Source organism: Orbaceae bacterium BiB (assembly GCA_036251205.1).
GTDB lineage: Bacteria > Pseudomonadota > Gammaproteobacteria > Enterobacterales > Orbaceae > Orbus > Orbus mooreae.
The window spans coordinates 1,441,789-1,499,459 of sequence record CP133958.1 but is presented as its reverse complement, the minus strand read 5'-3'; the positions used below and the strand labels follow the sequence as shown (position 1 = coordinate 1,499,459).

The window sequence follows — 57,671 nt, the reverse complement described above, 5'->3', positions numbered from 1 at the left end:
GACTATTGTGCTAATGGGGGGGACATTTCGTCGTAAATCTGCATCTTTTCATAGTAGCAATAAACTCGCTGGAGCTTCACTATCTAATTACTCTTTCGATATGCTTTTTATGGGCGCTGACGGTGTTGATTTAGTTGGTGGTGTGACGACATTTAATGAAAGTTATGAGGGTAGTGTCTCTATGTGTAAAGCGGCCGCTAAACTGGTATTGCTTGTTGATTCATCAAAATTTGGTCGGCGTAGTCCTAATGTGATTTGTTCTTTAAAATCTGTAGATACGATTATTACTGATAGTGAATTAGATCAAAAATATTATCATGCATTAATCAAAATGGGGATTAATGTTGTTTTAGTCGAGGTTTAAGTAAACCAAATATACCTTTTAGTGTATTTATTATAACTTTAATATTTTCAATAAATTAAATCTAATCCTCTTGCATTTCTATTTGGTAAATCAATTCCTTTTCATTTATTTAGCTATCGTTTGATAGCTATTTCGCTCTATTATTTTTAATAATGATTTTATTTAAAATTTAAAAATAACTCATATGAAAGAAAAATCTTTCAAAGTGAAAGATTTTTCTTGAAATGTGATCGACTTAAAAGAAATAGATTTTAGTTATTGTTATTATCCCTTCGCTCTTTGGATATAAGTTCTATTCATTAATTAAGGGGATATATTATGATTGAAGCTATTTCTCATGGTGCTGAATGGTTTATTGGACTATTTCAGGAAGGGGGTAATGTTTTTGTTGGCATGGTAACTGGAATTCTACCTTTATTAATTTCATTACTCGTTGTTATGAATGCCATTATTAAATTGATTGGTCAACATCGTATTGAAAGATTGGCACAAGCTTGTGCAAGCAATCCTATTTTACGTTATTTAGTTTTACCTCTTGTTGGTACGTTCGTCTTTTGTAATCCAATGACTCTGAGTTTAGGGCGTTTTATGCCTGAGTTTTATAAGCCGAGTTACTATGCCGCTTCTTCATACAGCTGTCACTCGATGAATGGTTTATTTCCCCATGTTAATCCTGGTGAATTATTTGTATATCTTGGTATTGCTTCTGGCTTAACAACACTTGGTTTACCGTTAGGACCTCTTGCGGTTAGTTACTTTTTAGTCGGATTATTTACTAACTTTTTCCGCGGTTGGATAACCGATCTTACTACTGCCATTTTTGAGAAAAAAATGGGAATTACGTTAGATAGAAAAGTTCATCTTTAACAGGAGAAATTGCAATGACTAAATATATTCGTATTGAAAAAGGTGATGCTGGCTGGGGTGGACCGTTAGAGTTACCCATTATTGATGGTAAAAAAATTGTTTATATTGCCGCAGGAACTCGGCCTGCTGTTGTTGATAAATTAGTTGAAATAACGGGATGGCAAGCCATTGATGGTTTTAAAGAGGGGGAGCCCGATAAAAGCGAAATCGGTATTGCAGTCATCGACTGTGGCGGTACTTTACGCTGTGGTATTTATCCTAAAAATCGTATCCCGACATTAAATATTCATGCTACGGGTAAATCGGGCCCGCTTGCTCAGTATATAGTTGAAGATATTTATGTCTCAGGTGTTAAACCTCAAAATATTACTTTGTTAGAAAAAGATTTACAGAGCGAACCAATTCCTAGTACGGCTGAAAAGACGATTCAGGCAGAAAAGACAGTACATAAAGATTATGACACGACCAAAAAAATCTCTGAACAAAGCGATGGCCTATTAGCTAAAATCGGTATCGGCATGGGATCCGGTGTTGCCATTTTTTTCCAAGCTGGGCGCGATACGATTGATACTGTTTTAAAGACGATTATTCCTTTTATGGCATTTGTTTCAGCTCTAATTGGGATAATTATTGCATCTGGCTTAGGAGATTTAATTGCTCACGGTTTAGTTCCATTAGCGGATAATCCAATTGGTTTGGTTATTTTAGCGTTAATTTGTTCATTTCCATTACTTTCCCCATTTTTAGGCCCTGGTGCAGTTATTGCGCAAGTGATTGGTACGTTAGTTGGGGTTCAAATCGGGTTAGGTAATATTCCTCCTTATTTGGCACTACCGGCTTTGTTCGCGATTAATTCACAGGCTGCATGTGATTTTATTCCTGTTGGTTTATCTTTAGCGGAAGCAAAACAAGATACCGTGCGAGTTGGTGTTCCATCCGTACTTGTTAGTCGCTTTTTGACTGGTGCTCCGACTGTCCTTATTGCATGGGCGGTATCGTTTTTCATCTATCAATAATTGAATTTTGATAACAAGTTTAGTTTTCAAATTAACAGGATTTTAAATTATGCAAAAAATTATTTATCAATCAACGGTTTCTAATATTGGTGAATTTGCTAAGGATACCTTATCAGAGGGGATGCTGATTACTTTTAAAGAGGGGGCACCTGCTGATTTATCAGATTACTGTTTTACACATACTCATGATGAATTGCTTGCTGATTTGGCGGTAGGACAAATTATTAAATTAGGGCAACAAGAGTATCTGATTACTGCGGTAGGTGCTGTCGCTACGACAAATTTTCGTGAATTGGGGCACCTTACCCTACGTTTTGATGGCGGTGATAGCGCAGAGTTACCCGGTTCAATTCATGTCGATGGTGCAATACCTGAAACATTAGCTATTGGTGATGAAATTGTAGTGAAAGGCAATAAATAATGTTGATGGTTAAAACGAATAATGAAATATAACTTTTTGATTAAAAGGTAAAAAATATGAAACAAGTAGCTGTTGTTATTGGTGGTGGACAAACATTAGGGGCTTTTTTGTGTCAAGGAATTGCAGAAGCTGGTTATCGTGTTGCCGTTGCAGATCTTAATGTTGATAATGCTAAACATGTTGCGCAGGAAATTAATCAAAAATATGGTGCAGAAACAGCTTATGGTTTTAAAGTTGATGCAACCAATGAAGAGAGTGTGATTAAACTTGCTCATGATATTGAACAAACTTTTAAACAAATTAATTTAATGGTATATAGTGCCGGCGTAGCTAAGGCTAACCCGATTACTGAATTTGCTCTCGCCGATTTTAATTTATCCGTCAATGTGAACTTAACTGGCTATTTTTTATGTGCTCGAGAAATGGCTAAGTTAATGATTAAAAATAAAATACCAGGTCGAATAATTCAGATTAACTCTAAATCGGGTAAAGTCGGTAGTAAACATAATTCTGGCTATAGTGCCGCTAAATTTGGTGGAGTTGGGTTAACTCAATCCTTAGCTTTAGATTTAGCCGAACATGGAATTACAGTCAACTCATTAATGTTAGGTAATTTGTTAAAATCGCCGATGTTCCAGTCATTGTTACCACAATATGCTAAAAAATTAGGCATTAGTGAGTCTGAAGTCGAACAAGTTTATATCGATAAGGTACCTTTAAAACGAGGCTGTGATTATCAAGATGCTTTAAATGTATTACTATTTTATGCTAGTGATAAAGCTTCTTATTGCACAGGTCAATCAATTAATATTACGGGTGGTCAGGTTATGTTTTAATTGATTGATACTGCCTAGTAGATAACAATCGGATGTTATTTATATTAGGATAAAGTACATATTATTAACTACTAAATGGAAAGTATAATGAATACGACAACAGCATTGATTACTTTAGCGCTAATTGCATGGGTGCTACAAATTAGTTTGAGTTGGTTGCAAATTAAACGTTTTAATCAGGCTTTCGCAGCAATGCAAAGTGGTAGTTATCTTGCTGTTGGTCGTAGTAATACAGGAAGATTTAAACCGAGGGTATTAGTTGCACTCTCTTTTAATGAAAATTATGATGTGATTGATTCGGTTCTTATGAAAGGATTAACTGTTTTAGCATCACCAAAACCAATAACACAACTGCATGGAGTAAATTTGCATCAAATTGATGTAAAAAAAATTTTCCCTAATCAAGTCGCCTGTCAAAGCGCGCTAGTATCAGCATTAGCTGTAAAATAGGCAAAATAAAAGGATAAGTTTAATACTTATCCTTTTATCGTTATTCGATATTATTTTTTCTTCATTTTCATATCAATAACCATGCGACCTTGAATTTTTCCTGCTCGCATTTCATCTATCATACTATTTATATCTTCGAATGGACGTTTTTCAACAATAGGTACAACTTTACCTTCAGCACTAAAGCGGAAAGCTTCAGCTAAATCTTCTCGAGTTCCGACTAAAGATCCTAGTACTTGAATACCATCCAATACTGTTTTCGGAATACTCAAATCCATTGTTTCTGACGGTAAGCCTAATGCGACTACGCGACCTAGTGGACGAACTGAATTAATTGCCTGATTAAATCCGACTTTGGTTACTGATGTCACCACTGCACCATGAACCCCTCCATCGGTATGTTCTTTGATATATGCACCAACATCTGCAACTTTTTTCGGATTAACAACTAAATCAGCACCAAGTTTTTTGCAGAGTTCTAATTGGCTATCGCTATTACTGATAGCAACAACTTTATTATTAAAAACATTTTTACCATATTCAACGGCGAGCGTTCCTAAACCACCAATTCCAAAAACAGCGAGCCATTGACCCGGTTTAGTATTAGCAACTTTGATTCCTTTGTAAGTGGTAACTCCGGCACAAGTAACGCTAGTCGCTTGTGCAGGATCAAGCCCATCAGGTACTTTTACAGCATAGTCTGCTTTAACGATACATTGTTCAGCCATACCTCCATCTACGCTATATCCTGAATTTAAAGCACTACGACAGAACGTTTCGTTACCTGAAATACAGTATTCACAGGTACCACAACCTGCATGGAACCAGGCAATACTGACTCGATCACCGATTTTTAAACTTTTAACATCTGGCGCTATTTTGGTTACGATACCAACACCCTCATGGCCGATAACCCGACCGGGTTTTTTACCAAAATCACCTGCTGCGACGTGTAAATCAGTGTGACATAGACCACAATACTCCACTTCAACTAGTGCCTCTCCTGCTTCAAGTGCTCTAATAGGAATATCTTTTAATTCAACTTGACCATTACAATCTTGTCTAATTACTGCAGCTTTCATATGTTCTCCTATAAAATTTAAAGTTAAAATTTAAAGTATAATTACCTGCATGTTAGCCTAAACGGATGGGAATAAAGTTGAGCTATGCCTCATTTTTGAGCAAATTTAATTAAAAATTTATTTATAATGATTCATATAAGCTATTTTTTACTCTTTTATATAGCCAAAAGTTATAAATATATTCAAATTTATCATTTCTCTAACTAACTTATCTTACTCTATAGTTACCTACATAAGTCCTTAAAATGATTTTTAACATTTAAGATATTGCAGATAGAATCATTAAAATTTTTCTAAGATTAAATCGATGTTTTTAATATAGCTATATGTTATAAGATTAATAATCGATACTTTTTTACGTTAGAACAAGCTAATGATTGCGGTGATTTTCTTTTTTATTGAGTCAAATTACCATTAGATAACAAATATTAAACACCAATGTTAAAGTATAAGATATAGAAACTGCACTTTGGTGATATACATATAATAGAGGTACAACATGATCAACAATATTAATCCCAATATAATCGCTCTAAAAGATGAGATGGTTCAGTGGCGTCACCATATTCATCGTTATCCTGAAACGGCATTTGAAGAACACAAGACCACGCAATTTATCATAGATAAACTAAAGTCATTTGGTATTGATGAACTATATACTGAATTTGCTCCAACTGGTGTTGTAGGGGTTATTAAAGGTAATCGACCTGGTAAATGGATTGGGTTGCGTGCTGATATTGATGCGCTTGATGTACTTGAACAAAATAAGGTTGATTATTGTTCGACCATTAACGGTAAAATGCATGCTTGTGGTCATGATGGTCACTCAACTATTTTACTCGGAACAGCCAAATATTTAGCTCGTCATCGAGATTTTTCTGGCACTGTTGTCGTAATATTTCAACCAGCAGAAGAGAATGAAGGTGGTGGTCGCGTAATGGTTGAAAATGGTTTGTTTGAGCGTTTTCCCATTGAAGCAATTTATGGGATGCATAATCAGCCAAATATGGCATTTGGGGAATTTTTTATCCGCAAAGGTCCATTAATGGCATCCTATGATATTTTTGATATAAAAATTACCGGTAAAGGAGCACATGCCGCCGCTCCACATTTAGGTCATGATACGATTGTGACAGCAACCCAAGTCGTTAATTCATTACAGACAATTGTTAGTCGTAGTATTAATCCATTAGATTCATTGGTGGTTAGCGTGACGCAAATTCATAGTGGCGACACTTGGAATGTTTTACCACAAGAGGCTGTGATTCGAGGTACTGTACGTTCTTTTGCAACAGAGGTACAAGATTTAGCTGAAAAAAGGATTAAAGAGATTGCAGATGGTGTCGCACAGACCTTTAATGCGACAGCGAACGTCCGTTATGAACGTCGTTACCCTGCAACAGTTAATCACCCACAAGCAACTGAGCTTGCTATTAAGGCGGCTAAAGTGATTGTTGGTGAGGATAAAGTCCATACAGATGTTCAACCATCAATGGGAGCTGAAGATTTTTCCTTTATGTTACAAGTTAAGCCCGGTGCTTATATTTGGTTAGGCGCAGGAGAGGGAGCCAATCTCCATCATCCTCAGTTCAATTTTAATGATGAAATTTTACCTATTGCGGTTGCTTATTTTATTGAGATCGTTAAAGCAGAGTTATCTTAATAGTATTATTTTAGTGAACTTGGTGTTAGCGAAAAGTTGCATTGAAAAGTATTCAATATTCGAGCGTGATACTTAGGTAAAGTGAACTAAACTCTATTATTGGCTATAATCCCAACGTCTAATTGGAATTATAGTCGAGTAATTCATCAATAATAGCGGATAACATATCAACTTGCATCTGACTATCATTGAGTGCAGGGATATAATTAAATTGTTCACCGCCGCAGCCGATAAATAACTCACTGTTTTCTACATCAATTTCATATAATGTTTCAATACAGTCAGCTGAAAATCCAGGGCAAATAACAGCTACTGATTTTTCTTGTTTACCTAGTTCACATAAGACATCACTTGTATTGGGCCCAGTCCATTTCGCTTTCCCAAATCGAGATTGATAAGCCATAATAATATCAAGTTTAGGATAATATTGTGCTATTTTTTGTTTCACGAGCATGGTGGTTAATTCACAGCGCTGGGCATATTCATCATGGCGTTTCTTAATATAGCTCATTGGGATCCCATGATAGGATAAAATTAAGGTATCAGGTTGATTAATACAAATATGTTGATCGATTTGATTAACAAGTGCTGCGATATATTTTGGATGATCTGCATAATCATGTAAATAGTTGAAAATAGGTGATTGTGGCCAATTTTTAGTTAACTGTTTAACTTTATTAATTACGGCTAATGTTGTTGTCGTTGAATATTGCGGATACAAACTAATTACATGAACTGTATCACATTGTTGTAACCGTATTAATGCGTCATTAAGATCTGGTTCACCATAGGTCATGGCTAGTTCACAGCTAACATTAGGGTAATGCGATTGGACTTTTTGGCACAACTGCTGACTGTAATACAATAGTGGTGATTGGTCATTTAACCAAATCGATTGATAATGCTCGACGATATATTTTAGTCGTTTGGGGATGACAAAGCACTGCAAAATAGGGCGCCAAATTAATGGATTGAGATCAACAACCTGGCGATCTAGTAAAAATTCCTTAAGGTACTGTTTAATCGCCTCTGGTGTTGCATGGCTTGGTGTTCCTAAGTTCACCAATAAAATGCCCTGTTTCTTTGTCATGATAGCCCCTTTCTATATTGCATCGGATAATTCAGTATCGATGACTGTTAGTAATCGTCCAAGAGCGCCTTGATTTTGTCTTAGCACTTGAAAAGCATTTTCACCAATCGCATGTCTTAATGTAGTGTCAGTAAGTAATGTATTCATATGGTTATATAATGCCTCAGTTGTTGATTGCGTAATGAGGAGTCCATTTGCATCAATCAACTGTTGGCAAATCACTTTAAAGTTAAAATAGTGTTCACCCATTATTATTGGTAAGTGATGCAATGCGGGTTCAAGAGGGTTATGCCCACCGCGATCCACCAAACTACCACCAACAAACGCGATATCAGCGAGCCCATAAAGCAGTAATAATTCACCCATGGTATTACCTAATATTACCGATGTTTGTTGATCTGGTATCTGATTATCACTGCGTAATTGATAAGTTAAGTTATATTCACTAATTAGTTTTTCAACTGCGATAAAGCGTTCTGGGTGACGAGGTACTAATATCAATAATAAATCTGGGTAATGTTTTAATAACATTTTTTGGGTTATTAAAATAATATCATCTTCCCCTTGATGGGTACTCGCCGCAATCCAAACCGGCCGATTTAGTTGCCAAGTTGATCTTAGTGTAGCAATTTTTTGTAACTGTTCATCACTAAGTTCAATATCAAATTTAATACTGCCTGTTACACTGAGCTGTTTTCTAGGTAGGCCTAATTGCACAAAGCGCTCTCCATCAATAGGATTTTGTGCCGCAATTTGGCTAATTTTGGGCATCAATTGCGCTATTGATTTGCCTAATTTGCTATACCCTTTAGCTGAGCGTTCTGAAAGCCTAGCATTTGCAATCACTAGTGGTATATTACGTTTTTTTAGTGCACAGATTAAATTTGGCCACAATTCTGTCTCCATAATAATGACTATCTTAGGTTGTAAGATAGACAGAAATCGTTTTAAAGCACAAGGCAAGTCATAAGGTAAATAGACGTGACTAACGCTATCTGCTAATGATTTTTTAACTTGTTGTGAACCTGTTGGTGTCATTGTTGTTACAGTAATTGGTAAATTTGGATAACGAATTTGTAACTGTTTGATTAATGGAATCGCTGCAATTGTTTCGCCGACAGATACACTATGGACTAAAATACCGTGAGGTTTCACTTTACCACGACAAAAACCGTATCGCTCTAACCAGCGTTTACGATAGTCAGGAGCCTTTCGACTACGCCATAATAATTTTAACCAAACAAAAGGCTGGATAATATAAAGTAAACAGGTATATACAAGTTGCATGATGTTATTCTTTAAAAAAGTGAGTCCGATAATAAGCTAATTCTGCGATAGAATCTTTGATATCATCTAGCGCTTGGTGTGTACCTTGTTTGGTTAAACCTGACAATATTTCTGGTTTCCATCGTCGAGCCAGCTCTTTTATTGTGCTTACATCTAAATAACGGTAGTGAAAGTACTTTTCTAGATTAGGCATATAATTGAATAGAAAGCGTCGATCTTGTCCTATTGTATTACCACAAATGGGTGAACAGTTAGCGGGAACCCATTGTGATATAAAATCAATAGTCAGTTGTTCAGCTTGTTGCTCATTAATCTGACTCTGTTTTACGCGCTCAATAAGGCCCGTACGAGTATGTGTTGTAACATTCCACTCATCCATTAATGCGAGTTGAGAATCTGGCTGAGAAACGGCAATAACGGGTCCTTCTGCAAGTATATTAAGCTCGGAGTCCGTTACAATAGTTGCAATTTCAATAATACGATCACGATTAGGATCGAGTCCTGTCATTTCTAGATCGATCCAAATTAGGTTATTTTTATTTTGCTGTGTTGTCATAATAGCGTTTCTTTCTAAATATTAATTATGGTTGATTTTAGCATATCTTAGGCCAATTTTTTAAATTCAATCGATAAAATTGATGATTATCGTGATATTCCAGAATCAGTAATTATTTCAATTACGTTGATATTACAATTTTTATACCAATGACAATCGCAATCTTTTTTACACTAAAATGATATGTTACAGCAATATTCTAACGAAACGGTATATTACTTATGATGAGATATCACCGCAAATATAACCGAGTGAAAAAGAAAACATGCCAAAAAATAAAAAATACGTTAATATATACGATAGTTTAACTTCTTGTCTGTAGTCAGGCTAATACGAAAATATATATTAAATAATATTAATAAGATGAATACTTGGCGTACATTTAGCAAACATTTTGCAATTAAAATAGCATTACCGCATCTCTTCTTTGGGATGATTGCGGCTGCTTTTAGTTTGTCTGTACAAAGTGCTGCGCCAGTGACTCAACAACCGGCTAATATTATTACCATTGCTGCTGTAATGGTGAATTTATATGAACATCAGTCTGATAATCAAATACAAACTGTATGCATTACTAATGTAAAGCAACAGGTTAATCAACCGCTTTTACCTTCCTCAATTAATTATGATGATGTGAGTCCTGTTATTCGTCTCACGCCTTATAACGGTATTCGAGCTGGGCCTATCTTTCTTATTTAATTGAAATAAATTCAATTAATATCATCAATTTAATAGTCACAATTACCGCCATTTATATCTGTATGTGCGAGTAAAACTGTGGCAAGCCATTTATTCAAAACTGATTATTTAAAAGAGAGTTTTATGTTATTAAAATTATTAACCAAACTAGTGGGTAGCAGTAACGATCGTGTATTAAAAACTATGCGTAAGCGCGTTGAACGCATCAATGCTTTAGAGCCGTCAATGGAGTCTTTAAGTGATGATGAACTTAAAGCAAAAACAGTTGAATTCAAGCAACGTATTGCTGATGGTAAAAGTTTAGATTCACTTTTAGAAGAGGCTTTTGCAGTTGTTCGTGAAGCGAGTAAGCGTGTGTTTGGTATGCGTCATTTTGATGTGCAATTAATTGGTGGGATGGTGCTTAATGAACGTTGTATTGCAGAAATGCGTACAGGTGAAGGTAAAACCTTAACGGCGACACTACCAGCGTACTTAAACGCATTAACTGGCGAAGGTGTTCACGTGGTAACAGTTAATGACTATTTAGCACAACGTGATGCTGAAAATAACCGTCCTTTATTTGAGTTTTTAGGTCTAACGATTGGTATTAATTTACCGAATATGCCTGCTCCAGCTAAACGTGAAGCTTATAATGCTGATATTACTTATGGTACTAATAACGAGTATGGTTTTGACTACTTGCGCGATAACATGGTGTTTAATAAAGAGTCACGGGTACAACGACCATTAAATTATGCACTTGTCGATGAAGTCGACTCTATTTTGATTGATGAGGCAAGAACACCTCTAATTATTTCTGGTCCTGCCGAAGATAGTTCTGAACGTTATATTAGTATCAATAAAATTATTCCTTATTTGACTCAACAAGAAAAGGAAGATAGTGAACACTTCCAAGGTGAAGGTGATTTTTCGATCGATGAAAAATCGCGCCAAGTTAATCTCACTGAACGTGGATTAGTTAAAGTTGAAGAATTATTGGTTCGTGAAGGGATAATGAAAGGTGATGAATCATTATATGCACCTCATAATATTGTTTTAATGCATCATGTTAATGCCGCTTTGCGTGCTCATCATCTTTTCCATCGTGATGTTGACTATATTGTTAAAGGTGGTGAAGTTATTATTGTTGATGAACATACTGGTCGAACAATGGAAGGACGTCGTTGGTCGGATGGTTTACATCAAGCAGTAGAAGCAAAAGAAGGGGCAAAAATCCAAAATGAGAATCAAACCTTAGCTTCGATTACTTTCCAAAATTATTTCCGTCTATATAAAAAACTAGCTGGTATGACCGGGACCGCTGATACTGAGGCTTTTGAATTTAACCAAATTTATGGTTTAAATACTATTGTTGTCCCGACAAACAAACCAATGGTACGTAAAGATCACGCTGATTTAGTCTATATGACTGAAAAGGAAAAAATTGATGCTATCGTCGCTGATGTAAAAGCATGTGTAGAAAAAGGGCAGCCAGTATTGGTTGGTACTGCATCAATTGAAAAATCAGAGTTAGTTTCCCATTTTTTAACTAAAGCAGGTATTAAGCACAATGTATTAAATGCTAAATTCCATGCTCAAGAAGCTGAGATTATTGCTGATGCAGGACGTAAAGGTGCCGTAACTATCGCAACTAATATGGCTGGTCGTGGTACCGATATTATGTTAGGTGGTAACTGGCAGATGGAGATTGCTAAATTAGAATCACCAACACCAGAACAGATTGCAAAAATTAAACAAGATTGGCAAATTCGTCACGAAGAGATCCTTGAATTAGGTGGTCTTTATATTTTAGGTACGGAGCGTCATGAATCTCGTCGTATTGATAATCAGTTACGTGGTCGTGCTGGTCGTCAGGGCGATCCAGGGGCATCGCGTTTTTATCTCTCTCTTGAAGATCCATTGATGCGTATTTTTGCTTCTGATCGAGTCAGTAGTATGATGCGTAAACTAGGTATGAAAGAGGGTGAAGCGATAGAGCATCCGTGGGTGACTAAAGCGATTGCTAATGCTCAACGTAAAGTTGAAAGCCGTAACTTCGATATTCGTAAACAGTTACTCGAATTTGATGATGTTGCTAATGATCAACGTCGCGCTATTTATGGTCAGCGTAATGACCTATTAGATCATGCTGAAATTAAAGATACGATTGATTCAATTCGTGTTGATGTATTTAATACTTTAATTGATCGTTATATTCCACCACAATCAATTGAAGAGATGTGGGATGTGCCGGGTCTTGAAGCCGCATTAAAAGCCGATTTTGCTCTTGAGTTACCGATTTCACAATGGCTTAATGATGAACCTAATTTACATGAAGAAACACTTCGTGAACGTGTTTTACAAATTGCAACTGAAGTTTATCAAGAAAAAGAACTCTCTGCGGGCAGCCAAGGATTGCGTAATTTTGAAAAGAATGTCATGTTACAAACGTTAGACACGCTTTGGAAAGAGCATTTAGCCGCAATCGATCACCTACGTCAAGGTATTCATTTACGTGGTTATGCACAGAAAGATCCTAAACAAGAGTATAAACGGGAATCTTTTGAGATGTTTGCTGCAATGCTTGAATCGCTGAAATATGATGTCATTGGTATTTTGAGTCGTGTACGTATCCGTTCTCAAGAAGAAGTTGAGGAAGCTGAGCGTCAAAGACAAGAAGAGATGGCTAGACTTGCTGAGCAACAACAGCTTATGCATAGTGATATGGATGCGCCACAAGATGATGAACAACCTCATGCAGCACAACCTATTGTACGTGCACAAGCCAAAGTAGGTCGTAATGACCCATGTCCTTGTGGTTCTGGTAAGAAATATAAACAGTGTCATGGGGCTGTTCAATAAAATAAAAATTTAGTATGATGTTTTTTTATACATATTGATGTTATAGCTGAGATGGCTATAACATCTAACCACTGTCAGGAAACCGTTTACTATTATCATGAAAAAAGTTGAAATTGCAGTTGGTATTATCCGTTCACAAGATGGCAAAATATTTATTACTCAACGAGGTGAAAATTCTCATTTAGCTGGTTTTTGGGAGTTTCCTGGTGGTAAAGTTGAAAGCGATGAAACACCATTTATGACTTTGCAGCGGGAATTGGCTGAAGAGATTGATATCCATATTCATCATGCTAAATATTTGAAAACGGTTGAACATCAATATAGTGATCGCTTTATCATTATTCATGCTTATTTGGTTGAAGAGTGGGATGGTGAACCTTTCGCTGTCGAGGGACAAAATAGCCGCTGGGTATATGAAGATGAGCTTAATGCTGACGACTTCCCAGATGCTAATCGTATTTTAATTGAGATGCTTAAAAACCAAGATCAAAGTATGTAATCACTATTATTATCCGGTAGTGTGTTTACATTTCTATTAAATCGATCTATCATGCCGCAACTATTAACTGCAAAGGAGAATTTATTATGATTTGTTTATCTCACCTTTGCAGGCTAATTGCAGAATAATTATTAATTCAATATATTTATCGATTCAATTTACCTTTCTGATTTAGCCTGCCAGTCTAAAAATATTTTTATTTCTTAATTATTTAATTAATGGATTGGTATATGGACAATTCTATACAGATGTTGTCAGAGAAAGCCTCTTTGATTGCATCAAAAAATACATGGATTGATGGTCTTGCCATCGAACAATTAGTTGCTAGTTCTAATTTACTCAATATGTCGAAAGTTGTTGGAATGCCCGATTTACATCCCGGACAAGGCCATCCTATTGGCGCCGCTTTTTTATCAACAAAGATGTTTTATCCAGCTTTAATTGGGAGCGATATTGGATGTGGAATGGCACTTTGGCAAACCGAAATATCGATTGCTAAATTGAGCATTGATAAACTTACTAGACGAATCGGTGATATTGATCAACCAGCAGAACCTCACAAATATAAGTTAGGTACTTTGGGTGGCGGTAATCATTTTGCTGAGTTGCAAAAAGTAAGTAAAATTTATAATGAACAACAATTTAGTGAGTTACAACTAAATGCTAAACATCTTTTTTTGCTAGTGCATACTGGCTCAAGAGGATTAGGTCATGGCATTTTGCAACAATATATGGACGAATTTGGCGAACAGGGATTAACCGCAAACAGTTTAGCTGCAAATAGTTACTTAGCTCGCCATGATAATGCGTTAGCTTTTGCCAAACTTAATCGACAGACTGTGGCGGCAAGGGTACTGGATAACTTACATACAGCTGGACAGGAAATATTGAATGTTCCTCATAATTTTTTAGAGTCAATCTCTTGGCAAGGTGAATCTCATTTTTTACATCGTAAAGGTGCTTCACCTTCAACAGCCGGTATTGTTATTATTCCGGGTTCAAGAGGGGATTATAGCTACTTAGTGAAACCATTAGCGAATGAAGATTTGTTATATTCGATAGCTCATGGTGCAGGAAGAAAATGGCGTCGTGCGGATTGTAAGGCAAAACTTGAAAATCGCTATGATAGTAATGAGATGATGAGAACTAAGTTGGGTAGTCGAGTGATTTGCGATGATCGTGATCTCGTTTATGAAGAGGCCCCACAAGCTTATAAATCAATTGATAGTGTGATTGAATCTATGCAACAGGCTAATTTAATTGAAGTTATTGCACAATTAACACCCGTTTTAACTTATAAAACAAAAGGGGGATAATGTTATGCAATTATTACAATTTTCTGCTGCCAAAGGACCTGCAGAGTGTTGTTTAGCTGTAAGTAAAGCATTAACACTGTTTTTACGTGAAGCGGCTATTAATGATATACAGGCAGATATTTTAGAACAGGAACAAGGGGATATTGTTAATACGCTATGTTCCGTTCTTATTTCTGTTGAAGGTGATGGCACTGAGCATCTGATTAACCGTTGGCAGGGATCGATACAGTGGATTTGTCAAAGTCCTTATCGACCGAAACATAAACGTAAAAATTGGTTTATTAGTGTTACCTCTTTATCACCTTTACAAACGATTGCTGATAGTGCTATTCGTTTTGAAACTTGCAAATCATCTGGTGCAGGGGGGCAACATGTTAATAAAACAGAATCGGCGGTTAGAGTAATACATATTGCAACAGGAATTGCTGTTAAAGTTCAATCGGAACGTAGTCAGCATGCAAACCGAAAAATGGCTATGCAGTTACTGGAACATAAAATTGCTCAAATAAACAACGATAAGTTTAAAAATCATAAAGCAGCTCAATACCAAGTTCATCAACTTATTGAACGAGGTAATCCGATCCGAATATTTTATGGTGAACAATTTACAGAACAATTTACAAAACAAGTGATTGAATAGTTCTATATTAAGTTCTTTAAAAAGTTTGGTTTTGTTTTAACGAGTGAGATAACAAAATTGCTATTAATTTAGCAATTTTGTTTTTTAGATATCGAGCTTTTTATCTGAGTCAGTCGAGACTAGCTATAGTGCAAACTATATCAATTAATGGGAGATATATCTCAGTTCATTTTGAGATTATAATTGTTGGCTATCTCTTTTATTAAAATGTCTTGCGGATGTTGTATATAGTGTCGATTGTGACATTGAATGAGCTAGAAAAAATAGAAAATCAAAGAGAGCGAGCAAATAGATAGCTTATTTTGTTTGCATGAGTACTAACGTCATATCAGTAAGATCGCATTTTCTTATAATTCTAGTATAATGCAGGCAATTTTTCGTATTGATGAAGTTATGTTATGACACAATCTAGTTACAATGCTACTGATATTGAGGTTTTAAAAGGGTTAGATCCGGTTCGGCATCGACCTGGGATGTATACCGATACCACGCGACCTAATCATTTGGGTCAAGAAGTTATTGATAATAGTGTCGATGAAGCTATTGCTGGTCACGCTAAACATATTCAGGTTATTTTGCATGACGATCAATCTCTTGAGGTAATCGATGATGGGCGCGGAATGCCGGTTGATATCCATCCTGAAGAAGGGGTGCCTGCAATTGAACTATTACTTTGCCGTTTGCATGCTGGCGGTAAGTTTTCCAATAAAAATTATCAGTTTTCGGGCGGCTTACACGGTGTTGGGATCTCTGTTGTTAATGCTTTATCTAAACGAGTTGAAGTTACTGTTAATCGCGATGGACAAGTATATGAAATTGCTTTTGAACAGGGACATAAGGTTGAAGATTTACATGTAACAGGTACTTGTGGCCGCCGTAATACAGGAACAAAAGTACGCTTTTGGCCTGAAGAAAAATATTTTGATTCACCTCGATTTTCAGTACCACGTTTAGAACATTTATTAAAAGCAAAAGCTGTTTTATGTCCGGGTCTTGAAATTATCTTTAAAGATAAAGTCAATAAAACTGAACAAAAATGGTGTTATGAAGCGGGACTGACTGACTATTTGATTGAATCTGTCAGCGGTTATACACTTTTACCTGATTCGCCGTTTACAGGCGAACATGTTGGTGATACCGAAGCTGTAGAATGGGCATTATTGTGGTTACCAGAAGGTGGTGAACTATTAACAGAAAGCTATGTTAATTTGATTCCAACAGTACAAGGTGGTACGCATGTTAATGGTTTGCGCCAGGGTCTATTAGACGCGATGCGGGAGTTTTGTGAGTTTCGTAATTTGTTACCGCGAGGTTTAAAATTGACTGCTGATGATATTTGGGAGCGTTGTGCTTACGTATTATCGGTTAAGATGCAAGAACCTCAATTTGCAGGTCAAACAAAAGAACGTTTATCTTCTCGTCAATCTGCTGCTTTTGTTTCCGCTATTGTAAAAGATGCTTTTAGTTTATGGCTTAATCAGAATGTACAGATCGCTGAATTATTAGCCGAAATGGTGATATCTAGTGCCCAAAAACGTTTACGTGCGTCTAAAAAAGTTATTCGTAAAAAGCTAACAAGTGGTCCGGCCTTACCTGGTAAGTTAGCCGATTGTTCATCACAAGATTTATCACGTACAGAACTCTTTTTAGTTGAGGGCGATTCTGCGGGAGGCTCAGCAAAACAGGCTAGAGATCGCGAAACTCAAGCAATTATGCCACTGAAGGGTAAAATTCTCAATACTTGGGAAGTCTCATCGGACGAGGTTTTGGGTTCACAAGAGATTCATGATATTTCTGTCGCAATTGGTATGGATCCAGATAGCGATGATTTAAGTCAATTACGTTATGGAAAAATCTGTATTTTAGCCGATGCTGATTCAGATGGCTTACATATTGCTACACTTCTTTGTGCTCTGTTTGTACGTCATTTCCGTTCACTTGTTGAACAGGGACATATTTATGTAGCTATGCCGCCTTTATACCGTATTGATTTAGGCAAAGAGGTATTTTACGCACTGGATGAAGAAGAGAAAGCGGGAATTTTAGAGCAATTAAAGCGTAAAAAGGGTAAACCGAATGTACAGCGCTTTAAAGGGTTAGGTGAAATGAATCCATTACAACTTCGAGAAACGACAATGGATGCTAACACGCGACGTTTGGTACAATTAACCCTTGATGATTCAGAACAGACGATGGCACTAATGGATATGCTTTTAGCTAAAAAGCGTTCAGAAGATCGTCGAGAATGGTTGCAAAATAAAGGCGATCAAGCTGAATTAGAAATTTAGATTTTATTGATTTCTTTTTATTAAGAAAAATGAAGGAATACACATGAGTGAAATAACGCATGATGGCGTAGAAGCCCAGTCTCTACAAACGTTTACAGAAAATGCGTATTTAAATTATTCAATGTACGTGATAATGGATCGTGCATTGCCATTTATTGGCGACGGTTTAAAACCAGTTCAGCGACGAATTGTCTATGCGATGTCTGAATTGGGTTTGAATGCTCAGGCAAAATATAAAAAATCGGCTCGTACAGTCGGGGATGTACTTGGTAAATATCATCCTCATGGTGATAGTGCCTGTTACGAAGCGATGGTGTTAATGGCTCAGCCGTTTTCTTATCGTTATCCTTTAGTCGATGGTCAAGGTAACTGGGGGGCTCCAGATGATCCTAAGTCATTTGCGGCCATGCGTTATACAGAGTCTCGTTTATCTAAATATGCTGAATTATTGCTCGGTGAGTTAGGGCAAGGGACGGTTGATTATGTGCCTAACTTTGATGGTACGATGCAGGAACCTAAAATGTTGCCAGCTCGTTTACCTAACATTTTATTAAATGGTACAACCGGGATTGCTGTTGGTATGGCAACTGATATACCACCACATAATATTCGTGAAGTTGCTAATGCAACAATTATGTTGCTCGAGAATCCGAATGCGTCTTTGACTGATGTGATGGCTCATATTCAAGGACCTGATTATCCAACTTCAGCCGAAATTATTACCTCGCCAAATGATATTGCGAAAATTTATGAAACTGGTCGAGGTTCAATTCGAATGCGTGCGGTGTGGAATAAAGAAGAAGGGGATATTGTTATTACTGATCTTCCTCATCAAGTCTCTGGCGCAAAAATTCTTGAACAGATCGCAGCCCAAATGCGTGCTAAAAAGCTACCTTTAATTGAAGATTTACGTGATGAGTCAGATCATGAAAATCCAACAAGATTAGTACTGGTACCACGTTCAAATCGAGTCGATTTAGATCTAGTGATGAACCATTTATTTGCAACGACTGATCTCGAAAAAAGTTATCGGGTTAATCTGAATATGATTGGTCTTGATCATAAACCGATGGTTAAAGGCTTATTAACTATTTTGAATGAATGGATTGAGTATCGTCGCGATACTGTAACTCGACGTTTAAATTATCGTTTGGATAAGGTTTTAAAAAGACTACATATTTTAGAAGGTTTATTAATTGCCTTCTTAAATATTGATGAAGTGATTCACATTATTCGATATGAAGATGATCCTAAAGCTGAATTAATTAAGCGTTTTTCATTAAGTGATCTACAAGCTGAAGCTGTTTTAGAGTTAAAATTACGCCATTTAGCTAAACTCGAAGAAGTGAAAATTAAGGGTGAACAAGATGAACTGGCTAAAGAACGAGACCATTTACAAGGTATTTTAGGTTCTAGCCGAAAATTAAATTCCTTAATTAAGAAAGAATTGATTGCTGATACTGAAAAATATGGTGATGATAGACGTTCTCCGATTGTTGAGCGTGGTGAGGCGAAAGCGATTACTGAGCAAGATATGGCTCCATCGGAACCTGTTACCATTGTTTTATCAGAAATGGGGTGGGTACGGAGCGCAAAAGGACACGATATAGATCCTACTTCGTTAAGTTATAAAGCGGGTGATAATTATAAAGTTTCAGTGAAAGGGAAGAGTAATCAACCTGTGGTTTTTATTGATTCAACAGGTAGAAGTTATGCTGTTGAACCAACATCATTGCCATCAGCGCGAGGTCAAGGTGAACCACTAACAGGTAAGTTAACCTTACCGGCTGGTGCAACAATTGAACACCTGATTATGTCTTCATCTGATGAACAGAAAATTTTAATGTCTTCTGATGCGGGTTATGGCTTTATTTGTACGTTTGCTGATTTGATTGCCCGTAACCGTAATGGTAAGGGAATTATTACCTTACCGACTAATGCTAAGGTCATGCCATTGCTAGAAATTCATGATGAAAAGGCATTACTACTGTCAATTACGGCAGCAGGACGAATGCTAATTTTCCCAGTAATGGATTTACCAGCACTTTCTAAAGGTAAAGGGAATAAGATTATTTCAATACCAAGCGCACAAGCTGAAAAACATGAAGATTATTTATCTTATATGACATTGATTTCTACGGAATCAACCATCACGTTATATGTGGGTAAACGTAAATTGACGCTCAAAGCTGTGGATTTACAAAAGTTTATGGCAGAACGAGGTCGCAAAGGGACCCTATTGCCAAGAGGGTTACAACGGATTGATCGTATTGAGATTGACGAGTAGGTGATTGTTATGAAATATTTAAAATTAAGTCAAGGATTGTAGCCATGTCGTTTATTTGGGCTGTCGTTACTGGCATTGTTTTTTCTTACATTTTCAAAAGTGGTTGGTTTTTTATTTTGGGATTATTTGTTGGTCCTATGCTCTATCGTGCTTTTAATAATTTAGCTCCGATGAGAAATAATCAACCAAGTCCGACCCTATTTTTAACGGTTGCTTTTGAGGTGCTTGGCCATCTTAGTAAAGCGAAGGGGCAGGTAACTCAAGATGATATCAATATTGCTTCACAATTCATGGATCAATTACAGCTTGATAGTGAAAAGCGTAAGGTAGCGCAACACTCTTTTAATCGGGGTAAAGCCGCCGATTATCCATTACAAGAGCGACTGAATGAACTTTATTCTCAATACCGATATCGTAAAAAAGTATTAAATATTTTTTGTGAACATTTGATTCGGGCGGCAATTAGCGATGGTTCATTGCATGCAAAAGAAGAGCAGATTTTGTATACAGTTGCTCAAGCTTTCCATATTCCTCGTGCTCAAATGGCAATTTATATCCAGATGATGATGGCAAGCTACCAATTTCAACGTGGTGAGCATTATCAACAAAATAGTCAATATCAGCAGCAAGGATATCATCAAGGTACCTATCAACGGCAGACGACACAAAATGATCTTAATAATGCTTATAGCATATTAGGCGTTGATCCTAATGCGGATAATGCAACAATTAAGCGAGCATATCGTAAGCAGATGAATGAACATCATCCTGATAAATTAGTTTCAAAAGGATTACCGAAAGAGATGTTAGAGGCGGCTAAAGAACGAGCTCAGCAAATTCAGGCTGCATATGATTTAATTAAAGCTCATAAAGGGTTTAAGTAGGTATAATTTACTATGATGCATTGGCGCTCGATAATACGTATCGTTGGTTTACTCATTGCTTTATTGTCAGTGTTTATGCTCATTCCGGCTATTGTTGCTGTAATCTATCGAGACGGTGGCGGTACAATCTTTATTCAATCCTTTGTTGTGGCTTTTATTTTGGGTGCAATTTTATGGCTACCGAATCGTAGACATAAAGGCGATCTGAATACTCGCGAAGGTTTTTTGATTGTTGTCTTATTTTGGCTAGTATTGGGAACCATTGGATCATTCCCTTTTATTTTTGATAGCCATCTTAATCTTAACTTAACTACCGCTTTTTTTGAGTCATTTTCTGGCTTAACAACAACGGGTGCAACAAGTTTAACGCACCTTGATACTTTACCTAAAGCATTATTATTCTATCGTCAATTATTACAATGGCTTGGTGGGATGGGTATTATCGTGCTAGCTGTAGCGATTTTACCTTTATTGGGTGTTGGTGGAATGCAGTTGTATCGTGCCGAGATCCCTGGACCACAAAAAGATAATAAAATGCGCCCACGAATTGCGCAAACTGCAAAAACATTATGGTTAATTTATATTATATTAACCGTAGTCTGTGCTCTGTGTTTATGGTTTGCTGGAATGGATGGCTTTGATGCTATATGTCATAGTTTTTCAACCATTGCAATGGGTGGTTTTTCTACTCATGATAGTAGTTTAGCTTATTTTAATAATCCTGCGATTAACTATATTGTTACTTTCTTTTTGATTCTATCGGGCTGTAATTTTGCGTTACACTTTGCAACATTTAGTCAATTTTCATTAAAGCACTATTTTCGAGATCAAGAATTCCGTACATTTTTAATGATTTTAGCTAGCTTAGTGGTCGTTAGTATTATTCTTATTTATTTATGGAATGGCTTGTATGTAGTTAGTACATCAATAGATAAGATTGTATTACAGGTTGTCTCAGTTGCAACAACAACAGGATTTTCTGTTGATAATACTAATAATTGGCCACCAGTATTACCTATTTTATTGTTATGTGCTTCTTTTATTGGTGGTTGTGCGGGTTCAACTGGTGGAGGAATGAAAGTGGTTCGGGTGCTCTTGTTATCGATGCAAGGGTCAAGGGAATTAAAACGATTGATTCATCCTAGCGCCATATACAGCTTAAAACTAAATAATCGTGTTTTACCTGAGCGCATTATTGAAGCGGTTTGGGGATTTTTTTCGGCTTATGCACTAGTGTTTTTAGTGAGCTTTTTTATCGTGATGTCCAGTGGTGTTACTGCTATGGATGCTTTCTATATTGTGTCATCTTCTTTAAATAATTTAGGTATTGGTATCGGAGATGCGAGTGATAGCTTTCATAATGTCACCGATTTGGTTAAATGGGTAATGGTCGTTGATATGTTATTTGGCCGTTTGGAAATATTTACATTATTAGTTATTTTTACCCCAGCATTTTGGAAAGCTTGACCTTTATTTAACGTATCAACATTTTTATGCTATATTGGTGTTTTACAGCAAGATTTTAACGAATCCTAGATATCCATCTTGAATATAATTGAGTAAAGAAAATCTATGAAACTATTATTACTTTATACGACACATGAACATCAGACAGAAAAAATCATGAAGCGAATTGAAGTCCAGTTGGCTGGGCAGTTTGAGTGTGAACTCGTCGAGTTATTATCAAGTTCTAGAATTGATTTACAACAGTACCAAGGCGTCATTATTGGTACCTCAATTCGTTATGGCTATTATAGTAAAGTTATGAAAAAATTTATTGATAACAATGCCCAACAATTAAATCAAATGATCAGTGGATTCTTTGGGGTGAATGTTGTTGCCCGAAAACCAAATAAAAATACCCCTGAAACGAATCTATATACTCGTAAGTTTTTGAGTAAAATTGACTGGCAGCCAAAACTTAAAGCCGTATTTGCTGGTGCACTATATTACCCTAAGTATAATTGGTTCGATCGTAATATGATTCGTTTTATTATGTGGTTAGGTAAAGGGGATACGGATGTCACTAAACCAGTTATTGAGTATACTGATTGGAATAAGGTTGATGAGTTTGCTAAGCAGTTTTTAACACGATTTAAAAATTAAATTCAGCTTTTGATTGCTTCTGTAATGACCTAATAGTAACTTCATGTAATGAATATCCTATTCCTATGGGTTCGACACTAATTTTTTTAGTTAGTAATCTGTTTAAAAATGAGTATTTCAGTATTAAATAGTTGTTGATGTACTGAGATAAATCTGATCATTTTAAAAATATCGATGGCTCTTATAATCATCGGATAAGCCTTAGACTGCTCAAATATTTTTACCCTCAAGGATATCTTGTTTTTCGAAACTATTTTTCTATTTAGTTGTCGTGATAGATAATCGTAATGAGACTATTTTGTTAGTAATAATTTGTACTTTTACAAAATAGTCTCTATTTTTCTATTGTCAATTTTAACTATGCAGCTTTTTGTAGATTACACCATAAATAGTGACTAAGACAAAACAGACTAGAGGTAACGCATATGACATTGATGTATGAGTTTGATCAGCTAATTTACCCATAAAATAAGGCATAATCGCACCGCCAACAATAGACATAATCATAAATGAGCTACCAAGTTTAGTTTTGGATCCTAAATTTTTAACCCCCATTGCAAAAATAGTTGGGAACATGATTGAAATAAAGAAGAAGGTTACCACCACAGCAATAACCGAAACATAGTCTATGGCAGAGGCGGCAATACCAGATAAGATAACGCAAACAGCACCATATATAACTAACATTTTTTGTGGTGATACTCTAGTCATAATACCAGTACTCACAAAACGCCCAACCATTAAGGCCAGCATCGCTATTGAGAGTAAAAAAGCACCTGTTTGACTTGTTGCATCAGGCCAACACTCCACTGTTAAATTGATAAAAAATGCACCGATTCCTACTTGTGCAGCGATATAGAAAAACTGAGTTATTACACCAAATACGAACTCTTTATGAGCCCACATCGATTTTGTATGCCCATGCGCCATTTCATTCGCATCAAGTTCTTGCTCCTGATTTCTTAAATCAGGTAATGGTGTTTTTATAAAAAATAGCATAATTAAAAGCACGATCACCGCGATGACAACATAGGTAATCATAACGGAAAATTGTGCACTAGCAGCTTCTTCAGAATTATTGATAACCTCACTACCACTAAAGAATAAAAAACCACCAATTAATGGACCGATGAACTGACCTAATCCATTAAAAGATTGTGAAAGGTTTAGTCGTGTTTCTGCTGTTTGAGGGCTACCAAGTGCAGCAGAGTAAGGATTAGCAGCAGTTTCAAGACAGCCTAAACCAAGAGCTAATACAAATAGTGCAAATAAAAAGAAGTAGTAACTATTACTACTTGTTGCCGGAACAAAAAGTAGTGCACCGATAGCATATAAGGCAAGTCCAAGGATGATCCCTGATTTGTAGCCTTTTTTTTCCATAAAAATGCCGGCGGGGAGGGCGATTACGAAATAGGCACCAAAGTAGGCTGCCTGAATTAAACCAGATTGTGCTTTAGATACATTGAGTGTTTCTTGAAAATGTTTGTTCAGAACATCAACTAGGCCATAAGATAAACCCCACATTAAAAACAGAGTAGTAACAAGGATGAAAGCCATTTTATATTTCGGATCAGTAATCTTTGCTTTTGTTTGCATGGTATAACCTCATTGTTGGGTTAAATCAAAAATTTTCTCCATTGGAATCCACTTTTCACCATTTGGTGTCCATGGTGTTGCTTGCTGAAATTGCCACATCTGTTGTTCCCATTTTTGAATCACTGGATTTTGTTGTTCCATTTGAGCTGATTTTTCAAAAGAAAACATCTCATTAACATCCATAATCATAAATAATCGATTACCCACCCGCCAAATTTGCATATCTACTACACCGCTCGTTAATATATGGTTTTTTACTTCTGGCCAAATTTGTTGGTGAAGAAGTTCATATTCTCTAATAAGCTTCGGATCATTAACAAGATCTAGAGCTTGACAATAGCGTTTGATGATTTTCATGATGTTAGAGCCCTATCTAAATGAGTATAACCACCGTCAGGAAAGACCCATTGACCCGTTGTGTGTGAGGATCTTGGGGATAGTAAAAATATTGCAGTATTTGCCATCTCTTCGATCGAGGTCATTCTTTTCCCTAATGGAATATTGCGCGTAATCGTTGTTAATTTTTCATCTTTATTTTCAAATGTATTTATCCATCGTTCATATAACGGTGTCCATACTTCGGCTGGAATTAAGCAATTTACTCGGATACCATCATTTAGATAGGAAGCCGCCCATTCTCGAGTCAAGGATAGTTGTGCTCCTTTGGCTGCGGTATAAGCACTAGTCCCGCCTTGCCCTGTTAAGGCCGTTTTTGAACTGACATTGAGTATGGTTCCTTGAGTTTTTTTCAATTCATCGATACAGAAATGAGCAAGGGTAAAATAGTGGATAAGATTATTTTCTAATGATTGACGAAACGCGTTAGGTGTCCCTTCCAATGGAATACTATCATTAGCTCCTGCACAATTGACTAATCCATCGATTCGCCCAAATTTTTTGACGACTTCTTTTATCGCATTTTCAATACCAATATCATTATTTGATAGATCAACTTTGATAAATAATGTTTTGGGCTGCAAAGCATAAATTTTATTGCTAAACTCTGATTTCAGATCGCTTCTACCAAAGATCACAGGTATTGCCCCTTCTTGAGCTAAAGCAATAGAGATACCACCGCCAATACCCGCACCACCACCTGTAATAATAAAGACTTTATCCTTAATAAGTAGATCCATACTAAACTCCTTCATTGTAATAATATTAATCTAGACGATATACTTTTTTAGCATTCTCTCCCCAAATTGCAGCTTGCTCATTTGAAGATAGTTTATTGATTGTTGTTTCGATAAGATTGTAGACTTGTGAGTAGTTTCCCGCTAATAAACACACTGGCCAGTCGGAGCCAAACATTAAACGTTCTGGACCAAATACTTCCAGTGCAATGTCAATATAAGGTTCTATTTGATTACTCTGCCAATTTTTACCAGCTTCCGTGATTAAACCCGATAGTTTAGCTACGACATGTTTTTGGTTGACAAGTGGGGCGATCTGTTTTTTCCACTCTTGTGCATTACCATGTGCAATATTCGGTTTTCCAAGATGATCTAATACCATGATGGAGTGATCATGTTTGTAAAAAAACTGAATTGCAGAAGGTAAATTTTTAGCGTGAATCAATACTTCGTAAACTTTATTTTGTTTAAGAATAAGATCAACATGTTTATTAAATGTAGTATTAAGAAAGAAACCATCAGGATCGGCTTCATCTTGAATTAGATGCCGATAACCTTTCATTACTAGATTATCTTGCCATTTTTCAAGAGGTTGAGTTGCTTTAGATTGGCACAGATCTAACCATCCAATGATACCTAATATTTGGTGATTATTTTCAGCTAAGTTTAGTAAAAATTGATTTTCCAGTTCTGATTGGCGGGCTTGCACTGCAATACAACCCGTAATATTATGTTGTTTTAAATAATCGATCGAGTCTTGTGGGAGCCGATTTTGTTTTAGCTCGATCATTTGTTCATCGATCCATGGATAGTTGTGGGAATCGTAGTGCCAATAATGTTGGTGAGTATCAATTTTTTTCATAATTCACCTTTTTATATTTATAAAGAGACTTCTCTTTTCCAGAATAAGAAATCATATTGCTCTAATTCATCTGCTTTGACCGTATAGTCGCCACTTGCGGTTAAAATTACTTTTTCAAGTAATTGGTCGGCTATATCTTGTAATGCGATACCATCAATAACAGGGCCACAATCAAAGTCGATCACGCTTTTTTGTTTCTCGGCCGTAATTGAGTTAGTTGCAATTTTTAGGACTGGCACGATTGGATTACCCGTAGGAGTTCCTAGCCCAGTTGAAAAAATAACGATATTCGCGCCAGAGGCCACTTGTCCGGTTACCGCTTCTAAATCATTGCCAGGAGTACAAACGAGAGATAATCCTTGTTCTGCCATTGGCTCTCCATAATCTACGACCGCCATAATTGGTGCAGAACCGCCTTTTTTAGCCGCGCCAGTAGATTTTATTGCATCGGTAATTAAACCATCTTTAATATTACCAGGACTTGGATTATCTGCTATTGAGGTGCTGAAGTGATTGGCTTGTGATTCATAATTTTTCATTAATTCTAGAAAATGTTTTTTATCTTTAACTGTTTGGCAGCGAGAAACCATTTCTCCTTCAGTACCACAAAGTTCGGGGAATTCGGCTAAAGCCGAAGCACCACCAAGAGCAACAATAATATCAGAAACAATTCCCATTGCCGGATTGGCTGAAATACCAGAAAAACCATCCGAACCACCACATTTTACACCAATTTTTAGTTTCGATAGTGGGACTGCTTGTCGAGTAATATTATTGGCATTTTTTAATTCAGCAAAAGTTAATTTAATCGCTTCATTCATCATCTCCTGCTCATCAGCCCACTCTTGTTGACGTAGAAAGATATAAGGTTTATTGAAATGAGGATTACATATTTTTAGTTGTTGATCAAAAAGGTCTGCTTGCGCTTTTTCACATCCTAAGGCAAACACAGTAATACCGGCGACATTCGGATGATCAGCATAATCAGCTAGTATTTTACAAAGAGACTGAGCGTCATTACTTGTACCACCGCAACCACTATTTACTGTAATAGCTCTAATTCCATCGATATTTTTAAATGGTCGATTATTTGAATAGGAGTTAGGATGAACACGATATTCTTGTAACAAATTTTGCGTAACAGACTCATAATTTCGTGTTTCGTAACCAAGCGGTTTTGCCAGCGCTTCTTGTAGTTTTAATACATTACGATTTTGGCAGAATACCAGTGGTAAGATTAGCCAGTAGTTTGCTGTACCGACTCGACCATCTTCTCTAATATAGCCTTGAAATGTTCGATGTTGCCATTTTTTCACATTAGGCGGAGTCCATTGATAGGATATATCAGTATTAAGTTCAATAGGTGCGGCATAATGCTTAATATTTGCTGTTGTGACGGCTTCCCCTTTTGCTATTGTTTTTGTAGCCTTGCCCACGGGCACTCCATACATATAAACAATATCATCAATATTAAGATCACACATTGCAAATTTATGTTTTGCTGCGATATCGCTTAATAACGTATACGTTTTGCCATCCCAAATAACGGTTTCCTCTTTAGATAAAGGTTTAAGTGCTACGATGAGATTGTCATCAGGATGTATTAAGAGAATTTTTTGCATACTGGCACCTTTATTATGTGAATGTCATCCTCTAATAACATAAGGGAAATATGAAATAATCGATATGCAAATAAATGCAAAGTTTATGCATATTTTGCTAAATGAGAATAATTATCGATTTCTATATTTACTAGGCGTGATATTAGTTAGTTTCGAAAATGCTCTGTTAAATGAAGAGATTGATTCAAAACCGCTTTCTTGACTGATTTGAGTAATTGATAGATCCGTATGAAGCAGCATATAACACGCCTTTTCTATACGTTGGCTAATAATATATTGTGAAAAAGTTGTTTTTGTATGGGATTGAAAAAAGCGGCAAAAGTGGCTTGTCGACATATAAAATTTTTCAGCTACACCATTTAAACTTAATTTTTGATGAAGATTCTTATTAATAAAAGAGAGAATGTCTTGTATTTTTGCGAATTCTTTTAAGCGAACTTGTTGATTCGTGTTATGAGTTAAAAGGTTATCATGTTGAAAAGTAGATAGACGATTTAATAGTGTCAATAAAGTTATAGCTCTATCAAGACCCGATTGTTCTAAGATCATTTGGATAATATCGATTTCGTGCTTAGATATTTTTTCACGGAACAATATGCCAAATGCGGTTTTATCTAAAAATCGTTTAATATTTTTGCTCATATCACAATCGAGAAAGCCTGGCATAATGAAATTATGATTAAACAATAAGGAAATTGAAACATGATATTGGCTATTTTCAAAAAATTCATGAGGAACCCAAGGACCTAACAAAAAGATGTCACCCGTTTTATAAAACTGCTGTCGCTTGCCGTATTGCAGTTTACCATGACCCGATTCAATATAGACTAATTCAAACTCTTGGTGAGTATGCCAAAAAGATTGAAATTTAGGGGTAATTGTTTTAAATGCTAGGCAATCACTACCGCAAAATTCTCGCTTGTATACTTTTGCAGAACCCATTTTAATTTAATCCATTAAAATAATTGTTAGTAATTTACTGCTTATCATTAAGAATTTTTGCCAATTTAAGCAAGGTTTTTAGTTTAAATATGTGGACTGTTTCACATTGCAAATGAAATATTTGTATTTATATGAATCGATAATTGGCTATTTTTTATAAGTTATCTTATGCTTTGTGTAAACAATGAGCGTTTGAGAAAAATAAATGCAAAATAGACTTGATCTAAACGAGAAGATGTCTATAATGCGCATCCACTGACGTAACGCAAAGCCTTAAAGCAAGGCGGTTGGTTAAGTTGGAAAAGTTAGTGAATCGGTTGAAACGATTTTCAGAATTTGAAAAAAAGGATGAAAAAAGTTATTGACAGATTAAAAAGGAAAGCGTAGTATACGCAACCCTTGAGACAGCAAAACGAAACGCTGTCAGCTCTTTAAAAATTAAGAACAGACAATCTGTGTGGGCACTGTTAGGACAAAGAAATTAAAGTCTACGGACTTAAAAAAATCAAGTCTTAATAAGTGACACTGAAGATTCATTTGAATATGTCAGAAACAGTTATTGAGCATCAAACTTTAAATTGAAGAGTTTGATCATGGCTCAGATTGAACGCTGGCGGCAGGCTTAACACATGCAAGTCGAACGGTAACATGGGTGCTTGCACCTGATGACGAGTGGCGGACGGGTGAGTAATGTATGGGGATCTGCCGAATGGAATGGGACAACAGTTGGAAACGACTGCTAATACCGTATAATGTCGCGAGACCAAAGTGTGGGACTTTCGGGCCACATGCCATTTGATGAACCCATATGGGATTAGCTAGTAGGTGGGGTAATGGCTCACCTAGGCGACGATCTCTAGCTGGTCTGAGAGGATGACCAGCCACACTGGAACTGAGACACGGTCCAGACTCCTACGGGAGGCAGCAGTGGGGAATATTGCACAATGGGGGGAACCCTGATGCAGCCATGCCGCGTGTATGAAGAAGGCCTTAGGGTTGTAAAGTACTTTCGGTGATGAGGAAGGTACTTGGTCTAATAGGCCAAGTAATTGACGTTAATTACAGAAGAAGCACCGGCTAACTCCGTGCCAGCAGCCGCGGTAATACGGAGGGTGCGAGCGTTAATCGGAATGACTGGGCGTAAAGGGCATGTAGGCGGATGATTAAGTTAGGTGTGAAATCCCCGAGCTCAACTTGGGAATTGCATTTAAAACTGGTCGTCTAGAGTATTGTAGAGGAAGGTAGAATTCCACGTGTAGCGGTGAAATGCGTAGAGATGTGGAGGAATACCGGTGGCGAAGGCGGCCTTCTGGACAGATACTGACGCTGAGATGCGAAAGCGTGGGGAGCAAACAGGATTAGATACCCTGGTAGTCCACGCTGTAAACGATGTCGATTTGGAGTTTGGGGGCATGTCCCTTGGGCTCCGGAGCTAACGCGTTAAATCGACCGCCTGGGGAGTACGGCCGCAAGGTTAAAACTCAAATGAATTGACGGGGGCCCGCACAAGCGGTGGAGCATGTGGTTTAATTCGATGCAACGCGAAGAACCTTACCTGGTCTTGACATCCATAGAATCTTTCAGAGATGAGAGAGTGCCTTCGGGAGCTATGAGACAGGTGCTGCATGGCTGTCGTCAGCTCGTGTTGTGAAATGTTGGGTTAAGTCCCGCAACGAGCGCAACCCTTATCCTTTGTTGCCAGCGGTTTGGCCGGGAACTCAAAGGAGACTGCCGTTGATAAAGCGGAGGAAGGTGGGGACGACGTCAAGTCATCATGGCCCTTACGACCAGGGCTACACACGTGCTACAATGGCGTATACAAAGGGAAGCGAAGGAGCGATCTGGAGCGGACCTCCTAAAGTACGTCTAAGTCCGGATTGGAGTCTGCAACTCGACTCCATGAAGTCGGAATCGCTAGTAATCGTGAATCAGAATGTCACGGTGAATACGTTCCCGGGCCTTGTACACACCGCCCGTCACACCATGGGAGTGGGTTGCACCAGAAGTAGATAGCTTAACCGAAAGGAGGGCGTTTACCACGGTGTGATTCATGACTGGGGTGAAGTCGTAACAAGGTAACCGTAGGGGAACCTGCGGTTGGATCACCTCCTTACGAAGTTCCTGACAGTGTTCACATAGATTGTTTGTTTGAAAGAGATATCACTTAATTGGGTCTGTAGCTCAGGTGGTTAGAGCGCACCCCTGATAAGGGTGAGGTCGGTGGTTCAAGTCCACTCAGACCCACCAATTCGCCTTAATTCAGCAATGAAACGTAGTGTAAGTAAACATTAAGCGAGTTGGTGATTTGGCGAATGCTGAAATAATAAAGTGAAGATACATGGGGCTATAGCTCAGCTGGGAGAGCGCCTGCCTTGCACGCAGGAGGCCAGCGGTTCGATCCCGCTTAGCTCCACCATAATCTGATATCTCGACAATATATTGGTAAGTGTACTAATTAGTGCATTGATTAATATAGCTCTTTAACAAAATGGAACAAGCTGAAAAGAAACGAGTTCTCGTTTTATGGAGGCGTTGATGTGAATGATTTCACGTTGATGTTGAAATAGAAAGAGAAAAAAACAAGCGAAATTGAAAAAGCCAAGACAACTGTAAGTTGTAAGGTTAAGAAATTAAGCGTACACGGTGGATGCCTAGGCAATCAGAGGCGAAGAAGGACGTGTTAATCTGCGAAAAGCGACGGTGAGCTGGTAAAGAGCGTTATAGCCGTCGATGTCCGAATGGGGAAACCCAGTGCAATAATGCACTATCATTAGTTGAATAAAATAGATTAATGAGGCGAACCGGGAGAACTGAAACATCTCAGTACCCCGAGGAAAAGAAATCAACCGAGATTCCCAAAGTAGCGGCGAGCGAAATGGGAGGAGCCCAAAGCGGGTAGCTTGATGTGTAAATGGAAGTATCTGGAAAGGTACACGATAGAGGGTGATAGTCCCGTACATGAATATGCATGAAGTGGAAGCTTGAAGAGTAGGGCGGGACACGTGGTATCCTGTCTGAATATGGGGGGACCATCCTCCAAGGCTAAATACTCCTGATTGACCGATAGTGAACTAGTACTGTGAAGGAAAGGCGAAAAGAACCCCGGCGAGGGGAGTGAAATAGAACCTGAAACCGTGTACGTACAATCAGTGGGAGCATCTTTATGGTGTGACTGCGTACCTTTTGTATAATGGGTCAGCGACTTATATTCTGTAGCAAGGTTAACCGAATAGGGGAGCCGAAGGGAAACCGAGTCTTAACTGGGCGTTAAGTTGCAGGGTATAGACCCGAAACCCGGTGATCTAGCCATGGGCAGGTTGAAGGTTGGTTAACACTAACTGGAGGACCGAACCGACTAATGTTGAAAAATTAGCGGATGACCTGTGGCTGGGGGTGAAAGGCCAATCAAACCGGGAGATAGCTGGTTCTCCCCGAAAGCTATTTAGGTAGCGCCTCATGTATAACTGTTGGGGGTAGAGCACTGTTTCGGCTAGGGGGCCATCCCGGCTTACCAACCCGATGCAAACTCCGAATACTGACAAGTTGAGCATGGGAGACACACGGCGGGTGCTAACGTTCGTCGTGAAGAGGGAAACAACCCAGACCGCCAGCTAAGGTCCCAAAGTCATAGTTAAGTGGGAAACGAAGTGGGAAGGCTTAGACAGCTAGGATGTTGGCTTAGAAGCAGCCATCATTTAAAGAAAGCGTAATAGCTCACTAGTCGAGTCGGCCTGCGCGGAAGATGTAACGGGGCTAAAACTATGCACCGAAGCTGCGGCAGTGTGTAAATAACATATTGGGTAGGGGAGCGTTCTGTAAGCCGTAGAAGGTGTCTTGTGAGGGATGCTGGAGGTATCAGAAGTGCGAATGCTGACATAAGTAACGATAATGCGGGTGAAAAGCCCGCACGCCGGAAGACCAAGGGTTCCTGTCCAACGTTAATCGGGGCAGGGTGAGTCGACCCCTAAGGCGAGGCAGAGATGCGTAGCTAATGGGAAACGGGTTAATATTCCCGTACTGGATGTGACTGCGATGGGGTGACGGAGAAGGCTAGGTTTACCGGGATAGGTCCGCAAGGAGCCCGGGTTAAGCAAGTAGGGGTGTGATTAGGCAAATCCGGTCACTAAAACTCTGAGATGCGATGACGAGGCACTAAGGTGCTGAAGTAATTGATGCCCTGCTTCCAGGAAAAGCCTCTAAGCTTCAGGTTACATGCAATCGTACCCGAAACCGACACAGGTGGTCAGGTAGAGAATACTCAGGCGCTTGAGAGAACTCGGGTGAAGGAACTAGGCAAAATGGTGCCGTAACTTCGGGAGAAGGCACGCTGATGGTAATTGAAATCCCACGCGGACGTAGGTGAAGTCAGTCGAAGATACCAGCTGGCTGCAACTGTTTAATAAAAACACAGCACTGTGCAAACACGAAAGTGGACGTATACGGTGTGACGCCTGCCCGGTGCTGGAAGGTTAATTGATGGGGTTATCCGTAAGGAGAAGCTCTTGATCGAAGCCCCAGTAAACGGCGGCCGTAACTATAACGGTCCTAAGGTAGCGAAATTCCTTGTCGGGTAAGTTCCGACCTGCACGAATGGCGTAATGATGGCCAGGCTGTCTCCACCCGAGACTCAGTGAAATTGAATTTGCCGTGAAGATGCGGTGTACCCGTGGCAAGACGGAAAGACCCCGTGAACCTTTACTATAGCTTGACAGTGAACATTGAGCCTTAATGTGTAGGATAGGTGGGAGACGAAGAAGTGTGGACGCTAGTTTGCATGGAGTCGACCTTGAAATACCACCCTTTAATGTTTGATGTTCTAACGTAGGGCCCTGAATCGGGCTTGCGGACACTGTCTGGTGGGTAGTTTGACTGGGGCGGTCTCCTCCCAAAGAGTAACGGAGGAGCACGAAGGTTAGCTAATCCTGGTCGGACATCAGGAGGTTAGTGCAATGGCATAAGCTAGCTTGACTGCGAGAGTGACGGCTCGAGCAGGTACGAAAGTAGGTCATAGTGATCCGGTGGTTCTGAATGGAAGGGCCATCGCTCAACGGATAAAAGGTACTCCGGGGATAACAGGCTGATACCGCCCAAGAGTTCATATCGACGGCGGTGTTTGGCACCTCGATGTCGGCTCATCACATCCTGGGGCTGAAGTAGGTCCCAAGGGTACGGCTGTTCGCCGTTTAAAGTGGTACGCGAGCTGGGTTTAGAACGTCGTGAGACAGTTCGGTCCCTATCTGCCATGGGCGTAGGAAAATTGAGAGGGTTTGCTTCTAGTACGAGAGGACCGAAGTGAACGCACCGCTGGTGTTCGGGTTGTGATGCCAATTGCATTGCCCGGTAGCTACGTGCGGAATAGATAAGTGCTGAAAGCATCTAAGCACGAAACTAGCCTTGAGATGAGTTTTCCCAGACTATATGTTTGTAAGGTCCGTTCGAGACTAGGACGTAGATAGGTCAGGTGTGTAAGTGTAGCGATACATTGAGCTAACTGATACTAATGAACCGAGAGTCTTAACCTTACAACTTAGAGTTGTTTTGGATTTAAAATCGCGAGTTGAGAGAAAAAGCTTGTTCTAGTTGTTAGAAAGCGAGACAGAGTTATGTCTGGCGGCGATGTTGCGGTGGACCCACCTGATCCATGCCGAACTCAGAAGTGAAACGCCGTGAAGCCGATGGTAGTGTGGGGTCCCCCCATGTGAGAGTAGGTCACCGCCAGACTATTAAATAAAACAGAAACCCGACTACGTTCGGGTTTTTTTCTTGCCAAAAATTCAAGAAATTTCGCTAACCCTCCCTATTTAATTTTCATTATTTCCAATCATTCAAAAGTACTTACGATTAGTTGACTAAAACTATTAGCTTTTTTTAGAGAAATTTTTATTTTATATTATTTAAATTGGATTATTAGTCATTAAGTCAATTTTTCTTTATCAATTTGTTTACCTTCATTACGTTATATGTAACAATCTGTAATAAGTGAAAGTTTTTTTGAGGTAGTCAGTGATCGATAATGATGGCTACCGTCCAAATGTGGGAATTATTATTTGCAACCGACACGGGCAACTTCTGTGGGCACGTCGTTTCGGTCAAAATTCATGGCAGTTTCCTCAGGGCGGAATTAATAATAATGAAACTCCTGAACAAGCAATGTTTAGAGAGTTAAATGAAGAAGTCGGATTATTACCTAAAGATGTCAAAATTCTTTCTGTAACGAATGGTTGGTTACGTTATAAGCTTCCAAAGCGAATGGTGCGTTGGGAGAATGAACCTGTCTGTATTGGACAAAAGCAGAAGTGGTTTTTATTAGAATTGATATCTGATGTGTCTTTTATTAATCTATCTTTGACGTCATCTCCTGAGTTTGATGACTGGAAGTGGGTTAGTTATTGGTACCCTGTTCGGCAAGTCATTACTTTTAAACGAGATGTTTATCGTAAGGCTATGAAAGAGTTTTCTTCTATCGTATTTTCTTTACAGAATGAGAAGGAATTGTCACCTTCACCATATGGTGAAACAACGATATCCGCTAATAAGCAAGGGGCTAAAAAGCGGTTTAGCTTTTTTGCTCATAAGCGTAAAAACAAGCAGCGTGTAAAAAAATGAAACAATATCTGATTTTTCCTAATATCGATCCAATTTTATTTTCGTTAGGGCCAATATCATTACATTGGTATGGTGCCATGTATCTATTTGGGGTGTTAGGAGCTCTATTTTTAGCTAATCGAAGGATTAAAAAACCAAACAGTGGTTGGACTAAAGCTCAAGTCGAAAATTTACTTTTTTGGGGATTTTTAGGCTTATTTATTGGTGGACGTTTAGGTTATACTTTTTTCTATAATCTTAAAACCTTTATTAGTGATCCAATGGTTTTGTTCAGAGTATGGGAAGGCGGAATGTCTTTTCATGGCGGATTAATTGGGGCATTAATTGTTATTGCTATTTTCTCCCTAAAAAACCACAAAACATTTTTTCAAGTATCTGATTTTGTAGCGCCACTCATACCGATTGGTTTAATGTTTGGACGTTTAGGTAATTTTATCAATGGTGAACTGTGGGGAAGAGTAACTGATTCATCAATTGGTATGTTATTCCCAACTTCAGGCGCTGCCGATCAAGCTTTCGTTAATTCACATCCTGAGTGGCTAAATTTATTTACTGAGTGTGGTAATCTATTACCTCGTCATCCTTCTCAACTTTATGAAATGTTGTTTGAAGGGATTATCTTATTTATTATATTAAATTTGTTTATTCGAAAGCCTAGACCTGTTGGTAGTGTATCTGGGCTATTCTTACTACTATATGGTATATTCCGTTTTATCATTGAGTTTTTTAGACAACCTGACGAGCAACTTGGTTTATTTTTTAATTTTATTAGCATGGGGCAAATTCTCTGTTTACCAATGATTATATTCGGAGCAATATTTCTTTATTATGCTTATAAATTGCCAAATGGTTTAAAAATTCGTATTGGTAGTATCCATTTTTAACATGTTTTTATAGGATTATGTAATGAAACAGTATTTAGCACTTATGCAGAAAATTTTAGATGAAGGTAAATCAAAGTCAGATCGTACGGGTACTGGAACATTGTCTATTTTTGGTCATCAAATGCGTTTTAATCTACAAGATGGTTTTCCGTTAGTTACCACTAAAAAATGTCATTTAAGATCGATTATTCATGAATTACTTTGGTTTTTGAAAGGTGATACGAATATTCAATATTTGAAAGATAATAAAGTATCAATTTGGGATGAATGGGCGGATGAGAATGGTGATTTAGGTCCCGTTTACGGTAAACAATGGCGTGCTTGGGGCGCTGCTGATGGGCGACAAATTGACCAAATCAGTCAATTAATTGAACAGATTAAAAAAGATCCTGATTCTCGTAGAATGATTGTATCTGCTTGGAATGTTGGTGAGTTAGAGCAAATGGCATTAGCACCTTGTCATGCTTTTTTCCAATTTTATGTGGCCGAAGGTAAATTATCTTGTCAACTTTATCAACGTTCTTGTGATGTCTTTTTGGGGCTACCTTTTAATATTGCGAGCTACTCTCTGCTAGTACACATGATTGCACAACAGTGTGATTTAGAGGTTGGCGATTTTGTCTGGACTGGTGGAGATACTCACTTATATTCTAACCATATGGAACAGACTCATTTACAACTAAGCCGTGAACCTAAAAAACTACCTAAATTAGTTATAAAACGCAAACCTCCAACAATTTTTGATTATGTTTTTGAAGATTTTGAGATTGAAGGGTATGATCCTCATACTCCAATCAAAGCTCCGGTTGCAATTTAATTTCACCTATTTAAGTATATAGGTTTATCCTATATACTTAGTCTAGTTTTTATAACCTATATATCATACAGTAAATGCAAAAATTTAATCGTATTATCCTATATTGTCGTTCTGGTTTTGAAAAAGAGTGTGCAGCAGAAATTACAGATAAAGCAGCTGAACTCTCTATTTTTGGTTTTGCAAAAGTTAAAGACCAAAATGGTTATGTTGAGTTTGAGTGTTATCAGGAAGGTGAAGCAGAGAAGCTTATTACTTTGCTTAATTTTCGAACCTTAATCTTTGCAAGACAGATGTTTGTTGCTGGCTCATTACTGACTGATTTACCGGTGAAAGATCGAATTACTCCTATATTAGAAACGCTTGACGGATGTGCTATCAAATTTGGCTCTCTACGTGTTGAAGTTGCTGACACAAACACCGGTAAAGAGTTAGCTAATTTTTGTCGTAAGTTTACCGTACCATTAAGACAAGCTTTACGGGATAAACGTTTATTATTGAAAGTAGAAAATCCATTAAAACCGGTTATTCATCTCTTATTTATTGATGGTAATAGCTGCTTTGTTGGTTACTCATATAGTAATAACAATTCTCCTTTTTATATGGGAATTCCCCGTTTAAAATTTCCTGCTGATGCACCAAGCCGTTCTACATTAAAGCTGGAAGAGGCTTTCAATGTGTTTATTCCCTACGAAGAGTGGGATGAGCGATTAAGAGGTGGTCTTAATGCCGTTGATATTGGTGCTTGCCCAGGTGGTTGGACCTATCAATTAGTTAAACGCAGTATGATGGTTTATGCTATTGATAATGGGCAAATGAACGAAAAGTTAATGGCAACAGGACAGGTTAAGCATTATCAAGAAGATGGTTTTAAATTTAGGCCTAAAAAGCATAATATCTATTGGTTAGTTTGTGATATGGTAGAAAAACCGACTAAAGTAAGAATGTTGATTGCCGATTGGTTAATTAACGGTTGGTGTAGAGAAACAATTTTTAATCTAAAATTACCAATGAAAAAGAGATATGAGGAAGTAAAACAAAATCTTCAGATGTTGGATGATGAGTTAAAAGAAAATAAAATTAATGTGCAGATCCAAGCTAAACAACTTTATCATGATCGTGAGGAAATTACGGTTCATGTACAGCGTATTTGGGGATAACTAGTCAAATATATTCCTCATTCGTGTATGTTTATATGATATCTACACGGTGAGTTTTATTTAACAAATTGATGATGGATAGTTTAATACTGTTTAATACGTAATTTATTATATTTATAAAATAGATGAGAGCATATAATGATGATATCAACCTTTTTTGCCAGATTACAGATATTTTGGCAAGCTTTTTTTAAGATTGCTTTTATTTCTATCTTTGTTGGATTACTTGTAGGGTGTCCAGCGAATGTATCAAAACAAATCGGTTTTGATGAAGCTAAAAATTCTCAATATTATTTATCTCAATATTCCGGCGCATCAGGCAACGAGAAAATTGATTGGCAGCTATTGGCGATTAGAGCGTTACTAGTAGAAGGTAAGGCACAACAGGCGGAACAATTAATTATTCAATTACCTAATGGATTGAATCAATCTCAGCAAAAAGAGAGTCTTTTGTTACAAGCTGAATATGCCGCTCAAACAGGGCAGAGCTTTGACTTAAGTCAGTTATCCGTAAGTGGATTAAATGAAAGTGATAGTATTCGCTATTATCGAGCTAAGATTGGCTTAGATAAGCAAAAGAATGATATTAATGCACAAATTCGTGATTATATTGCCTTAGAAAAATATGGCACAACAGAACAACGACATAATGTGATTAATGAAACTTGGAATTTTCTAACCGGTTTGGATGAATCATCAGTAAATAGTATTTTAGTCTATGTTAATGAACCCGTATTACAAGGCTGGGTTGATTTAATCTATACTTATAGAAATAACTCTAATATCTATCCGATTACTCCTGAAGATGATTCATCGTCTATAGCGTCTAAAGAAGAAGCACAATTTAATTTACTTAAAAATGCAGTTAGTGAATGGCAAATGCAATATACAAACCATCCAGCTGCACTTTATTTACCAAGAAATATTTATGGTGATAAATATCGTTTACCAGATGATTCTAGTAAAAAAACCGTTGCGTTATTCTTACCCCTAAGTGGTTCATCTAAAGTGTTTAGTGATACTATTCGACTAGGTTACTCTGATGCTAGTAAATTTTACTCGCAGGAGCCACAACAAAATATTGCCATATATGATACAAGTAGTGCTTCACTCGATTCGTTAGTGAAACAAGCGGAACAACAAGGTGCAGAGCTAATTGTTGGACCATTATTAAAACAAGATGTTTTAGCTATAATGAAGTTGTCTCCAACGATCCCTGTATTGGCATTGAATAAAATTGATAGTACTGATTTGGTAAATAATAATTCACAGATCTGTTTCTTTGCTTTATCTCCTGAAGATGAAGCCGCAGATGCAGCTAGCCATATCTATCATCAGAATAAGACAAAGCCTTTGTTAATTGTTCCTAAAAATGATTTAGGAGATAGAGTCGCAAAGAGCTTTGCTGAGCATTGGCGACAGGATAATCCATCACAACGTGATGTTTATGTTCAATATTTCGAATCAGAAACGCAACTAAAAACTAAAATAAATTCAGGTGTTGGTATTGAATTAGAAGGTACTTTAGTGCCTGATTCCACTATAGTATCAAACCAGAATGATTTATTATCTATCATGGTTTCTGGTATGAAATCATCATCGGATAGTGCTAATCCACAATTTGATGCTATTTATATTTATGCATCTCATGATGAGTTAGCATTAATTAAATCAATGTTAGATATGAAATCAAATAAAGTACAATTAGATGCTCAAGGTTCTCCAGTATTAGATAGAAAAGGTGATCCGGTTGCTTTAGTTAAAATTATTCCAACACTTTATGCTAGCTCCAGAAGTAATATTGCAGATACAACACAAGACTACCGTTATGATATGGATCAGCTCCAATTTAGCGATATTCCATTTATTTTGACTCAGTCTTCTTTAATGGAGCAGTTACCTAACTACATTAAAGATGATTATTCGTTAGTTCGTTTATATGCAATGGGATTTGATGCCTGGCAGCTTGCGAATCGTTTCAATCAGTTAAAATCGCATCAAATCGATGTGTTAAATGGTATGACTGGAATGTTATCTGTTGCTCAAAATTGTGAAATTACTCGTGCATTGACATGGCAACAGTATTTAAATGGTCAGGATGTTATTGTCCAATAATGGAAAATAAGAGACAATTGGGCAAGTTCTATGAGGAACATGCCTGTGCCTTTTTAACTAAACAAGGATTACTGCTTATTGCTCAAAATAGCATATCAAAATTAGGTGAAGTTGATTTGATCATGCAAGATGATGAGTGTCTAGTTTTTGTCGAAGTACGTTACCGTAAAAATGCATCGTATGGTGATGCGCAATCAACGGTTACAACAGCAAAACAGTACAAAGTAATTAAAGCAGCTTATAATTGGATGCAGCAGAAAAAAATAGATATTGAAACCAGTGAATTTCGCTTCGATGTGTTTGCTATTACGGGCAAAGAGTCTATTTGGATAAAAAATGCATTTTGTCACTAATTAATTATGGATAATGAGCGAAACATATTCGGATATTGAAATATGCAAAATATAATCAAAAATTATTTTACGGAAAGTATTCAAGCACAGATTGTAATGACAGAAGCATTAAGTGAACCTATTGAACAAGCGGCTAGTATTATGATTAATGCTTTATTAAATGGCAATAAAGTATTAACTTGTGGTAACAGTCTCTCGGCTGCAAATGCACAAAGTTTTACTGCCCAACTTGTTAGTGGTATTGATATTGAAAGACCTAATCTACCAGCAGTTTCTCTTGTCGCTGATAATATTTTGATTAGTTCAATTGCCAATCATTATAATCAATTCCACGATATTTATGCTAAACAAATTCAGGCGTTAGCTGTCCAGGGGGATATTCTGATTGTTTTATCTCCTACTGGTAATGAGAAGTCTATTATACATGCTGTTCAAGAGGCGGTAATAAAAGATCTCTCTATTATCGTGTTATCGGGTGGCGATGGGGGAGCTGTTGTTGGGTTGCTTGGGCGAAATGATATTGAAATTCGAATACCATCAGATAAAGAAAGAACAATAAGTGAAATGCAGTTAATTATTTTAAACTGTTTGTGCCAATTAATTGAAAATAAACTTTTTATTCACCGAGACAGTTATTAAGATATTTGTCGAATAAACACGTTAAACAAGGAATGAATTGATGAAAAAAATTGTATTGATTGCTGCTATTATATCAAGCTCGGTAATGTTACAAGGTTGTGTTGCAGCTGTAGTCGGTATGGGAGCGGGTGCGACAAAAGTGGCCACCGATCCAAGAACAACTGGAACTCAAGTCGATGATACTACTCTTGACTCTAAAATTGGTATTAAATTAAAAGATGAAGGGGATTATTTCAAGGGTTCTCGCGTGGTTGCCTCTTCTTATAATGGTAATGTATTATTAACAGGACAAGCAGCTTCTCAAGCGGTCATTGATAAAGCTGTATCTATTGTGGAAAGCGTAGATGGTGTGAAGAAACTCTATAATCAGATGCGTATTAGTGATACGGTGGGGGCGCTTACTATAACTGATGATGCTTGGATTACAACAAAAGTTAAATCAGCTCTGGTTGCTAATAAAGACACAAAGGCTCGTGATATTAAAGTTATTACTGAAAATGGCGAAGTCTTTTTATTAGGGATTGTTACGCCAACTGATGGCCGATTAGCGGCTGATATTGCGAGTAAAGTGTCAGGAGTTAGATTAGTTACAACCATTTTTACTTATTCTGAATAGTATTTATTATAGAGTACATTAGATCATATTAATGGTATAAAACCTGAGTTGACTGGTTTCTTGACTTAAATTCAGTTAATTCAAATTGAATAAATAGTGATAATCCCATTGACGAAAATGGGATTTAACGGTAAGATGCGCGCCTTATGGAAAATAGATTGCCTTTAACAATTGACCCAATCAAAACCGCTCAGAAGCGATTAGATTACTCTGGGTATTATCCAGCTAAAAATGCGAGTCGTTTGGCTGAGTCAGTTGAAAGTGTAAATAGTAATATTGAATGTAACTTATCATTTAATATTGATGAACAGCGTCTTTGTGTCATTACAGTTGATGCAAAGGTAACAGTGACATTAATTTGTCAACGTTGTCAGCAACCATTTGATATGTTTATTCATGTTAAAAATAAGTTTAGCCCTGTCAAGAGCGATGCTCAAGCAGAGGCACTACCGGAGCACTATGAGCCCGCTCTTGTTAATGAGTTTGGTGAAGTAGATATGCTTGCATTGGTTGAAGATGAAATTATTCTCGCTTTACCGATTGCGCCGGTACATGATAGTCAGCACTGTGAAGTGTCGGAAGCAGATTTGGTATTTGGTCAGATTCCTGTTGAGGATGAAAAACCCAATCCATTTGCAATTTTAGCCAGTTTGAAAAATAAGCCTTAAAGAAGAGGAGTTAGTCCATGGCCGTTCAACAGAATCGAAAAACTAGAGCAAAACGTGGTATGCGTCGTGCTCATGATGCATTAACTGTAGCAAATATTTCAGTTGATGAATCAGGAAAAACCCATTTACGTCATCATGTAACCGCTGATGGTTATTATCGCGGTCGTAAGGTTATTATTAAATAATTACCTGATATTTGGATGATATTTTGGACAATCTAACCGTTGCGTTAGATGCTATGAGCGGGGACTATGGTCCTCGCGTTGTTGTTCCTGCTGCTCTGCAAGCATTAGATAGTTATCCTAATCTACATATTATTTTGGTTGGAGATCCAGCTAGAATCGTACCTCTGTTGCCTAAAAATTATTCGCGTATAAGCGTTGTTGAATCTACCGCTGTTATAGCAAATGATATGAGGCCTTCTTTGGCTATTCGACATAGCCAAGGATCTTCTATGCGCGTTGCTTTAGATTTAGTCAAACAACATAAAGCTCAAGCTTGTGTCAGCGCTGGAAATACAGGGGCTTTGATGGGATTATCTAAGTTGTTATTACATTCAATTGATGGTATTGAACGCCCTGCATTAGTAGCAATATTACCCGCCTTAAATCACCGACATACAGTTGTGCTTGATTTGGGAGCTAATGCGGAATGTAACAGTGATATGCTAGTGCAATTTGCTTTAATGGGCGATATTTTAGCGCGGACGATGCTAAATATTGATAACCCGAGAGTTGCTTTGCTCAATATTGGCGAAGAAGATATTAAGGGCGTTGATCGCATACGTGTAGCAGCTAGTATTCTAAAAGCTGATAATAATATTAATTTTATTGGTTATCTAGAAGGTAATGATATTCTTACCGGTAAAGCTGATGTATTAGTTTGTGATGGTTTTGTTGGTAACGTTACACTGAAGACTGTTGAAGGTTTAATTCAGATTTTCTTATCCTCAACACAACTAATGGCAAAAAGGCGTTCAATCTTGATGAAATTGATCGGTCATTGGATCCAGAAAAAGATGACGAAAAATTTTGGTCATTTAGATCCAAGCCATTATAATGGAGCTTGCCTGCTTGGTTTGCAAAGTATAGTGATTAAAAGCCATGGAAGTGCAAATCAAAAATCATTTTTTGCTGCAATTGAGCAAGCAATATTAGCGATTAAAAATAATATACCTGAAAGAATTGCAAAAAGCCTTTCTTCCGCATTACCAAAGAGTGAAAATAACTAATGTATACAAAAATTTTAGGCACAGGAAGTTATCTTCCAAAACAAATCAGAACTAATGCTGATCTTGAAAAAATGGTTGATACGAGTGATGAATGGATAACAACTCGTACCGGGATAAAAGAAAGACGTATTGCTGCGCCAGATGAAACAGTTACGTCAATGGCCTATGAAGCTGCTATTAATGCTATTGAAATGGCTGGTATCGATAAAAATGATATCGGTCTAATTGTTGTTGCAACAGCGACATCAGTGAATGCATTTCCAAGTACTGCGACAGAATTACAAGCAAAACTGGATCTACCTGACTTAATTGCGTTTGACGTTTCAGCTGCATGCTCTGGTTTTATTTATGCGCTTGATATTGCTGATAAATATGTAAAAACAGGTGCAGTTAAACATGCTTTAGTGATTGGCGCTGACATGCTCACTCGTGGGGTTGATCCTGAGGATCGTAGTACTATTATCATTTTTGGTGATGGTGCTGGTGCAGTTGTTGTTGGGGCATCCGAGCAACCAGGAATTATTGCTAGCCATTTACATTCTGATGGTCGTTATGGTGATTTATTAAAATATCCTTATGTTGATCGCCGTAATATGAATGATCCCGTTTATATGACGATGCAAGGTAATGATGTATTCAAAGTAGCTGTGCGTGAGTTATCAAATCTTGTTGATGAAATGTTGATAGAAAATAATATTGATAAATCACATTTGGATTGGCTTATTCCTCATCAAGCTAATTTACGTATTATATCTGCAACAGCAAAACGTTTAGATATGGATATGAGTAAAGTGATTGTCACTCTTGATAAGCAAGGCAATACATCTGCTGCATCGGTTCCTTGTGCATTAGACATTGGTGTTCGTGATGGACGAGTTAAGCGTGATCAATTATTACTATTAGAAGCATTTGGTGGTGGTTTTGTTTGGGGATCGATTTTAGTTCGATTCTAATATGAAATAGGGAGCGAGGGCATTTGCTCTTATCTCCATTGATGATTAAAAGTAAAAAGGTATATTCATGACTCAGTTTGCAATGGTATTTCCAGGACAAGGCTCACAATCAGTTGGAATGCTTAATGAATTAGGTGAAAAATATTGTGTAGTAAAAGACACATTTGCTGAAGCATCATCAGTTCTAGGCTATGATTTGTGGCAACTCGTGCAAGATGGCCCAGCTGAAGAATTAAATAAGACTTGGATTACTCAGCCAGCATTGCTTGCGGCCTCAGTTGCTGTTTTTCGTGTTTGGCAACAAGAAAATGGTGCTAAACCACAGTTCATGGCTGGCCACAGTTTAGGTGAGTACTCAGCTTTAGTATGTGCTGGGGTTATTGATTTTAAAGATGCGATTAAATTAGTTGAATTACGCGGTAAACTAATGCAAGAAGCGGTTCCAGTCGGTACAGGTGCTATGTATGCAATTATTGGTTTGGATAACGATTCGATAGTTAAAGCTTGTCAAGAAGCTACACAGGGACAAGTTGTATCACCGGTCAATTTTAACTCGCCAGGACAAGTTGTTATTGCGGGTAATAAAGAAGCTGTTGAGAGAGCGGGTATTTTATGTAAAGAAGCTGGTGCAAAACGTGCTTTACCATTAGCGGTAAGTGTTCCTTCTCACTGTGCTTTAATGAAACCTGCGGCTGATAAGTTAGCAAAAACATTAGATGATATCGTATTTAATAAACCTAATTATCCAGTTATTAATAATGTAAATGTTAAAATTGAAGATGACGCACAAGCGATAAAAGATGCATTAGTTGCTCAATTATATAGTCCCGTTCGCTGGACTGAAATTGTTGAATATATGGCAAAGAATGGCTCATCAGTACTTATTGAAATGGGACCAGCTAAAGTATTAACTGGACTAACTAAGCGTATTGTTGACTCACTCTCTGGTTCAGCAGTTAACGATTCTACTTCACTATTAACCGCACTAGAAAGTGTTAAATAACAAAGGGGTTAACATGAATTTATCTGGAAAAATTGCTTTAGTTACTGGCGCAAGTCGAGGAATTGGTCGAGCAATCGCTGAAAAATTAGTTGAAAATGGCGCAATTGTTATTGGTACGGCGACAACTGAAAATGGCGCTCAGGCTATCAGTCAATATTTAGGATCTCACGGTAAAGGATTTGCATTAAATGTTACTGATGAAAAATCAATAGAGTCAGTGATTGATGCGGTCAAAACACAATATGGTGATATTGATATTTTAGTTAACAATGCAGGTATTACCCGAGACAATTTATTGATGCGAATGAAGGATGATGAGTGGCAAGATATTCTTGATACAAACTTAACATCTGTATTTCGTTTATCTAAAGCATTAATGCGTACAATGATGAAAAAACGTTATGGTCGAATTGTTACAATAGGTTCTGTTGTAGGTACTATGGGTAATGCTGGCCAAGCGAATTATGCTGCTGCAAAGGCGGGCTTAATTGGTTTTAGTAAATCATTAGCGAGAGAAGTTGCTTCACGAGGAATTACCGTTAATGTGGTAGCTCCTGGTTTTATTGAAACAGATATGACTAAAGCACTGACTGATGATCAACGTGCTGCTATTTTATCACAGGTTCCAGCTAATCGTTTAGGTGATCCTAAAGAGATTGCTAATGCTGTTGCTTTTTTGGTATCAGATGATGCCGCATATATTTCAGGTGAAACTTTGCATGTCAATGGTGGCATGTATATGGTTTAATTTGTTAGAATAGTGTAAAATAGCCTAAATTTTTGGTAGAATGAGCAAAAAGTAAACAGTTGGGTTGAAAAATTTAGTTGCAACTTTTTCAACATTTTATAAACTTACAATCACCGCCGATTTTGGCGATATTTATAGGAAAAAAAAGAGTATGAGTACTATTGAAGAGCGAGTTAAGAAAATTATTGTTGAGCAACTTGGTGTTAAAGAAGAAGAAGTTAAAAACGAATCTTCTTTTGTTGAAGATCTAGGTGCTGACTCTCTTGATACTGTTGAATTAGTTATGGCTTTAGAAGAAGAATTTGATACTGAAATTCCTGATGAAGAAGCTGAAAAAATCACAACAGTTCAAGCTGCAATTGACTATGTGACGGCAAATCAATAAGATTTAGCTAAAATCTGAAATTAGGCGGTCATATGATCGCCTAGTTTTTATTTAAATATCACAGTCATCTTATTATGAAAAATAAGAGCAATTCTCTTTTTTATCCTTTTCAGGAGAAACAACATGTCTAAACGCAGAGTTGTTGTTACTGGAATGGGGCTAATATCTCCAGTTGGTAATACAGTTGAGTCTACATGGCAGGCATTATTAGCTGGTCAAAGCGGTGTAGAATTTATCGAACACTTTGATACAACCCCTTTCGCAACACGTTTTGCAGCCATGGTAAAAGACTTTAATGGCGAAGATTATAATATTACTCGTAAAGATGCGCGTAAGATGGATTATTTCATCCAATATGGTATCGCAGCGGGTATTCAAGCTATGCAAGATGCAGGCATAGAAATTACTGAACAAAATGCAAAACGCATTGGTTGTGCAATTGGTTCCGGTATTGGTGGATTGGGATTGATTGAAGAAAATCATAGTGCTTTGATTAATGGTGGTCCACGTAAAATTAGTCCATTTTTTGTGCCATCAACTATTGTTAATATGATAGCGGGTCACTTATCGATTATTTATGGTCTAAAAGGTCCTAGTATTTCGATTGCAACCGCATGTTCATCAGGTGTTCACAATATTGGTCATGCAGCTCGTATGATTGCTTATGGTGATGCTGATGCAATGCTTGCTGGTGGTGGTGAAAAAGCCAGTACACCTTTAGGGATCGGCGGATTTGGAGCTGCTCGAGCACTATCTACAAATAATGACAATCCAAAAGCAGCAAGTCGCCCTTGGGATAAAGATCGTGATGGATTTGTATTAGGTGATGGTGCTGGTATTCTATTTCTAGAAGAGTTTGAGCATGCTAAAAAACGTGGTGCTAAGATTTATGCTGAATTAGTCGGTTTTGGTATGAGTGGTGATGCTTATCATATGACTTCACCGCCGGAAGATGGTAGTGGGGCTGCTTTAGCTATGGAATGTGCAATTCGCGACGCTGGTATTACTCCTGAACAGATTGGTTATATCAACGCGCATGGTACTTCAACACCAGCAGGTGATAAAGCTGAGACTCAAGCGGTTAAATCGATTTTTAAAGAAAATAGCCATAAAGTAATGGTTAGCTCAACTAAATCAATGATTGGTCATTTGTTGGGTGCAGCCGGTGCAGTCGAATCTATTTTTACTGTTCTTGCTTTACGCGATCAAGCGATTCCACCTACAATTAATCTTGATAATCCAGATGTGGGTTGTGATCTTGATTATGTCCCTCATACTGCTCGTCAAGTCAAAAATATGGAGTATGCATTATGTAACTCATTTGGCTTTGGTGGGACAAACGGTTCTGTTTTATTTAAAAAAGTATAACTTTTTAATCATGCTATATTCCGCTGATTTCAGCGGAATATTTTCTTATTCTGCTTGTTTATTTTGCCTCAAACAAAATTGTTATTTTCAAAATATTAATCTCAATAGGCATTTTGATATTAATCCTCTATAATTTAAACATCTTTTTTGTTGCCTTGGTTACGTATGTTTACCATTTATCACTCAAACCAACTCGATTTATTAAAATCATTAACAGCACAACTGATGAAACGTCAGCCGCTTAATGCTGTATTTGAACAAGAGGTGATTTTAGTACAGAGTCAAGGAATGGGGCAATGGCTACAAATTCAGCTAGCACAAGAGTTAGGCATTTCAGCTAATATCCATTATCCATTTCCTACTCAATTTGTTTGGGATATTTATCGCGTATTTTTTCCTGAATTACCTCAAAACAACACATTTAGTGCCGATTTTATGGTGTGGATTATTATGGCTCTTTTACCTGATTTAGCTAAAATGCCAAGTTTTGCCACTCTCAACCACTATTTTGAGTTGGATGATGAACAAAAACGTTATCAGTTAGCGAGTTGTATTGCTGGATTATTTGATCAATATATCGTGTACCGAGCTGATTGGATTGATGCATGGAAAAATGGCGAATCGGTTAGCGAACTGGGTAGTACTCAAGAGTGGCAAGCAATATTATGGCGAGAGCTGGTCTCTTATAGTCAAAATATATTGGGTTTATCGTCTCACCGTGCCGATATTCATAAAAAAGTTATCGAGATTTTAACTCATAAAAAGTTAACTAAAGCTCAGAAAAAACAGCTTCCTAAACGTATTTTTATTTTTGGTATTGTCTCTCTGCCCCCGCTTTATTTAGAGTTGTTTAATGCATTAAGTCAACATATTGATGTGCATGTGATGTTTATGAATCCCTGTCGGCAATATTGGGGCGATATCGTTGATCGTTCTTTTGTTCATAAATATGTTACTGATGAAAATGTTGCAAATATGATGTTACAAGAGTCTCATCCACTATTAGCATCATGGGGTAAATTGGGACGGGAACATTTAATTCTGTTGCAGAATTATCAGAAACAAGATATCGATGCTTTTTTTGATTATGAGCAACAATCTTTATTAGGATTTGTCCAACAGTCAATTTTAGAGTTGCAAAGTAATGCTTCAAATCAGTCTACTTTGCAGCTAGAGACATCAAGTCAAAAACAGCCAATTTTAGCTAATGATGACTCTATTACATTGCATGCTTGCCACAGTGAACAACGGGAAGTTGAAGTACTTTATGATTATCTACTCACTATTTTGGAACAAGACCCTTCCATTGATTTAAATGACTGTGTGGTTATGGTCGCTGATATTGAACATTATGCCCCTTATATTCAAGCCGTATTTGATAATGCGCCTAAAAGTCGTTACTTACCATATACGATTTCAGACCAAAAGTTACGTTATATTGATCCGATCATTCAAGGTTTTTCACTATTGCTAGAATTACCAAAGAGCCGTTTAGAGATTGATTATCTTTTTGATCTACTTGAAATTCCTGCGATAGCTAAACGATTTAACCTTGATGAAGAAGGACTAAAGTTACTACAGCATTGGATTGTTGATTCAGGTATTCGCTATGCTTTAGATTCGAGTGTTGATGAACCCCATAGTTGGTTAGTTGGTATTCATCGAATGTTGCTTGGATACACGATGGAGAGTCAGCTTGATAGCTGGCAAGATATTTTACCTTATGATAATACGACAGGGCATGACTCTGAATTAGTTGGTTACTTAGCCGACTTTATTATGGCTATTGCTAAATGGTACGATATCCTTAGTTGCCGTCATACTATTGCGCAGTGGCAAAACATATGTGTACAGCTATTAGATGAATTTTTTGTAGTTGATAGCGATAGTGAATCATTACTATTAATGATACAAGAGCAGTGGCAAAATATTATTGAACAAGCGGTATTAACGAACTATCAAGATGAAATTAGTGTAATGATTTTGCATAGTTTATTACAAGGCAAATTTGAACAACAAGCTATATCCCATCGATTTTTAATCGGTAAGATTAATTTTTGTACTTTAATGCCAATGCGCTCAGTACCATTTAAAATAGTCTGCTTATTAGGTATGAACGATGGTATTTATCCAAGGCCTATTACTCAACTAGGTTTTGATTTGATTGCCCATCATTGGCGACTAGGTGATCGTAGTCGACGCAATGATGATCGCTATTTATTTTTAGAAGCTCTTCTTTCGGCACAGCAGCAGCTCTATATTAGTTATATTGGTTATGATATCCAGACAAATGATGTTAGATATCCTTCTATTTTGGTTGATGAGCTCATTGAGTATTTAAAGCAAAATTATCTATTATCGGGTGATGAGTTGTTAAATACTGAAGTAAGTAGTATACGTTTGCAAAACCATCTGTTACAAACTCATACTAGAATGCCCTTTAGTGCGAGTAATTATTCTGGTCAAACGAGTAAAATGGTAAGCTATGCAGATGAATGGCTGCCTGCGGCTAAAAAGCAGGGGGGTTCATCAACTTTTATTCGTCAATTATCTACCAAGCCATTCGATAGTATTAATATTGATGAACTTAAACGTTTTTATTCTCATTCGATAAGAACATTTACGAAAGGGCGTTTAGGTTATGTCATTAACTATATTGATGAACAGCTTCCAACGACTGAGCATTTTAATCTCAATAATTTAGAGTGTTATCATGTCAATAATCAAATCATAGCGCAATTTTTACCACAAGAACAGATTGATGAAAATTTAGATGAGCGTTTGTACCAAAAAATGTTGCGGAGTAACCAGCTACCTTATCGTGCTTTTGGTAAAATATTATATAGTAAGCAAAAAGCATTAATGGCGCCTTTAATCAGTCGTGTTAATCAAGCGAAAAAAGGTGTTTTTTCATCATTAGATGTTAATCTTGTTATTAATGATATATTACTGACGGGTAGAATAAAAAATATTCAACATGACGGAATATTACAGTGGCGTACAAGTAAATTAAGTATTAAAGATGGTATTAATTTATGGATCGACCATTTAATTATGTGTATATCTCATGATGAATTAACGGATATCCATAATCGAATTTATGGACGAGAAGATAGCCAATGGTGTTTTCATGTATTGCCCAAAGAACAGGCATTAATATTTCTATCACAATTAATTGATGGCTATTTGACCGGTATGAATCAACCTTTGTTTATGCCGTTACAGAGTTCTTGGCGTTGGTTAGATAAAAGTTATGATTCAGAACAGAAAGATATTACGAAAGATGTGTTAATTTTAGATAAAGCTAAATCCGATTTTATTGATTGTTTTACTCCACGTTGGTCAGATAATATTGCTGAATGTGATGACTATTATTTACGTTTGTACCCCGAGTTAACCAACGAATTAATCGAAACAGCAATCGAATTTGCAACGATGTATTTATTACCTCTTAAAAAATTTAGGGATACAGAATATGTTGATTGATACTCACTGTCATTTTGATTTCCCCCCTTTTAGTGATGATATTGCTTTATCGATAGAGTGCTATCAACAAGCGGGTATTGATAAAATTATTGTTCCCGCTGTATCTGTAGATCGTTTTGCTAATATTATTGAGTTAGCAAATACTCACTCATCAATTTATTATGCTTTAGGACTTCATCCAATCTACACACACCACCAACAGGATTTAGACTATTTGAACAGTGAACTTGCACTCAACCGTTCTAAATTAGTTGCTATTGGTGAAATTGGTATTGATGGCTATATTGACGGCGCTGATATTGATCAACAGATATATTTCTTTTCTGCTCAGCTTGATTTAGCAAAACAATATCACTTACCAGTCATTTTACATTCTCGTAGATCTCATCCATTGTTATATAAAATCTTAAAAAATATGAAATTAACCGATTCAGGTGTTATTCATGGCTTTTCCGGTAGTTATGAAGAAGCAATGCAATTTATTCGATTAGGTTTTTTTATTGGTGTTGGTGGTGTCATTAGTTATGAACGCGCCAAAAAAACGCGTAATGCTATTAGTAAAATTCCACTATCTGCCATTGTATTTGAAACGGATGCCCCAGATATGCCGCTGAGCGGGCACCAAGGTCAACCTAACCGTCCTGAAAATATTCAATCTATTGCAAACTATTTGATTGCATTACGCACCGAATCACAAACCACTATTTTTGAACAGGTTGCGCTAAATACGCTAAACTTATTCCCTAAGATGGCGATTAATTAGTAAAATTATTTTAACTTGCAGAATATAAATTTTAATATTTCTATTCTGTTTTATTTATTTTTAGTGTCAATCCAGTGTACTATGTAAAAAGATACTATGTAAAAAAAAAGTAAATACTGATAAATAAGGGAAAACAGTATGGCTAATCGATTCAGTCAAATCTTTATGCAAACCATCGTGACATTAACAAGAATGTTTCCTTTATGGGCTATCTTATGTGCTATTTTAGCCTATTTTATGCCGAATATATTTTTGCCTATGAAATCACATACTTCTGAATTATTGATGTTTGTGATGTTTACTATGGGGGTTACGTTAAGTATTGATGACTTTAAACGCGTTATTGTAAAACCTAAAGCGGTAATTGTGTGTACACTACTCCATTATATTGTGATGCCGTTAACTGCACTGATTCTTGCTAAAGTATTTCATATGAATCCTGAACTTTTGGTTGGGATGGTATTAGTCGGAAGTGTTGCTAGCGGGACTGCATCAAATGTGATGATTTATTTAGCAAAAGGTGATGTGGCTTTATCTGTTACTATTTCATCTGTCTCAACTCTTGTCGGAGTAGTTGTGACCCCTTTGCTGACATTAGTGTTAGTTGGTACCAGTGTTGAAGTACCATTTTGGGGGATGCTGATGTCGATTATTAAAATCGTTTTCATCCCTATTGTAGCTGGATTAATTGTCCATCATCTATTTTTAGGTTTTATAAAAAAACTAGAACGTTTTTTACCTATTATGTCGATGATCTGTATATTAATGATCTTAAGTATCGTCGTTGCTGGTAGCCGGGATCAAATTACTCAAGTTGGCTTTATGGTGATTATTGCGGTAGTATTACACAATGCTATCGGTTTACTTGGTGGATATTGGGGTGGGCGATTACTTGGCTTTGATGAAGCAACTTGTCGAACCATGTCACTTGAAGTTGGAATGCAAAACTCCGCTTTGGCGGCAACATTAGGAACGACCTATTTTTCAGCATTATCAGCACTGCCTGCCGCTGTTTTTTCAGTATGGCACAATATTTCAGGATCATTATTGGCCGGCTACTGGCAGGGTAAACAGGTAAAACGCCGTAAATAATCATTGAGCTGGACCATTCAACTAGATAGTTAGATATAGTAAGTATCACTATCTAGTTTAGTATCGTTTGATATTTTGGGGTTTATAGCAACCACAAAAGTTAACGATTTTATTTAAGAAAACATAATAGCAAATTGATACTCATAGATAAGTTAAATAATGACGAATACTAATCAGTCTATTTCACCACTAATGTTACGCATGATGCCATGGATTGCAGCCGTGGCATTTTTCATGCAAACACTCGATACCTCTATTTTGAATACTGCGCTCCCATCAATCGCTATGGATTTGGATGAGTCACCATTAAACATGCAATCAGCTGTTATTTCTTATGCCTTAGCGGTTGCTCTATTTATTCCTGTCAGCGGTTTTTTTTCTGATCGATTTGGCACACGTAATGTTTTTGTTGCTGCTGTATTTTTATTCTCTACAGGTTCACTATTGTGCGCGTTATCTCCTTCATTAGTGATGTTGGATATCGCTAGAGTGATCCAAGGTATCGGTGGCGCAATGATGGTACCCGTGTCGAGGTTAGCACTGATTAAATCGTTTAAAAGAAGTGATTTTCTTGCAGCCTTAAATGCTTCAACTATTCCAGGTTTAGTCGGGCCCGTTGTTGGGCCAGTACTTGGTGGATACTTAGTTGAGTACTCTTCTTGGCACTGGATTTTTTTGATCAATATACCGATCGGAATTATTGGTATGGTTAGCGGTTGGAAATTTATGCCTAATATCAAAGGCGAACGGTTACGTTTTGATCTTGCTGGCGTATTATTTATTTCAATTGCAGTAATTAGTGCCACTTTAGGATTAGAGTTTATTAATGAAGGGATGAATATCTATCTCTCGCTAGGATTAATTTTAGCTTGCTTCATATTATTTTTATTTTATATTTATCACGCTAAACGTTCATCAGCCCCTATTTTCCCTCTATCATTATTTAGTATTCATACGTTTAGAATTGGAATTATTGGTAATTTGATTAGCCGTTTAGGGATATCAGCCGCGCCATTTTTGATTCCATTACTGTTACAAGTTGCATTCGGTTATTCTGCAATTTACGCAGGTTTAATGCTAATACCGATGGCTATCGCCTCATTAACGATGAAAACGTTTGTGCCGCCTATTTTACGATATTTTGGTTATCGACGTGTTTTGATGACAAATACGATTGTTGTCGGCCTTATTATTATGGCAATGTCTTTACTTAACAAAGATTCTTCAACAATATTATTTGGTATACTACTATTTTGCTTAGGTGCAACAAATTCATTACAGTTTACATCGATGAATAGTATTACATTAGCTGATTTACCAAATGATTTGACAAGTAGTGGTAATAGTTTAATGGCAGTCAACCAGCAGTTGGCTATTAGCTTTGGTATCGCGTGTGGTGCCGTATTAGTACGTGTGTTTAGTTATCAGTCAGAAACGATACCCCAAGATGTGACACATGCGTTTAAAATGAGTTTTATTGTATTAGGTGCATTAACTTGTTTATCAAGTCTTATTTTTAGACAACTCTATCCACAAGATGGGCAAAATTTAACAGTAAAGCATCAATCTAGCTCAAAACAATAAAAGGATAAGATCATGCAATATCAGATTATTCCCGTAACCGCCTTTCAAGAAAATTGTTCTATTGTTTGGTGTGAAAAAAGTAAATCCGCGGCGATTATTGATCCTGGTGGTGAGGCTGAACTCTTGAAGCAAGTAATCACTAAGCTTGGTGTGAATATTACTAAAATATTATTAACTCATGGTCATCTCGATCATGTAGGGGCAGCAAAAGCGTTAGCGGAGTATTATCAAGTTAAGATCTATGGCTCTCAAATTGAAGACCAGTTTCTTTTTGATAATTTACCTCATCAATGTGTACAGTTTGGTTTCCCATTTACTGATGCTTTTTTACCTGATGTTTGGTTACAAGAGAATGATACAATTGCCGTTGGTGAGCTTAATTTTGATGTGTTACATTGTCCGGGGCATACGCCAGGCCATATTGCTTTTGTCAATCAGTCTAAAAAATTAGCATTTGTGGGGGATGTTCTATTTAAAAACAGTATTGGTCGAACGGATTTCCCTAGAGGAAATTATGCTGATCTTATTTCATCAATCAAAAATAAGCTTTTTCCACTTGGTGATGATATTACTTTTGTACCTGGTCATGGTCCAATATCGACATTTGGTGCTGAAAAAAGGAGCAATCCATATTTGTCATAGCTAATTTTTCATCAAAAAGATGATTTAGCAGTTGACAGTAGGTGTTTATATCTGTAACATTCGCGCTACATTTTCGGATCCTCCATAGTTCAGTCGGTAGAACGGCGGACTGTTAATCCGTATGTCACAGGTTCAAGTCCTGTTGGGGGAGCCAACTTATTTTAAAAGCCTGCTTTATAGCAGGCTTTTTTATATCAAAAATTTACCTTATTTATAGTGACTTTGTTATCTAATATTTTAAGTCTGGAATTTGTAAGACATTTTATGTTTGAAAGCGCTTTATAACATAATATTCACAAGGTTTTTTACACTATAATAACGTATTACAACAATATTATAACGAAAGTATAATTATAGTATTCTATTTCTGTTAATCGCCAGATGATTTAATTGCTAGTTATCATCGATTTTGCCTTTTATTGACAAAGTTATCATAATGATTGCGATTTAGTTCGCATCCTGACAGAATAATCAGTATATAAAATTATTTTTATTGATATTATAAAAATAACTTGATACTGTATTATTATACAGTATAATTACCTGTATTAAATAATCAATTATATTATGGATATATGATGAGTATGAATGAGAATAAACAACGAGCTTTAACTGCAGCTTTAGGTCAAATTGAAAAACAATTTGGTAAAGGATCTATCATGCGATTAGGGGATACTCAAACCCTTGACGTGGATGCTATCTCTACAGGTTCGTTGGGACTTGATATCGCTTTAGGTATTGGTGGTTTACCAATGGGGCGAATTGTTGAAATTTTTGGACCAGAATCATCAGGAAAAACTACGTTAACATTATCCGTTATTGCCCAAGCGCAAAAAGAGGGTAAAACGTGTGCTTTTATTGATGCTGAACATGCTCTTGATCCAATTTATGCTGCTAAATTAGGTGTACAAGTTGACGATTTGCTTGTTTCTCAGCCAGATACTGGTGAGCAAGCACTTGAGATTTGTGATGCATTAGTTCGTTCAGGTGCGGTTGATGTGGTCATCGTTGACTCCGTCGCAGCTTTAACGCCTCGTGCTGAAATTGAAGGTGAAATGGGTGATTCCCATATGGGGCTACAAGCACGTTTGATGTCACAAGCATTAAGAAAATTGACGGCTAATATTAAAAATGCGAATTGTCTTGTCGTATTTATTAACCAGATTCGAATGAAAATCGGCGTTATGTTTGGTAATCCAGAAACAACGACT

The 57,671-nt window shown here is 37.2% G+C and carries 49 protein-coding genes, 3 tRNA genes and 3 rRNA genes (2 of these 55 only partly in view); 45 read left to right on the top strand and 10 right to left on the bottom strand.

What is annotated here, in order from left to right; all coding sequences use genetic code 11:
• The 6 genes from RHO11_07035 to RHO11_07010 form a co-directional block, all read left to right on the top strand.
• On the top strand, positions 1-364 hold the 3' end of the coding sequence (locus RHO11_07035; GenBank protein ID WVD60265.1) for a DNA-binding transcriptional repressor. It extends 407 nt beyond the left edge of the window; only the last 364 of its 771 coding nucleotides appear in the window; the start codon falls outside the window, past its left edge; the stop codon is at positions 362-364.
• 318 nt (positions 365-682) lie between these two features.
• On the top strand, positions 683-1,231 hold the full coding sequence (gene srlA / locus RHO11_07030; protein ID WVD60264.1) for a glucitol/sorbitol-specific PTS transporter subunit IIC: 549 nt from the start codon (positions 683-685) through the stop codon (positions 1,229-1,231).
• A gap of 14 nt (positions 1,232-1,245) precedes the next feature.
• On the top strand, positions 1,246-2,247 hold the full coding sequence (locus RHO11_07025; protein ID WVD60263.1) for a PTS glucitol/sorbitol transporter subunit IIB: 1,002 nt from the start codon (positions 1,246-1,248) through the stop codon (positions 2,245-2,247).
• Between the two features lie 49 nt (positions 2,248-2,296).
• The gene (locus RHO11_07020) at positions 2,297-2,668 is read left to right on the top strand and encodes a PTS glucitol/sorbitol transporter subunit IIA (GenBank protein WVD60262.1); all 372 of its coding nucleotides are present in this window, start codon (positions 2,297-2,299) and stop codon (positions 2,666-2,668) included.
• A 56-nt stretch (positions 2,669-2,724) separates the two neighbouring features.
• Positions 2,725-3,504, top strand: a complete 780-nt coding sequence (gene srlD, locus RHO11_07015; protein WVD60261.1) for a sorbitol-6-phosphate dehydrogenase — start codon at positions 2,725-2,727, stop codon at positions 3,502-3,504.
• 87 nt (positions 3,505-3,591) lie between these two features.
• Positions 3,592-3,954: a transcriptional regulator GutM gene (locus RHO11_07010; GenBank protein WVD60260.1), complete on the top strand. Its 363-nt coding sequence runs from the start codon at positions 3,592-3,594 to the stop codon at positions 3,952-3,954.
• A gap of 50 nt (positions 3,955-4,004) precedes the next feature.
• Here the strand turns inward: RHO11_07010 and adhP are convergent, their stop codons facing one another.
• The gene (adhP, locus tag RHO11_07005) at positions 4,005-5,036 is read right to left on the bottom strand and encodes an alcohol dehydrogenase AdhP (GenBank protein ID WVD60259.1); all 1,032 of its coding nucleotides are present in this window, start codon (positions 5,034-5,036) and stop codon (positions 4,005-4,007) included.
• A 499-nt stretch (positions 5,037-5,535) separates the two neighbouring features.
• Between adhP and RHO11_07000 the strand changes: the two genes are divergently transcribed.
• Positions 5,536-6,699: a M20 aminoacylase family protein gene (locus tag RHO11_07000; GenBank protein ID WVD60258.1), complete on the top strand. Its 1,164-nt coding sequence runs from the start codon at positions 5,536-5,538 to the stop codon at positions 6,697-6,699.
• Positions 6,700-6,817: 118 nt separating this feature from the next.
• Here RHO11_07000 and hemH read toward each other — a convergent pair whose 3' ends face one another.
• Genes hemH through orn form a run of 3 tightly spaced genes read right to left on the bottom strand, consistent with a single transcriptional unit; the run spans position 6,818 to position 9,632 of the window.
• Entirely contained in the window at positions 6,818-7,789 is a 972-nt protein-coding gene (hemH, locus tag RHO11_06995; GenBank protein WVD60257.1) for a ferrochelatase, read from the bottom strand.
• Between the two features lie 12 nt (positions 7,790-7,801).
• Entirely contained in the window at positions 7,802-9,076 is a 1,275-nt protein-coding gene (gene waaA, locus RHO11_06990; protein ID WVD60256.1) for a lipid IV(A) 3-deoxy-D-manno-octulosonic acid transferase, read from the bottom strand.
• Between the two features lie 4 nt (positions 9,077-9,080).
• Positions 9,081-9,632 carry an oligoribonuclease gene (gene orn, locus RHO11_06985; protein WVD60255.1) on the bottom strand — a complete coding sequence of 184 codons (552 nt, stop codon included), beginning with the start codon at positions 9,630-9,632 and terminating at the stop codon, positions 9,081-9,083.
• Between the two features lie 363 nt (positions 9,633-9,995).
• Between orn and RHO11_06980 the strand changes: the two genes are divergently transcribed.
• The 10 genes from RHO11_06980 (at position 9,996) to hemG (ending at position 23,195) form a co-directional block, all read left to right on the top strand.
• Positions 9,996-10,331 carry a hypothetical protein gene (locus tag RHO11_06980; GenBank protein WVD60254.1) on the top strand — a complete coding sequence of 112 codons (336 nt, stop codon included), beginning with the start codon at positions 9,996-9,998 and terminating at the stop codon, positions 10,329-10,331.
• 123 nt (positions 10,332-10,454) lie between these two features.
• A complete protein-coding gene (gene secA / locus RHO11_06975; protein ID WVD60253.1) occupies positions 10,455-13,175 on the top strand; it encodes a preprotein translocase subunit SecA in 2,721 nt (906 codons plus the stop codon).
• Between the two features lie 97 nt (positions 13,176-13,272).
• The gene (gene mutT / locus RHO11_06970) at positions 13,273-13,674 is read left to right on the top strand and encodes an 8-oxo-dGTP diphosphatase MutT (protein ID WVD60252.1); all 402 of its coding nucleotides are present in this window, start codon (positions 13,273-13,275) and stop codon (positions 13,672-13,674) included.
• A gap of 230 nt (positions 13,675-13,904) precedes the next feature.
• A complete protein-coding gene (locus RHO11_06965) occupies positions 13,905-14,990 on the top strand; it encodes an RNA ligase RtcB family protein (GenBank protein WVD60251.1) in 1,086 nt (361 codons plus the stop codon).
• Between the two features lie 4 nt (positions 14,991-14,994).
• Positions 14,995-15,630: a peptide chain release factor H gene (gene prfH, locus RHO11_06960; protein ID WVD60250.1), complete on the top strand. Its 636-nt coding sequence runs from the start codon at positions 14,995-14,997 to the stop codon at positions 15,628-15,630.
• 398 nt (positions 15,631-16,028) lie between these two features.
• On the top strand, positions 16,029-17,918 hold the full coding sequence (gene parE / locus RHO11_06955) for a DNA topoisomerase IV subunit B (GenBank protein WVD60249.1): 1,890 nt from the start codon (positions 16,029-16,031) through the stop codon (positions 17,916-17,918).
• Between the two features lie 43 nt (positions 17,919-17,961).
• Positions 17,962-20,205: a DNA topoisomerase IV subunit A gene (parC, locus tag RHO11_06950; protein ID WVD60248.1), complete on the top strand. Its 2,244-nt coding sequence runs from the start codon at positions 17,962-17,964 to the stop codon at positions 20,203-20,205.
• A gap of 44 nt (positions 20,206-20,249) precedes the next feature.
• Positions 20,250-21,089 carry a co-chaperone DjlA gene (djlA, locus tag RHO11_06945; GenBank protein WVD60247.1) on the top strand — a complete coding sequence of 280 codons (840 nt, stop codon included), beginning with the start codon at positions 20,250-20,252 and terminating at the stop codon, positions 21,087-21,089.
• A gap of 15 nt (positions 21,090-21,104) precedes the next feature.
• A complete protein-coding gene (locus RHO11_06940) occupies positions 21,105-22,556 on the top strand; it encodes a TrkH family potassium uptake protein (protein ID WVD62861.1) in 1,452 nt (483 codons plus the stop codon).
• A 105-nt stretch (positions 22,557-22,661) separates the two neighbouring features.
• Positions 22,662-23,195 (top strand): menaquinone-dependent protoporphyrinogen IX dehydrogenase, encoded by a 534-nt coding sequence (hemG, locus tag RHO11_06935; GenBank protein WVD60246.1) that lies wholly within the window; start codon positions 22,662-22,664, stop codon positions 23,193-23,195.
• A gap of 354 nt (positions 23,196-23,549) precedes the next feature.
• Here hemG and fucP read toward each other — a convergent pair whose 3' ends face one another.
• From fucP to RHO11_06905, 6 genes are all read right to left on the bottom strand, one after another.
• A complete protein-coding gene (gene fucP / locus RHO11_06930; GenBank protein ID WVD60245.1) occupies positions 23,550-24,791 on the bottom strand; it encodes an L-fucose:H+ symporter permease in 1,242 nt (413 codons plus the stop codon).
• A 9-nt stretch (positions 24,792-24,800) separates the two neighbouring features.
• Positions 24,801-25,148 carry an L-rhamnose mutarotase gene (locus tag RHO11_06925; protein ID WVD60244.1) on the bottom strand — a complete coding sequence of 116 codons (348 nt, stop codon included), beginning with the start codon at positions 25,146-25,148 and terminating at the stop codon, positions 24,801-24,803.
• Positions 25,145-25,927: an SDR family oxidoreductase gene (locus RHO11_06920; protein WVD60243.1), complete on the bottom strand. Its 783-nt coding sequence runs from the start codon at positions 25,925-25,927 to the stop codon at positions 25,145-25,147. Before RHO11_06920 ends, RHO11_06925 begins: the two co-directional genes overlap by 4 nt.
• 25 nt (positions 25,928-25,952) lie before the next feature.
• Complete coding sequence (locus RHO11_06915) at positions 25,953-26,786, bottom strand: amidohydrolase family protein (GenBank protein WVD60242.1); 834 nt, start codon at positions 26,784-26,786, stop codon at positions 25,953-25,955.
• Positions 26,787-26,803: 17 nt separating this feature from the next.
• Positions 26,804-28,408: an altronate dehydratase family protein gene (locus tag RHO11_06910; GenBank protein ID WVD60241.1), complete on the bottom strand. Its 1,605-nt coding sequence runs from the start codon at positions 28,406-28,408 to the stop codon at positions 26,804-26,806.
• Positions 28,409-28,519: 111 nt separating this feature from the next.
• A complete protein-coding gene (locus RHO11_06905; protein ID WVD60240.1) occupies positions 28,520-29,350 on the bottom strand; it encodes an AraC family transcriptional regulator in 831 nt (276 codons plus the stop codon).
• 575 nt (positions 29,351-29,925) lie between these two features.
• On the opposite strand from RHO11_06905, the gene RHO11_06900 reads away from it, so the two are divergent.
• The 28 genes from RHO11_06900 to recA form a co-directional block, all read left to right on the top strand.
• A 16S ribosomal RNA gene (locus tag RHO11_06900) occupies positions 29,926-31,463 on the top strand.
• A 57-nt stretch (positions 31,464-31,520) separates the two neighbouring features.
• Positions 31,521-31,597 (top strand) — tRNA-Ile (locus tag RHO11_06895).
• 93 nt (positions 31,598-31,690) lie between these two features.
• A tRNA-Ala gene (locus tag RHO11_06890) sits at positions 31,691-31,766 on the top strand.
• 204 nt (positions 31,767-31,970) lie between these two features.
• A 23S ribosomal RNA gene (locus RHO11_06885) occupies positions 31,971-34,872 on the top strand.
• A gap of 84 nt (positions 34,873-34,956) precedes the next feature.
• Positions 34,957-35,071, top strand: a 5S ribosomal RNA gene (rrf, locus tag RHO11_06880).
• Together the 16S, 23S and 5S rRNA genes with 2 tRNA genes alongside form the textbook arrangement of a ribosomal RNA operon.
• Before the next feature lie 282 nt (positions 35,072-35,353).
• The gene (rppH, locus tag RHO11_06875) at positions 35,354-35,956 is read left to right on the top strand and encodes an RNA pyrophosphohydrolase (GenBank protein WVD60239.1); all 603 of its coding nucleotides are present in this window, start codon (positions 35,354-35,356) and stop codon (positions 35,954-35,956) included.
• Positions 35,953-36,840 carry a prolipoprotein diacylglyceryl transferase gene (gene lgt, locus RHO11_06870; protein ID WVD60238.1) on the top strand — a complete coding sequence of 296 codons (888 nt, stop codon included), beginning with the start codon at positions 35,953-35,955 and terminating at the stop codon, positions 36,838-36,840. Before rppH ends, lgt begins: the two co-directional genes overlap by 4 nt.
• Before the next feature lie 22 nt (positions 36,841-36,862).
• The gene (gene thyA, locus RHO11_06865) at positions 36,863-37,657 is read left to right on the top strand and encodes a thymidylate synthase (protein ID WVD62828.1); all 795 of its coding nucleotides are present in this window, start codon (positions 36,863-36,865) and stop codon (positions 37,655-37,657) included.
• A 74-nt stretch (positions 37,658-37,731) separates the two neighbouring features.
• Positions 37,732-38,814, top strand: a complete 1,083-nt coding sequence (rlmM, locus tag RHO11_06860) for a 23S rRNA (cytidine(2498)-2'-O)-methyltransferase RlmM (GenBank protein ID WVD62827.1) — start codon at positions 37,732-37,734, stop codon at positions 38,812-38,814.
• A 138-nt stretch (positions 38,815-38,952) separates the two neighbouring features.
• On the top strand, positions 38,953-40,929 hold the full coding sequence (locus RHO11_06855; protein WVD62826.1) for a penicillin-binding protein activator: 1,977 nt from the start codon (positions 38,953-38,955) through the stop codon (positions 40,927-40,929).
• Positions 40,929-41,282 (top strand): YraN family protein, encoded by a 354-nt coding sequence (locus RHO11_06850; protein WVD62825.1) that lies wholly within the window; start codon positions 40,929-40,931, stop codon positions 41,280-41,282. Before RHO11_06855 ends, RHO11_06850 begins: the two co-directional genes overlap by 1 nt.
• A 42-nt stretch (positions 41,283-41,324) precedes the next feature.
• Positions 41,325-41,921, top strand: coding sequence for an SIS domain-containing protein (locus RHO11_06845; protein ID WVD62824.1), 597 nt, complete (start codon positions 41,325-41,327; stop codon positions 41,919-41,921).
• Positions 41,922-41,961: 40 nt separating this feature from the next.
• Positions 41,962-42,537: a division/outer membrane stress-associated lipid-binding lipoprotein gene (gene dolP, locus RHO11_06840; protein WVD62823.1), complete on the top strand. Its 576-nt coding sequence runs from the start codon at positions 41,962-41,964 to the stop codon at positions 42,535-42,537.
• A gap of 146 nt (positions 42,538-42,683) precedes the next feature.
• Positions 42,684-43,205: a 23S rRNA accumulation protein YceD gene (gene yceD, locus RHO11_06835; GenBank protein WVD62822.1), complete on the top strand. Its 522-nt coding sequence runs from the start codon at positions 42,684-42,686 to the stop codon at positions 43,203-43,205.
• 17 nt (positions 43,206-43,222) lie between these two features.
• Complete coding sequence (gene rpmF, locus RHO11_06830; GenBank protein WVD62821.1) at positions 43,223-43,390, top strand: 50S ribosomal protein L32; 168 nt, start codon at positions 43,223-43,225, stop codon at positions 43,388-43,390.
• A 23-nt stretch (positions 43,391-43,413) separates the two neighbouring features.
• Entirely contained in the window at positions 43,414-44,436 is a 1,023-nt protein-coding gene (gene plsX / locus RHO11_06825) for a phosphate acyltransferase PlsX (GenBank protein ID WVD62820.1), read from the top strand.
• The gene (locus RHO11_06820) at positions 44,436-45,389 is read left to right on the top strand and encodes a beta-ketoacyl-ACP synthase III (GenBank protein WVD62819.1); all 954 of its coding nucleotides are present in this window, start codon (positions 44,436-44,438) and stop codon (positions 45,387-45,389) included. Before plsX ends, RHO11_06820 begins: the two co-directional genes overlap by 1 nt.
• 67 nt (positions 45,390-45,456) lie before the next feature.
• A complete protein-coding gene (gene fabD, locus RHO11_06815; protein ID WVD62818.1) occupies positions 45,457-46,392 on the top strand; it encodes an ACP S-malonyltransferase in 936 nt (311 codons plus the stop codon).
• 13 nt (positions 46,393-46,405) lie between these two features.
• Positions 46,406-47,140 carry a 3-oxoacyl-ACP reductase FabG gene (fabG, locus tag RHO11_06810; protein ID WVD62817.1) on the top strand — a complete coding sequence of 245 codons (735 nt, stop codon included), beginning with the start codon at positions 46,406-46,408 and terminating at the stop codon, positions 47,138-47,140.
• Positions 47,141-47,291: 151 nt separating this feature from the next.
• Positions 47,292-47,525, top strand: a complete 234-nt coding sequence (gene acpP / locus RHO11_06805) for an acyl carrier protein (GenBank protein ID WVD62816.1) — start codon at positions 47,292-47,294, stop codon at positions 47,523-47,525.
• A 123-nt stretch (positions 47,526-47,648) separates the two neighbouring features.
• Positions 47,649-48,893 carry a beta-ketoacyl-ACP synthase II gene (gene fabF / locus RHO11_06800; GenBank protein ID WVD62815.1) on the top strand — a complete coding sequence of 415 codons (1,245 nt, stop codon included), beginning with the start codon at positions 47,649-47,651 and terminating at the stop codon, positions 48,891-48,893.
• A gap of 165 nt (positions 48,894-49,058) precedes the next feature.
• Positions 49,059-52,379 carry an exodeoxyribonuclease V subunit gamma gene (gene recC, locus RHO11_06795; GenBank protein WVD62814.1) on the top strand — a complete coding sequence of 1,107 codons (3,321 nt, stop codon included), beginning with the start codon at positions 49,059-49,061 and terminating at the stop codon, positions 52,377-52,379.
• Positions 52,369-53,142: a TatD family hydrolase gene (locus tag RHO11_06790; protein WVD62813.1), complete on the top strand. Its 774-nt coding sequence runs from the start codon at positions 52,369-52,371 to the stop codon at positions 53,140-53,142. The genes recC and RHO11_06790 overlap by 11 nt, the downstream gene beginning before the upstream one ends.
• Positions 53,143-53,280: 138 nt before the next feature.
• Entirely contained in the window at positions 53,281-54,234 is a 954-nt protein-coding gene (locus tag RHO11_06785; protein WVD62812.1) for a bile acid:sodium symporter family protein, read from the top strand.
• A gap of 159 nt (positions 54,235-54,393) precedes the next feature.
• On the top strand, positions 54,394-55,818 hold the full coding sequence (gene mdtD / locus RHO11_06780; GenBank protein WVD62811.1) for a multidrug transporter subunit MdtD: 1,425 nt from the start codon (positions 54,394-54,396) through the stop codon (positions 55,816-55,818).
• 12 nt (positions 55,819-55,830) lie between these two features.
• Positions 55,831-56,460, top strand: coding sequence for an MBL fold metallo-hydrolase (locus tag RHO11_06775; protein ID WVD62810.1), 630 nt, complete (start codon positions 55,831-55,833; stop codon positions 56,458-56,460).
• A 78-nt stretch (positions 56,461-56,538) separates the two neighbouring features.
• Positions 56,539-56,614: transfer RNA gene (locus RHO11_06770), tRNA-Asn, on the top strand.
• Between the two features lie 430 nt (positions 56,615-57,044).
• Positions 57,045-57,671, top strand: the 5' portion of a protein-coding gene (gene recA / locus RHO11_06765) for a recombinase RecA (GenBank protein WVD62809.1). 414 nt of this gene lie beyond the right edge of the window; the window shows 627 of its 1,041 coding nt (coding positions 1-627); the start codon lies at positions 57,045-57,047; its stop codon lies beyond the right edge, outside the window.

What these genes read in the sequence shown, in the direction of transcription:
- srlA (WVD60264.1), top strand. Translation starts at nt 683, where the DNA reads ATGATTGAAGCTATTTCTCATGGTGCTGAATGGTTTATTGGACTATTT.
- RHO11_07025 (WVD60263.1), top strand. Translation starts at nt 1,246, where the DNA reads ATGACTAAATATATTCGTATTGAAAAAGGTGATGCTGGCTGGGGTGGA.
- RHO11_07020 (WVD60262.1), top strand. Translation starts at nt 2,297, where the DNA reads ATGCAAAAAATTATTTATCAATCAACGGTTTCTAATATTGGTGAATTT.
- srlD (WVD60261.1), top strand. Translation starts at nt 2,725, where the DNA reads ATGAAACAAGTAGCTGTTGTTATTGGTGGTGGACAAACATTAGGGGCT.
- RHO11_07010 (WVD60260.1), top strand. Translation starts at nt 3,592, where the DNA reads ATGAATACGACAACAGCATTGATTACTTTAGCGCTAATTGCATGGGTG.
- adhP (WVD60259.1), bottom strand. Translation starts at nt 5,036, where the DNA reads ATGAAAGCTGCAGTAATTAGACAAGATTGTAATGGTCAAGTTGAATTA.
- RHO11_07000 (WVD60258.1), top strand. Translation starts at nt 5,536, where the DNA reads ATGATCAACAATATTAATCCCAATATAATCGCTCTAAAAGATGAGATG.
- hemH (WVD60257.1), bottom strand. Translation starts at nt 7,789, where the DNA reads ATGACAAAGAAACAGGGCATTTTATTGGTGAACTTAGGAACACCAAGC.
- waaA (WVD60256.1), bottom strand. Translation starts at nt 9,076, where the DNA reads ATGCAACTTGTATATACCTGTTTACTTTATATTATCCAGCCTTTTGTT.
- orn (WVD60255.1), bottom strand. Translation starts at nt 9,632, where the DNA reads ATGACAACACAGCAAAATAAAAATAACCTAATTTGGATCGATCTAGAA.
- RHO11_06980 (WVD60254.1), top strand. Translation starts at nt 9,996, where the DNA reads ATGAATACTTGGCGTACATTTAGCAAACATTTTGCAATTAAAATAGCA.
- secA (WVD60253.1), top strand. Translation starts at nt 10,455, where the DNA reads ATGTTATTAAAATTATTAACCAAACTAGTGGGTAGCAGTAACGATCGT.
- mutT (WVD60252.1), top strand. Translation starts at nt 13,273, where the DNA reads ATGAAAAAAGTTGAAATTGCAGTTGGTATTATCCGTTCACAAGATGGC.
- RHO11_06965 (WVD60251.1), top strand. Translation starts at nt 13,905, where the DNA reads ATGGACAATTCTATACAGATGTTGTCAGAGAAAGCCTCTTTGATTGCA.
- prfH (WVD60250.1), top strand. Translation starts at nt 14,995, where the DNA reads ATGCAATTATTACAATTTTCTGCTGCCAAAGGACCTGCAGAGTGTTGT.
- parE (WVD60249.1), top strand. Translation starts at nt 16,029, where the DNA reads ATGACACAATCTAGTTACAATGCTACTGATATTGAGGTTTTAAAAGGG.
- parC (WVD60248.1), top strand. Translation starts at nt 17,962, where the DNA reads ATGAGTGAAATAACGCATGATGGCGTAGAAGCCCAGTCTCTACAAACG.
- djlA (WVD60247.1), top strand. Translation starts at nt 20,250, where the DNA reads ATGTCGTTTATTTGGGCTGTCGTTACTGGCATTGTTTTTTCTTACATT.
- RHO11_06940 (WVD62861.1), top strand. Translation starts at nt 21,105, where the DNA reads ATGCATTGGCGCTCGATAATACGTATCGTTGGTTTACTCATTGCTTTA.
- hemG (WVD60246.1), top strand. Translation starts at nt 22,662, where the DNA reads ATGAAACTATTATTACTTTATACGACACATGAACATCAGACAGAAAAA.
- fucP (WVD60245.1), bottom strand. Translation starts at nt 24,791, where the DNA reads ATGCAAACAAAAGCAAAGATTACTGATCCGAAATATAAAATGGCTTTC.
- RHO11_06925 (WVD60244.1), bottom strand. Translation starts at nt 25,148, where the DNA reads ATGAAAATCATCAAACGCTATTGTCAAGCTCTAGATCTTGTTAATGAT.
- RHO11_06920 (WVD60243.1), bottom strand. Translation starts at nt 25,927, where the DNA reads ATGGATCTACTTATTAAGGATAAAGTCTTTATTATTACAGGTGGTGGT.
- RHO11_06915 (WVD60242.1), bottom strand. Translation starts at nt 26,786, where the DNA reads ATGAAAAAAATTGATACTCACCAACATTATTGGCACTACGATTCCCAC.
- RHO11_06910 (WVD60241.1), bottom strand. Translation starts at nt 28,408, where the DNA reads ATGCAAAAAATTCTCTTAATACATCCTGATGACAATCTCATCGTAGCA.
- RHO11_06905 (WVD60240.1), bottom strand. Translation starts at nt 29,350, where the DNA reads ATGGGTTCTGCAAAAGTATACAAGCGAGAATTTTGCGGTAGTGATTGC.
- lgt (WVD60238.1), top strand. Translation starts at nt 35,953, where the DNA reads ATGAAACAATATCTGATTTTTCCTAATATCGATCCAATTTTATTTTCG.
- thyA (WVD62828.1), top strand. Translation starts at nt 36,863, where the DNA reads ATGAAACAGTATTTAGCACTTATGCAGAAAATTTTAGATGAAGGTAAA.
- rlmM (WVD62827.1), top strand. Translation starts at nt 37,732, where the DNA reads ATGCAAAAATTTAATCGTATTATCCTATATTGTCGTTCTGGTTTTGAA.
- RHO11_06855 (WVD62826.1), top strand. Translation starts at nt 38,953, where the DNA reads ATGATGATATCAACCTTTTTTGCCAGATTACAGATATTTTGGCAAGCT.
- RHO11_06850 (WVD62825.1), top strand. Translation starts at nt 40,929, where the DNA reads ATGGAAAATAAGAGACAATTGGGCAAGTTCTATGAGGAACATGCCTGT.
- RHO11_06845 (WVD62824.1), top strand. Translation starts at nt 41,325, where the DNA reads ATGCAAAATATAATCAAAAATTATTTTACGGAAAGTATTCAAGCACAG.
- dolP (WVD62823.1), top strand. Translation starts at nt 41,962, where the DNA reads ATGAAAAAAATTGTATTGATTGCTGCTATTATATCAAGCTCGGTAATG.
- yceD (WVD62822.1), top strand. Translation starts at nt 42,684, where the DNA reads ATGGAAAATAGATTGCCTTTAACAATTGACCCAATCAAAACCGCTCAG.
- rpmF (WVD62821.1), top strand. Translation starts at nt 43,223, where the DNA reads ATGGCCGTTCAACAGAATCGAAAAACTAGAGCAAAACGTGGTATGCGT.
- RHO11_06820 (WVD62819.1), top strand. Translation starts at nt 44,436, where the DNA reads ATGTATACAAAAATTTTAGGCACAGGAAGTTATCTTCCAAAACAAATC.
- fabD (WVD62818.1), top strand. Translation starts at nt 45,457, where the DNA reads ATGACTCAGTTTGCAATGGTATTTCCAGGACAAGGCTCACAATCAGTT.
- fabG (WVD62817.1), top strand. Translation starts at nt 46,406, where the DNA reads ATGAATTTATCTGGAAAAATTGCTTTAGTTACTGGCGCAAGTCGAGGA.
- acpP (WVD62816.1), top strand. Translation starts at nt 47,292, where the DNA reads ATGAGTACTATTGAAGAGCGAGTTAAGAAAATTATTGTTGAGCAACTT.
- fabF (WVD62815.1), top strand. Translation starts at nt 47,649, where the DNA reads ATGTCTAAACGCAGAGTTGTTGTTACTGGAATGGGGCTAATATCTCCA.
- recC (WVD62814.1), top strand. Translation starts at nt 49,059, where the DNA reads ATGTTTACCATTTATCACTCAAACCAACTCGATTTATTAAAATCATTA.
- RHO11_06790 (WVD62813.1), top strand. Translation starts at nt 52,369, where the DNA reads ATGTTGATTGATACTCACTGTCATTTTGATTTCCCCCCTTTTAGTGAT.
- RHO11_06785 (WVD62812.1), top strand. Translation starts at nt 53,281, where the DNA reads ATGGCTAATCGATTCAGTCAAATCTTTATGCAAACCATCGTGACATTA.
- mdtD (WVD62811.1), top strand. Translation starts at nt 54,394, where the DNA reads ATGACGAATACTAATCAGTCTATTTCACCACTAATGTTACGCATGATG.
- RHO11_06775 (WVD62810.1), top strand. Translation starts at nt 55,831, where the DNA reads ATGCAATATCAGATTATTCCCGTAACCGCCTTTCAAGAAAATTGTTCT.